Below are 57,671 nucleotides of genomic sequence, written 5' to 3' on the forward strand. Positions count from 1 at the left end.
GTACGCCTGGGTGAAGAAGGGCGCCCCCCGTCCCGGCGGCACCCCCACCACCCCGACCGCCCCGGCCCCGGTCTTCCCCGGCCGTGTCCTGAGGTATCCGCCGATCATGAAGGGTGAGGACGTCCGCACCTGGCAGGGGCAGATGAGGAAGCGCGGCTGGAAGCTCGACGTCGACGGCCTGTACGGCGAGGGCTCCCGTGAGGTCTGCCGCGCCTTCCAGCGGGAGAAGGGGCTGTCGGTCACCGGCACCGTGGACCGCGCCACCTGGGAAGCCGCCTGGAAGAAACCCGTCACCTGACCCTCGTCCGATCGCGAAGGCGCGGCCGGAGACTCCCGCGGTCCCGCGGCACCGCCACGCGGACGCGGGTCCCGCGCCCCCGACACCCGACCCCGGAATAACGTTCTGCGGCGGGGCCCCTTACTATCCGGTTCATGACGGTGCCATCTCAGGGACTTCGACCACCCGCTGACTTCCCGCCGACCACGCGGGAGCGGTGGCGTGAGCTGGCCCTCGGTGTCCTGCGGAAGTCCGGGATCGAGGCCGCCTCTCCTGAAGAGGCCCTGGCCTCCACGACCTATGACGGCGTGACCGTCGCGCCGCTCTACGACGCCTCCGATCTTCCCGGCGACCCCGGGCTGCCGGGGGCCGCTCCCTACGTCCGGGGCGCCCGTCCGGAGGGCGGGGGCTGGGACGTCAGGCAGCGGCACGAGGTGGCCGACCCCGAGGCGGTCCTCGCCGACCTGGAGAACGGTGTCACCTCGCTCTGGCTCGCCCTGGAACCCGAGGACCTGCCCCGCGTCCTCGACCGGGTCTACCTGGAGCTGATCTCGGTCACGCTGGACGCGGGTCCGCGCACCCGCGAGGCGGCCGAGGCGCTGTTCGCGGTGGCCGAGGCGAAGGAGGCGGCGGAGCGGGGGACCGGGCGGCTCGCCGGCAACCTGGGCGCCGACCCGCTGCGCGACGTGGAGACCGCGGTCGAGCTGGCCGGGCGATGTGTGGCGGGGTTCCCCGGCCTCAGGGCGATCGTGGTGGACGGCACGCCATATCACGACGCGGGCGGAAGCGACGCCGAAGAGCTCGGCTGCTCCGTCGCCGCCGGGGTCGCGGCCCTGCGGACGCTGACCGGGGCCGGGCTCACCGCCGAGGAGGCGTTCGGCCAGCTGGAGTTCCGTTACGCCGCCACCGCCGACCAGTTCCTCACCGTCGCCAAACTCCGCGCCGCGCGCCGGCTCTGGGCGCGCGTCGCCGAGGTGTGCGGGGCGGGGGCCGGGGCGGGGCAGCGGCAGCACGCGGTGACCGGCTCGGCCATGATGACCGCCCGCGACCCCTGGGTGAACATGCTCCGCACCACTCTGGCCTGCTTCGCCGCCGGGGTCGGCGGGGCCGACGCGGTGACCGTGCAGCCGTTCGACGCCTGCCTGGGACTGCCAGACGCCTTCGCCCGCCGGATCGCGCGCAACACCCACTCGCTGCTCGTCGAGGAGGCGGGGGTGGCCCGGGTGATCGACCCGGCCGGCGGATCCTGGTACGTCGAGCGGCTCACCGAGGACCTGGCGGGCGCGGCCTGGGAGTGGTTCCAGGAGATCGAGCGCGCGGGAGGAATGGCCGCGGCCCTGGAGAGCGGGCTCGTCGAGGCCCGGCTCGCCGCCACCTGGCGGCGGCGGGCGGACAACATCGCCCACCGTCGCGACCCGATCACCGGCGTGAGCGAGTTCCCCAACCTCACCGAGCGGCTCCCCGTCCGCGCCCCCCGGCCGGTCAGGGCCACGGGGGTGCGATACGCCCAGGACTTCGAGGAGCTGCGCGACCTGGCCGACGCCCAGGAGGTCCGGCCCGCTGTGTTCCTGGCGGTCATCGGCCCGCCGTCCGCCCACACGGCCAGGGCGTCGTTCGCGGCCAACCTGTTCCAGGCGGGGGGCATCGCCACCCTCACCTCCGGCGCCACCGTCGACCCCGCCCTGATCGCCGCGGCGTTCAACGCCGGCGGCGCGCGGGTCGCCTGCCTGTGCTCCAGCGACCGGCTGTACGGCGAGCACGCCGAGGCCGTGGCCGCCGCGCTGCGCGCCGCGGGTGCGAGAAGGATCTGGCTGGCGGGTAAGGGCAGGTACGCGGGCGTGGACGCCAACCTCTACGCCGGGTGCGACGCGCTCGGCGTGCTCCGCACGACCTTCGACGACCTGGAGGTGACCGGATGATCCCCGACTTCTCCGGAATCGGGCTGAGGACCGAGCCCTCGGCGCCGGATCCGGCGGGCTGGGCGCGGGCCGTGCGGGCGGCCACCGGCAGGACCCCGGACGAGCTGGTGTTCCAGACGCCCGAGGGCATCGACGTCAAACCGCTCTACACGGCCGAGGACCTGGCCGGACTCGACTTTCTGAACACCTATCCGGGGGCCGCGCCGTATCTGCGCGGGCCGTACCCGACCATGTACGTCAACCAGCCGTGGACCATCCGGCAGTACGCCGGGTTCTCCACCGCCGAGGAGTCCAACGCCTTCTACCGGCGTAACCTGGCCGCCGGGCAGAAGGGCCTGTCGGTCGCCTTCGACCTGGCCACCCACCGAGGCTACGACTCCGACCACCCGCGCGTGGCCGGGGACGTCGGCATGGCCGGGGTGGCCATCGACTCCATCTACGACATGCGGCAGCTCTTCGACGGGATCCCCCTCGACCGGATGAGCGTGTCGATGACCATGAACGGCGCGGTGCTCCCGGTGCTCGCGCTCTACATCGTGGCGGCCGAGGAGCAGGGGGTGGCGCCCGAGCAGCTCGCCGGCACCATCCAGAACGACATCCTCAAGGAGTTCATGGTCCGCAACACCTATATCTATCCGCCGGGCCCCTCAATGCGGATCATCTCCGACATCTTCTCCTACGCCAGTGAGAGGATGCCCAAGTTCAACTCGATCTCGATCTCCGGGTACCACATCCAGGAGGCCGGGGCCACCTGCGACCTGGAGCTGGCCTACACCCTCGCCGACGGGGTGGAGTATCTCCGGGCGGGCGTCGGGGCGGGCCTGGACATCGACGCCTTCGCGCCGAGGCTGTCGTTCTTCTGGTGCATCGGCATGAACTTCTTCATGGAGGTCGCCAAGCTGCGGGCCGCCCGGCTGCTCTGGGCGCGGCTGGTCTCCGGGTTCGAGGCGCGCGACCCCAAGTCGCTGTCGCTGCGGACCCACTCGCAGACCTCCGGCTGGTCGCTCACCGCCCAGGACGTCTTCAACAACGTCGTGCGCACCTGCGTCGAGGCGATGGCGGCGACCCAGGGCCACACCCAGTCACTGCACACCAACGCACTCGACGAGGCGCTGGCCCTGCCCACCGACTTCTCCGCGCGGATCGCCCGCAACACCCAGCTGCTGCTCCAGCAGGAATCCGGCACCTGCCGGGTGATCGACCCCTGGGGCGGCTCCTACTACGTGGAGCGGCTCACCCACGAGCTGGCGCGCCGGGCGTGGGAGCACATCGAGGAGGTCGAGGCCGCGGGGGGGATGGCCAGGGCGATCGACCAGGGGCTGCCGAAGCTCCGCATCGAGGAGGCCGCCGCCCGTGCCCAGGCGCGCATCGACTCGGGGCGTCAGCCGGTCATCGGTGTCAACAAGTACCGGTCCGACGCCGACGAGGCCATCGACGTGCTCAAGGTCGACAACACCTCGGTCCGCGCGCAGCAGCTCGACAAGCTCCGCCGCCTGCGCGAGGAGCGGGACGCCGGCCGGGTGAACCAGGCGCTGGAGGCGCTCACCAAGGGAGCGGCGGGCGACGGCAACCTGCTCGCGCTCTCCATCGAGGCCGCGCGGGCCAAGGCGACGGTGGGGGAGATCTCCGAGGCGCTGGAGCGGGTGTTCGGCCGGCACGCCGGCCAGATCCGCACCATATCCGGCGTCTACCGTGAGGAGGTGGGATCCGGCGTGGACGAGATCCGCGCGGCGTGCGCCGAGTTCGAGCGCCTGGAGGGCCGCCGTCCCCGCATCCTGGTGGCCAAGATGGGGCAGGACGGTCACGACCGGGGGCAGAAGGTGATCGCAACGGCCTTCGCCGACCTCGGGTTCGACGTGGACGTCGGCCCGCTCTTCCAGACGCCCGAGGAGGTCGCCCGTCAGGCGGTCGAGGCCGACGTGCACGTGGTAGGGGTCTCCTCGCTGGCGGCCGGGCATCTGACGCTGGTTCCCGCTCTCCGTGAGGCGCTCGCCGGGCTCGGCGCGGACGACGTCGTGGTCGTGGTCGGCGGCGTCATCCCGCCGGGCGACTTCGACGAGCTGCGCGCCGCCGGGGCCTCGGCCATCTTCCCGCCGGGCACCGTGATCGCCGACGCCGCCCGGGAACTGGTCGCCGATCTTCTTGTCCGGCTGGGCCATGCCGCGGACGCTTGAGGACTACGTCCAGGGGGTGAAGGGGGGTTCCCGGCTCTGGATCGCCCGGGCGATCACGCTGGTGGAGTCCTCCAGGGCCGACCATCGGGACCTGGCGCAACGGCTGCTGGTGGAGCTGACGCCGCTGGCCGGCAGGGCGCGCAGGGTGGGCGTCACGGGTGTGCCCGGGGTCGGCAAGTCCACGTTCATCGACGCGCTCGGCGTGCGTCTGACCGGGGACGGCCACCGGGTGGCCGTGCTCGCCGTCGATCCGTCGTCGACCAGGACGGGCGGCAGCGTTCTGGGGGACAAGACCAGGATGTCCCGTCTGGCCGCCGACCCGCACGCCTTCATCCGCCCCTCGCCCACCTCGGGCACCCTCGGCGGGGTGGCGAAGGCGACCCGCGAGGCGATGGTCGTGGTGGAGGCGGCGGGGTACGACGTCGTGCTCGTGGAGACCGTCGGCGTCGGCCAGTCCGAGACCGCCGTGGCCGACATGGTGGACACCTTCCTGCTGCTCGCCCTGGCGAGGACCGGCGACCAGCTTCAGGGCATCAAGAAGGGGGTGCTGGAGCTCGCCGACGTGATCGCGGTCAACAAGGCCGACGGCCCCCACGAGATGGACGCCAGGAGGGCGGCAAGGGAGCTGGCGGGGGCGCTGAGGTTGCTCCGCTCGGAGCGCGCGGTGCCGGTCCTGACGTGCAGCGGGTACGAGGGTACCGGACTGGAGGAGCTCTGGCGCCAGGTCGTCGCGCACCAGGACGCCATGGCGGCCTCCGGTGAGCTCGCCGCCCGCCGCCGTCGCCGTCAGGTCGGCTGGACCTGGTCCCTGGTGACCGACCGCCTGCTGACCATGCTCCGCGAGCATCCGGAGGTCGCCTCCATCACCGCCGAGGTCGAACATGAGGTCCAGACCGGGGCTCTGACCCCCTCCCTCGCCGCCGACCGGCTCCTGGAGGCGTTCGGGCACTGAGGCGCCGGTCTCGGGGAGGGTCCGGGACGGGTGCGCGTCGTCGCGGTTCGGGGCGGGTGGCCGGGGTGGGGGGCGCTCCGGAGGTGACCCGCGCGCCGGGGACCGGTCCGTCACCGCCCGCCGCCCCGGTGGGCCCGTCGGCGGCCGTGCGCCCGTCATCGCCGTGCGTGACCGAGATGGGGCTCGCTGACGGATTTGGTTCATGTTACGCGAATATTTGCCCCATAAAGCAAGTCATTCTAGTCATATGGAAAATATTATCGGGTTGTGACCTTGATCGCCTCCTGTGGATCATGTGATACTTCGCCCAAAGGGTTACGAAAGTCGTACAAAAGCACTCTTTGGATACGTGAGTGTGAGAAGGCGCATGGCGAGGCGCGGAAGGGTTGTCAAGGGGCTGCCGGTCGACCGGCCCTGACCGTTTTCGCGTGGGAACAGGCCACACCGGAGTGGCCGAATCCCGGAATGCGCCTCACCGCCCTGGCTCCGCCATGGGCGGTGTTCACGCTGCGTAGGTTCGCGTCGCGCGAGGTGGGAGAGCAAAGTAATGTCGATCGGTGCGGCTGCTGGAGCGTTCCGGCGCAGCAGAACAATCCCTGTCCATCGTGTCCTGCCGAGGTTCGTGAAAGATCCGGTGAACGCCCTCGCCGAGATCGGAAGGCAGGCGGGGGGCGAGGTCGTCCGCCTGGATCTGGGGCTCTTCCGCCCCTACCTGGTGACCCACCCCGACCACGTACAGCAGGTGCTCAAGTCCGACTGGACGAACTACCGGCGCGAAGGCATGTTCTGGCGGCCCCTGCGGCGCATCCTGGGCGCCAGCATCCTCGGCGAGGGAAAGCCCTGGGAGTCCAGCAGAGAGGTGCTGCAACCCCTGTTCACCAGGCGCTACATCTCCTCGATCGCCGAGGAGATGGCCAAGACCATCACCCTGCGCATCCAGGAGCTGGACCGCTACGCCCTGTCGGGGCGGCTCATCGACGCGGCCGAGGAGATGGCCGGGATCGTGAACCAGGCCGTCATCCGCGTGCTGTTCGGCGACCGGATCACCCGGGCGGACGGCGAGCGCCTCGCGCCCGCTTACGACACCGCCGCCACCTCGATCAACTTCCGGTTGCTCATGCCGTTCATGCCCTACTCCGTCCGGGTGCCCGGAGACCGGGCGTTCATGAAGGCCGTCGAGACCGTCGACGACGTGCTGTTCCCCGTCATCAGGAAGGCGCGGGCCGACCGCAGTGACAGCCTCGACGTCATCTCCGCCCTCTGCCGAGCCCGGGGAGAGGACGGCGCGGAGATCGGCGACCGGCAGATCCGCGACGACCTGGTCAGCGTCTACGGCGCGGCCTCGGAGTCCACGGCCATGACCCTGACCTGGCTGTGGCCGCTGCTGGACGCCCATCCACAGGTGGCGGAGCGGCTCTACGAGGAGATCGACCGCGTGGTCGGCACGGGGCCGGCCGTACCGGCGCACGTCCCCGAACTGCGCTACACCCGGATGGTCCTGCAGGAGTTGCTGCGGCTCTACCCGGCCGGCTGGATCTTCCCCCGGATGGCCACCAGGACCGCCGAGATCGGCGGAACGCGGGTCAAGGCGGGCGCGCAGGTGCTGATCAGCCCATACGCCACCCACCGGCTGGACGGGTTCTGGGAGCGCCCGCTGGAGTTCGACCCGGAGCGTTTCGCGCCCGAGGGGCAGGAGCGCAGGCACAAGTACTCCTACTTCCCCTTCGGCGGCGGACCGCACCAGTGTCTCGGCCAGCACCTGTTCTACGTGGAGGCGCCGCTCCTGGTCGCCGCCATCCTGAGCCGGTTCCGCCCGACGCTCGCCACCGCGGGGCCGTTCACGCCGTCTCCCGCCGCCTCGCTGAGGCCCAGGGAGAAGATCGCGCTCAAGCTCGTCCCGGTCCGCCGCGCCATGGGAGAGGCACTGTGACGGCCCCCTGCGACCTCGCCTCCTCCGACCTCGCCCCCTGCGACCTCGCCTCTGCGGCCACCGCCGCGGAGTGCGGGGCGGTCTGCGCCGTGGCCGGACAGTCCCAGCGCGGCATGCGCGAATGGGCGGCGGCCTACCCCGAGCTGTTCGCGGCCAAGCCGTTCGACCCGGCCCTCTACAGCACGCTCTCGCTGGCCATGGCGTTCAGCGGGCCCTGGTTCACCGCCGAGCAGTTGCGGATGGCCAACAAGGCCACCCTGTGGGCGTTCGGGCTGGACTGGCTGGTCGACTACGTCGTGACCTGCCCACAGGAGGTGGACGACCTCGCGCGGCGGTGCCTGGAGGTGGCCGGTGGCGCCCCGCCGCTCCCAGGCGACGATCTCACCCGCATGCTGGCCGACATTCGCGACGAGCTCGCCGCCTCCCCCGCCTTCCCGGTGCTCGGGCCGGTCTGGCGCGAGGAGCTCCGGCGGATGCTGGCCGCGATGCTGGAGGAGTGGCGCTGGAAGACCGCCAAGGTCCGCCCGACGTTCGAGGAGTACCTCGGCAACGCCGACAACCTCGGCTTCTCCTTCGTCTTCGCCGCCCACCGGCTGCACACCGCCGGTCCGGACGTCACCGCCGGTCCTGATCCGATCACCGAGGCCGGCCGGGCGGTGCAGCGGGTGATCCGGCTCCTCAACGACCTGGGCACCTACGAACGGGACGTGACCTGGGGAGACCTCAACGCCCTGCTGCTCGGCCCCACCCGCCCCGAGGTCGAGCGGCACGTCGCCGAGCTCGCCGTCCGGAGCCGGGAGCTGATCGCCCCACTCCGGGCGGACCACCCGGAGGTGGCCGGCTACCTCGAACGGCAGATGGACTTCTGCGCCGGTTTCTATCGGTTCGGTGACTACTGGGGCACCCTGTGAGCATCGACGACCTCCTCCGGTCCGATACGGTGCCGCGGGTCACGGGTACGGCACGGCGGGCGGTTCTCCCGGAGATCGACGTGATCGCCGAGGCCCGTGAGCTGGTCGAGGGTCTGCTGGCCGAGCCGTGGGGTCAGGTCTCGGCCTCGCCGTACGAGACCGGGCGGCTGGTGAGCCTGACCCCGTGGCTGGCCGGTCACGCCCGGCGCGTCGGGTTCCTGCTGGCCGCCCAGCGGCCGGACGGCGGCTGGGGAGCCCCCGGCGGATACGCCCTGGTTCCCACCCTCAGCGCGACCGAGGCGCTCCTCGCGGAGACGCGGCGCGAGCCCCCCGGCCACGGGGGCGGTCTCGCGGCCGTGGGGGCGCGGCGGGGGCTGGGGGCGCTGCGCCGCTGGCGGGGCGGGCCGGTCTCGCGTGACCTGCCCGACATGCCGGCGATCGAGCTCATCGTGCCGGCCCTGACGGCCATGATCAACAACCATCTGGAGGCGCTGGGGGAGAGAAGGCCGCTGGAACCTCCGGCGGGCATGGACGGCGCGAAGCTGTCGATGATCCGGGCACGGCTGGCCTCGGGCGCGACGGTCCCGCGCAAACTGCTGCACGCGCTGGAGGTGGCGGGTGAGACGGCGGCCGGGGCCGCCGGGGTCACGCCGTGCCCGATCGAGGACTTCGGGGCGCTCCCCGAGGTCCCGCCCGCGAGGTCGGACGGAGATCCGCCGGGCGGCACGGAGCCGGGCGGGGCGCAGGCGGCAGGGGAGCCGGGCGGGGCCCGTGCGCCGACGGCCGCCGCGGTCGGAGCGTCACCCGCGGCCGGGGCCGCGTGGCTCGGTGAGGCGGGGGCGTTCGACGGGAGCTCCCCGGTGCGGCGTTACCTGGAGGCGGTGGTGAACCGGTCCGGTGGCCCGGTGCCCTGCGCCATCCCCGTCACCGTGTTCGAACGCGGCTGGACGCTGAGCTGGCTGCGGCGCGCGGGCATCCCGGTGACCGTACCCGGCGAGTTGGTGGAGAGCCTGGAACGCGCGATCGGCCCGGGCGGCACCGCGGCGGGGGCGGGCCTGCCACCGGACTCCGACACCACCTCCGTCGGGCTGTACGCCCTTGCGCTGCTGGGCGTGCCCCGCGAGCCCGGCTGCCTCTGGGCGTACGAGGTGGACACCCATTTCTGCACCTGGCAGGGGGAGGAGGGAGCCTCGCCGACGGTCAACGCGCACGTGCTCGACGCCTTCGGCGAGCACCTGCGCCGCACCGCCGGCCCATCCGGTGACACCGGGCGTTACGCCATCGCCGTGGGCAAGCTGTCGGCGTGGCTGCGCGGCTGCCAGCGGGCCGACGGGAGCTGGATGGACCGGTGGCACGCCTCGCCCTACTACGCTACGGCCTGCTGCGCGCTCGCTCTGGAGGACTACGGCGGCGAGGGGGCGGCGGGCGCCGTGCGCGGAGCCGTTCGGTGGCTGCTGGACACCCAGCGCGAGGACGGATCCTGGGGGCGGTGGGCGGGGACGGCGGAGGAGACCGCCTACGCCCTGCAGACCCTGCTGCTGACGGATCCGTCCGCCCGGCCGGGGCCGGCGGACGGCCCCGCCCCGCCGGGACCGGTCCCGGCGGATTCGGTGGGCGGGGAGCGCCGCGCGCGGGCGGTGGAGCGAGGGTATCGCAGCCTGCTGGACTCGGTCACCGAGCGTGGCGCGCCGATCGACGCTCCGGCACTCTGGCACGACAAGGACCTGTATGTGCCCGGAGCGATCGTCAGGGCGGCGATCCTGGGAGCGCTCCATCTGGCGCGGCGCGCACTGTCCCTCCCGGCACCCGTCGCGCCGTCCTCCACACTGTCCGTCATGCCCCCCGGCGTGCCGTACCCGCTGGCAGGGGCTCCTGCGGAGGGGTGGGGCCGCGACTCGCGATAACGGAGAGTGACTGAAATATGTCACAGAATTTTGGTCGGAGAAAAGGACAGACCGCCCCATCTGGTCAATCTTGCCTTGAGTGTATTTGGGGAGATTGCTAGGGTTCTGCGGGTGCGTTGCTGGATGCCGCCAACGGTGCGATGTGGCGTTGATTTGTTCACACACATTGATTGCCGTGAAAAGTAATGTGACTTTCTTTCACTTTCACCAGGATGGGTGCTATGCGCTTGCGCAACGCGCGTTTGCGGACCAAGGTCACGGCACTGCTGGTGTCACTTATCGCGCTCTGGGCCTTCACCGCGTGGGTGACGGTCCGTGAGGGCGTCAACATGCTCGGCGTGGCCAAGCTCGACTCGGGCGTGGCGGAACCGAGCGAGCGGCTGCTGGTCGAGCTGCAGTCCGAGCGGCGGCTCAGCCTGATCTACCTGGCCGAGCCCCGCTCCACCCGTCAGCAGCGCGAGTCGCTGAGCGCGCAGCGTAAGCGGACCGAGGCGGCCGGAGCCAACTTCCGGAAGCTCGCGAGCGGTGGTGACGTGCGGTGGCTGGGAGGCGCGGCCCTCAACCGCCGGATCGGCGAAACGTTCCAGAAACTGAACGGCCTCGGCGGCGGCCGTAAGGCCATCGACGCCGGGACGTTGGACCGGATCCGGGCCGCCGATTTGTTCACCGACGTCATCGAGTCCCTGTACCGCATCTACGACTCCATGGCGACGCTGGATGACGTGGCGATCGCCAAGGACACCCGTACGGTCATCGAGCTGAGCCGGGCCAGAGAGGTCCTCGCCCAGGAGGACGCCCTGGCGGCCGGCGCCCTGACGGCCGGCCGCTTCACCGACGCCGAGCGCGCCCTGTTCGCACAGATCGTCGGAACCCGGCGGTTCATCCTCCAGGAGGCCGTGGCCGAGCTGCCCGCGGCCGACCGGGAGCTCTGCCAGCGGCTGATCGAGAGCGAGGCGTTCGCCCGCATGCGCGGCATGGAGGAACAGCTCATGCGGGGCGCCCCGGCCGCTCCCGCGGGGACCGCCAACCCCACCAGCCCGGTCAACCCCACCAGCTCGACCACCCCCGCCAACCCGATCACCTCCGCCAGCCCGGCGACCCCGGTCGGCCCGGCCGAGTCCGTCGACGCCCGGCAGTGGACCTCCGCCTCCCAGCCCGTGCTGACGAAGCTGATGGAGGTGGTGCTCTCCGCGGGAGACGGGATCGTCGAGCGGGCCACCCCGGTCGCGGTCGGCGTCATCGTACGGCTCTCGCTGGCCGGTGGTCTAGGGCTGCTGGCCGTCATCGCCTCGATCGTCCTGTCCATCACCACCGCGCGGGCCCTGGTCCAGCAGCTCGACAAGCTGCGCGTCGCGGCATGGGACCTCGCCAACGAGCGACTGCCCTCGGTGGTGGACCGGATCGGTCACGGGCAGGAGGTGGACGTCGCGGCCGAGGCGCCGCCGCTGGAGTTCGGCAACGACCAGATCGGTCACGTCGGCCAGGCGTTCAACGCCGTGCAGCAGACCGCCATCAAGGTCGCGGTCGAGCAGGCTCAACTGCGGCGTGACATCGCCGACATCCTGCGCAATCTCGCCCGCCGTACCCAGTCGCTCGTCCACCGTCAGCTGAGTGTGCTGGACGTCATGGAGCGGCGTGAGAACGACCCGCAGGAACTCCGCGACCTGTTCCGGCTCGACCACCTGGCCACTCGGATGCGACGTTACGCGGAGAACCTCCTGGTGCTCTCCGGCGCGGCACCCGGTCGCGCGTGGCGCGACTCGGTGCCGATGATCGACGTCGTCCGCGGCGCGCTGGCCGAGATCGAGGACTACACCCGGGTGGACGTGCTCCCCCTGGGAGACGTCGCGCTGGACGGCCGGGCGGTGAGCGACGTCATCCACCTGGTCGCCGAACTGGTCGAGAACGCCGCCTCCTTCTCCCCGCCCTACACCACGGTGCAGGTAAGCGGGTACGCCGTGGCCCACGGATATGCCCTGGAGGTCGAGGACCGGGGCCTGGGCATGAGCCCGGAGGACATCGCCGGGGCCAACGAGCGGATCGCCAACCCGCCCGAGCTCAAACTGGGGGGCAACGCCCGGCTGGGGCTGTACGTGGTCAGCCGGCTGGCGGAACGCCACGACATCCGGGTGACGTTCAAGGCCTCGCCGTACGGCGGCACGACGGTCGTCGTCCTGCTCCCGCAGGATCTGGTCGGCGAGCAGCGGGATTCCGAGGCCGAGGGGGGCGCGGCCGTGCCGCAGCCCCGAGCGGTGAACGCCGGCGTGATGGCCGGTGGGGCGCCCACGACCGGGACCCGCGATCGGGGGGCCGATCCGCTGGGTGTCACCGGTGTCAGATCGACCGGCAGGAAGGAGAAGGCCATCGACCAGTCCGTCCAGGCGATGTCGTCCGATGGGTGGGAGGCCGCGCTGGCCGCGGGCCGTCACGCGCCCGGCGGCGCTCCCGAGGCGCTCGGCGACCCCGGTCTCCCCAGGGTGTCCGGTGCTCCCGCCGCGCCGGGTGTCTCCGGCGGCGGGGACGGTCCCGGTGATCCCGTGGTCCCGCTCCCTCTCGTGCTGCCCCCGCCCGACACCAGTCACACGCCGGGGGGCCTCCCCCGCCGTATCCCGCAGACCCATCTCGCGACCCCGCTCCAGGAGGGGGACGCGCCCGCTCCCGAGCCCATCCCCGACGACGGCGACGACGACCGCTCACCCGAGGAGATCCGCGCGGCCATGGCCTCCTTCCAGGAGGGCACCCGCCGAGGTCGCTCCGACGCCGCCGACCTGCTCGACCAGGAGGGGAAACGTACCAACGGCCGCAGACCCCATATGTGACGCCAGTGATGATCTCGAATCGCGCGTGCCGGCCCGGCGCCGACGAGCCGCTAGAGGCCGCCGGCCGAACGCCCGCCGGCAGAAAGAGGACAACGAGTGGTGCAGGGAACAGGATCTTTCACCGATCTGGCCTGGTTGCTGGACGATCTGGTCGCCCGGGTGGAAGAGGCCGAGCACGGAATCGTCTTCTCCACCGACGGCCTGCTGTTGGCGGCGTCGGCGAGGTTCGACCGGGCCGACGCAGAACACCTGGCCGCCGTCGGCTCGGCGATCCAGAGCCTGGGCAGGGGGGTCAGCGATCGGGTCAGCGGCGGCGCGGTGCGCCAGACCATCATCGAGATGCGCTCCGCCTACCTGATCGTGAGCGCGGCGGGGCAGGGCGCCTGCCTGGCCGTGCTCTGCACGCAGGAGGCCGACGTCGGCCTGGTCGCCTACGAGATGGCCATGCTCGTCACCCGGGTCGGCCAGTACCTCATCTCGCCCCCCCGGGCCACGGACTCCGTCGTGAAGGACGACGTTCCGCGATGAACCCCTTCGAAGAGCGATCCGACACGCAGTGGGTGGGCGACGAGGCCGGGCCGATCGTCCGGCCGTACGTCCTCACCCGCGGCAGGACCGAACCGGCGCGCGGCAGGTTCGATCTCATCACCCTCGCGGTGACCGTCCGCTCCATCCCGTCCAAGGAGGCGGGCCTCGATCCCGAGTGTCTCGCCATCGTGAAGCTCTGCCGCCAGCCGCAGTCGGTGGCCGAGATCGCCGCGCACACGAACCTTCCGGCAGGCACCGTCCGTGTCCTGCTCAGCGACCTGCTCGAACAGGGGTTCATCGCTCTGCAGGAGCCCCATACGGAGACGGACATGCACGACGAGAGGCTGTACAGGGCGGTGCTCGATGGACTCCGTGCGCTCTAGCCGCGACGCCGGGCGGATCAAGCTGCCCAAGGCGATCAAGATCCTGGTCGCGGGCGGCTTCGGGGCCGGCAAGACCACCATGGTCGGCGCGGTCTCCGAGATCCAGCCGCTGCGCACCGAGGAGACGCTGACCGACAGGGGTGTCGGGGTCGACGACCTGTCCGGGGTGGAGGCCAAGCAGACCACCACGGTGGCGATGGACTTCGGACGCATCACCATCGGCGAGGCGTACCGGCTCTACCTTTTCGGAACCCCGGGGCAGGAGCGGTTCTGGTTCCTCTGGGACGAGCTGGCCCTGGGCGCGCTGGGTGCCGTCGTCCTCGCCGACACGCGCAGGCTGGCCGACTGTTTCCCCTCGCTGGACTACTTCGAGCGGCGCCAGACGCCCTTCATCGTCGCGGTCAACTGCTTCGACGGAGCCCGCCGCTACGACCTCGACGAGGTACGGCTCGGCCTGACCCTCCACCCGGACATTCCGATCGTGCTGTGCGACGCCCGGGAGCGGGAGTCGGGCAAGAGAGTGCTGATCGCCCTGGTCGAGCACGCGATGAAGGTGCGCCTCGGCACGTCGGCGACCACCGGAGAGACGGCGGCCCGCTGACGGAACGCCCGTCCGCCCGCCCGCGCGGTCGTCCCGCCCCGTCCCGTCTCGGTGACCGCCGCCTTTCGGCGGAGTGACGGCGGGGGCGGGAAGGGGACGCCCACCGGGTATCGGAGTATGCGACAGGACTAGGTTTCCGTGCGGGTACCCGGCGTTGCGAGGAGCGTGGGAAATGCGGTTGATGTCGCGGCTGGGCAGGATGGACCGGCGGCTCTTCGCCGCGGTGGCGGATGCGAGGCTCGCCGGTGTCGAGCGTCTCCTGCCCGCCCTGTCGCGGGCGGCGGACAACTCGCTGCTCTGGGCCGGGCTCGCCGCCGCGTGCGCGGTCAGCGGGCGGCGGCCCCTGCGCCGCGCCGCCACCAGGGGGCTGCTCGCGGTCAGCCTGGCCAGCCCGCTGGTGAACCTGGTCGGAAAACAGATCTTCCGCCGCTCCAGACCCTCGTCGGAGGGTCTCCCGCTGACGCGGCTGATCAAGGTGCCCTCGTCGGCGTCGTTCCCGTCCGGCCACTCGGCCTCGGCGGCGGCGTTCGCCACCGCCGTGGCCATGGAGGCGCCGCTCGCGGTGACCGCCCCCGTGACGCTGCTCGCCGCCGCGGTCTGCTTCTCCCGCGTCTACACCGGCGTGCACTACCCGGGCGACGTCCTCGCCGGAGCCACGGTCGGTGTCGCGACCGGCCTGCTCACCCGGCGGATCTGGCCTCGCGCCGCCGAGGCCGGGCAGGCCCGGGCCGCCGTCACCGCGCCCTCGGCCCGCTTCGACCCAGGTGGAGCCGGGGTGGTCGCGGTGGTGAACGACGCGGCCGGGAACGGCGCGGGAACCGCGGGGCTGTTGCGTGAGGCGCTGCCCGGGGCCGAGGTCGTCGAGCCGGACCCGCAGGCCGATCTGCGGCCCGTGATGCGCGAGGCCGCCACACGCGCCGTGGTGCTCGCGGTGGCCGGTGGCGACGGCACCGTGGCCTGCGCCGTACGGGAGGCGCTGGCGGCCGGGGTCCCGCTGCTGGTCGTGCCCGCGGGGACCCTCGACCACTTCGCCCGTACACTCGGCCTGCAGACCGCGGGCGACGCCGTGGGGGCCTACCGGACCGGGGAACTCGCCGCCGTCGATGTGGGCGAGGTGGCGGGAGGCGTCTTCGTCAACACCGCCAGCCTGGGCCTCTACCCCGAGCTGGTGGACCGCAGGGAACGGCTTCAGGGCCGGATCGGCAAGTGGCCCGCCCTGCTGTGGGCCATGGCCGAGGTGCTCGGCCCCGGAGGCGCGAGCCCCGTCGACCTCGTCGTCGACGGCGTGCCCAGGCGGGTCTGGCTGGTGTTCGTCGGTAACTGCGGCTACGACTCACGTGGCGCGGTGCCTACCAGGCGGCAACGTCTGGAGGACGGTCTGCTGGACATTCGCGTGCTCGCCGCCGCCGGCCGGCTGCCCAGGACCCGCGCGTTCCTCACCGTGATGACCGCCGGCCTCGGCCTGTCGCGTCACTACCGGCGGTGGCGGGCCGACACACTGCGGATCTCCTCACCGTCCGGTCCGGTACGGCTGGCGCGCGACGGTGAGACGTGTACCGTGCCCGGGGATCTGGACTTCACCAAACGCCCCCGGTCGCTCCTGGTGATCCGCCCGGCCGGCTAGGCGTTCCGCCGCCGCGGCCCGGTAAACGCTTTCTCTGATATCGCGGTAAATGACGATATTTTAGTGGAAAATGCTTTATTTTGCCGGTGGTGGGCGATCGGCCGTCGTGCGGGCGGTGGCCGCGACAGTGCGCCTCGACGGACGCGCTGTCGTGTTCCCGACGCGCCGGGCCCTTGACATGTCCCTGACCTGCCTCTCGCGAGGAGGGGCGGTCCCCCGGAAACACGGCCCGGTTCCGGGCGTTTGACGGGTCGTTGTCGATCAGGCGATAGTGAGGCGTGACTGCCCCCCGACTGCTCTCCTGCGCTGTGGTCACCATGCTGACCCTGAGCGCCTGCACCTTCAACGGCCCCGCCGAGCCCGTGGTCGGCCCGGCCACCGCGGGCGGTGTGGTGGGGTCGGCGCAGGGGACCGGTGGCGAGCCGCCCACCTCCCCCTCCACCGGTTCGCCCACCACGGTGGACCTGACCCCCGAGGCGTACCGGGCCGAGCTCGACAGGGCGCGCGGCCCCATCAGGGACGCGCTCGGAAAGCTGAACGCGACCGGCGGCAAGGGGCTCGACCGGCGGCTGGAACAGACGGTCACCACCCTGGAGGGCGCGGTCGCCGGCCTGGAGGCCCTGGCCCCGCCGGCCGAGATCAAGATCCCGCACGGCAACTACGTTGGCACGCTCCGGCGGTTCACCGGCATGCTGGCCGGCGCCCAGGGGGACGTGCGGGCCCAGGAGGTCTGCACCGGGGCCGGCGTGCTGACGGGGCTGGAGGAGACGGGCCAGGTGTCGCCTCTTCTGCAGAGCGCGGCCGCCCTGGCCGACCTGGGGGAGTACCGCACCGATGTCGTGCCGGTGAAGGTCTCGGAGAAGAGGTCCCGCCGCCTGCGCAACGGCGCCTTCATCAAGTCCGAGGGCCGCCCCGGGCGCGCCTACCTCGAACTGAGGAACGGCAACAGGCAGGACGCGGTCGTCGTGCTGGTACGCGGCAAGAAGAAGGTGATCACCGTCTACGTCCGCAGGAAGTCGAAGTTCAGGGTCCAGGGCGTACGGGACGGAAAGTACAACATCTACTACACCGTCGGCACCGACTGGGACTCCAAGGTGCGCGGCTTCACCCGGTCGTGCACCTTCGAGCAGTTCGGCAAGTCCGTGCTGTTCAGAACGGTGCACACCGCGACCCAGGTCCGCTGGACCGACTGGACCATCACCCTCAACGCCGTCGCGGGCGGCAACGTACGGCCCAAGCGCATCAAGCCGGGCGACTTTCCCGGCTGACCCGCAGCCCCGCCCGCCGCCGGGAGGGACCGGCGGGGCGGGCCCGGGGCCGCCGGAGACCCGCGGGGAGGAGCCGGAGACGAGAAGACCGCGATCCCGGTGGTGAGATCGCGGCCTCGGTGTCCCCCCGGTCGGATCAGGACGAGAACAGCATGCCCACCCAGCTGCGCTGGCGGTGGTGACCGTAGTGGCCGTGCTGCGCGCCCCAGCCGGGGGCGCCGTGGTGCATCGGCGGGGGCGGCGGAGGCGGCGGGGGAGCCGCGTGGCGCTGCTGGGACCACTGGCTCTCCATCCGGGTCAGCGTCTCAAGCTCGCCATAGTCCAGGAAGATGCCGCGACAGCTGTCGCACTGGTCGATGTGGACGCCGTTGCGCTCGTAAGTACGCATCGCGCCCCGACACTTCGGGCACTGCATCTGGCTGATCTCCTTGTTCCCGGGGTTGTCGTTGACGTAACCACAACCTACTGCGTGGGCACACTATGGCAGGCGCTTCGGAACCGGACAATCCTTTGGCAGGTATCGACGAGGATCTGCTCGACCTCGTCCAGTGGCCGCCCCTCCCGCTCGGCCTTGGCCACCGCCGCCGCCGTGAGCTGCACGGTCACCGCCTGCGCCGGCAGGTCCAGCCGCTCCCACGGGTCGCCGTCCGCTCCGGCGGCGTGCCCGCCCGCCATGCGGTACGCCGTGAGGAAGCGGTACCAGACCTCCGGCTCCAGCAGCCCGGCGGCGAACCAGGCGGCGGGTCTGGCCAGGTCCCAGGCGGGGTCGCCGATCCCCAGGTCGTCGACGTCGATGAGGATCCACTCGCCCCGGATCCGGACCATCTGGCCCAGGTGCCAGTCGCCGTGCGCCGGCGTGGCCGGACCGGGCGGGGCCGGGGGCAGGCAGGCCAGGGCCCGGCGCACGACGAGCCCCGCGGCCGAGCCGTGCTCCAGCCGGGAGACCATCGCGGCCACCCGGGCCGGGCCGCCCGCCGGGGGCAGCGGGGGCAGCGTCCGCGCCGGCACGGCGTGCAGCCGCGCCAGCAGCCGCGCCGCCGCCTCCCAGGGGGCCGCGTCCGGATCGTGATGGTCCACCGGGGTCCCGGCCGGCCACACGGTGACCAGCCGGTCACCGACGACCGTGACCTCCTCGGTCAGCGGTTCAAGCATGATCTCGCGCAGCGCCGGCTCCGCGACCGCGTGCATCCGCCGCACCAGCGGCGCCCGCTCCGCCCCGGGGGAGTGGGCCTTCACCACGACGGATCCGGCCCGCACGATGATCACGTCCGGCCTGGTCGGCAGCACCTCCGCGGGGGCCGAGCCGTACCGGACGGCGAGGCGCCGGAGCTCGCCGATCAGATCGTCGCTGTCGCTCATCCGGCAAGTGAACCACCGATCGCGGCGCCGCCGTACGGGGGCCTGAGCACAGGCCTGCCTCGCCGGGGTGAACGGGCCGGAGGCCCTCGCGCCTTTACCGCGCGTTTAGTTGGATATGGGGATGAGAGAACGGGAGATCGCGGACCGGCTGGAGATCGGCGACCTGCTCGCCAAGTACGCCTACGCCGTGGACAACGGGGACTGGGCGCGGCTCGACCTCGTGTTCACCGCGGACGCGGTGATCGACTACACCGCGTCCGGCGGTGTCCGCGGTAACCGGGACGAGGCGCGGAGGTGGCTGGCCGAGACGCTGTCACGCTGGCCGGGGCGTCATCACCTGATCGGGGTGCCGGTCATCAGGTTCGAGGGAGACGAGGCCGTGGTCACGGTCTCGTTCACCGGCACGCTCACGCGGTCCAGAAGCGCGGTCCCCGGCGGCGAGGCCGGGCTTGTCCGCGGCGGCGGGTGGTATCACCACCGCCTGATCCGCACCCCCTACGGCTGGCGCAGCAGGGAACTGGTCGAGGAACAGTCCTGGCGCGTCGAGCGGTAGAGCGGTGCGGTGGACCTGATGACACGCGGCCCCGTCTCACCTGTCACCCTTGTCCTGGGTCCGTCATGCGGGACCGCGGAGAGAACACGGGGGAGTGATGGAGGAACGCAAGCCGATCGAGTGCTGGCTGTCGGACATGGACGGGGTTCTCGTCCACGAGGGCCACCCCGTCCCCGGTGCGGACGAGTTCATCCGACGCCTGCGCGAGTCCGGCAGACGGTTCCTGGTGCTCACCAACAACTCCATCTACACCCCGCGCGACCTGGCCGTACGGCTGCGCGCCGCCGGTCTTGACATCCCCGCCCGGTCCATCTGGACCTCGGCGCTGGCCACGGCCAGGTTTCTGGACGGCCAGCGTCCCGGCGGCTCCGCCTACGTGATCGGTGAGGCGGGCCTGACCACCGCCCTGCACGAGGCGGGTTACATCCTGACCGATATCCAGCCCGACTACGTGGTGCTCGGCGAGACCCGTACCTACAGCTTCACCCAGATCACCCGGGCCATCCGGCTGATCGAGGGCGGGGCCCGCTTCATCGCGACCAACCCCGACCCGGTCGGCCCGTCGAACGAGGGCTCGCTGCCCGCCTGCGGTGCGGTCGCGGCGTTGATCACCAAGGCGACCGGTGTGCAGCCCTACTTCGTCGGCAAGCCCAACCCGATGATGATGCGCAGCGCGCTGCGTGCCATCGACGGCCACAGCGAGAGCACCGCCATGATCGGGGACCGGATGGACACCGACATCGTCTCCGGGATGGAGGCGGGACTCCACACGATCCTGGTGCTCAGCGGCGTCACGACCAGGGACCAGGTGGACCGTTACCCGTTCCGCCCCTCCCAGGTGGCCGACTCGGTCGCCGACCTGATCGAGATGATCGACAACGGCACCTGACACGATCGCCCGGGAGGGGCCGCCCTGGCCGCCCGGGGAGCGCGACCACCCGCAGAGGTGGCGCCTCGGCAGTCTGGGAAGGTCTGCGGCAACCGTCCGGGGCAGCGGGGCGGCCGGGAAGGTCGTGCCGGGTCGGCGGGGATCCGGGGGCGGGTCAGGAGATCAGCTCGGGCAGCCTGGTGATGTGGTCGGCCAGGTAGGCGCCGAGTTCCGGGGGGACCAGGTTGATGGCGGTGATCTCGGCGGGATCGAGAGGTAGCCGGACCACCTCGTAGAGACCCCTGGCGGGGTCGGAGAACTCCGGACCGCAGCGCAGGGCGAGATCCATGGAGACCAGGCGGCAGCCGTAGACGTGCTGGGTCTTGACGCCCTCCTCGCGGACGCACTCCAGGGTGGTCAGCGGGGTGACGCCGGAGACGGTGGCGCCCAGCTCCTCCAGAACCTCGCGGTGCAGGGTGTGTTCCAGGGAGGTGTCCCCGGGCTCGACGTGGCCGCCGGGGATGGACCAGTAGAGCTCCTCGCCGGGAACCGTACGCCGGAACAGCACGAGCCGGTCGTCGTCGAGGAGAACCGCGCGGACGCTGGGGACGAGAGGCATCTGTTCATTCTGTCACCCCGGCCCTGGAGACCCCGGTCCGCGGCAGAGGATTTCGCCGGGTCAGGACGCGTCGATGAAGCTCCACCGCTGGTAGTCGTCGTCGGGGTCGGTCGGGCTGAGCACGGCGCCGGCGTCGTCGTCTCCGGCGGCCAGGGCCAGCCCCTCATACCTGGCGCTTTCGAACAGGCCGGTGTTGGGGCCCTCGGGCGAGAAGCGCCACTTCTGGGCGGCTCGGGTGTCGCACATGCGCAGTTTGATCTGACCGGCGGTGCTCCGGGGCGACTCGGCGGTGACGCAGAGGCCGGGGTCGACGACGGTGATGATGTGGAAGGTGCCGTCGTTCTGCCTGTCCAGGATCCACTTCTGGTTGTCCTGCCGGTTGGGGGTGTAGGTCAGCACGACCGCGCCCGGCCCGACGTCTCCCTCGGACACGTCCAGATTCCGGTTGCCGCCCTCGTTCCGGATGAAGATCCTGCCGTCGGGGGCGGCCGAGGCCGGACCCGCCCCGGCGACCACGACGGCGGCGAGGAGGCTCGCGGAGAGGGCGGCGAACGCGGAGATCCTGCGGATGGCGAACATGGGGACACGCTCCTTGTCTGGACTGCGGAGAGTCGTCTGGACTGAGGGGAGGGGCCGCGGGCCGGACGGGCCGACTCGTCCGGCTCGGGGCTCAGCCCGTCGGTGACCGAGTGTTCCAGATCGACTACTCAAAGTCACCGTGCCTTGAAGGTGAGGTTCCTCTGCCCGTAAGGGCCGGCGAGTCCTTACCCGATCCCGGCCGGTCCGGGGCGACCACCCGCGGCACCGGACCTCTCGGCGTTCCGGGCGGTGCCGAGGCGCCACCTGCGGAGAACGGAGGCTTAGTGGTCGTCCCGGCGCAGCCGCTTGAGGTCGGAACGGCGCTTCTTGGCGGAGATCCGCCGCTCGACGGCGCCCCTGCTGGGCTTGGTGGGGCGGCGCCTCCTGGGCGGCGGGGCGACGGCCTCCCTCAGGAGCCGGGCCAAGCGCGTCTCGGCGGCCTCGCGGTTGCGCAGCTGGGAGCGGAACTCGGAGGCGGCGATGGTGACGACTCCGTTCACCAGGCGGGGGCCGAGGCGCTGCAGGGCGCGGACCTTGAGTGCCGGGTCGAGCGCCTCGCTGGCGGCCAGGTCGAAGCTGAGCTCGACCCGGCTGTCGGTGGTGTTGACCCCCTGCCCGCCGGGGCCCGAGGAACGGGAGAACCGCCAGTGGAGCTCGGCCTCGGGAATGGAGACCGAGTCGCTGACCTGAAGTGGGCCCGACATGGCGACCGCCTCCTTTCCACGGGGTTCACCGGGACGTCCTGATCGGGGTGTGCGTCCAGGATATCGAGAGGACAAACCTATTGATCAAGTGATTTATGCCCATCCTGAATGGGGCGGCGGATACGGACTTGTGAGTTCCGGTCTTTTTCCGTCACAGTGACCTGGGGGGCCGCACGGATCCGCGAACGGAAGGGCGGGAACGCGTGGGCAAGATTGTCGGCGTGCACGGGATAGGCAAGTACCACTACTACCGCGACGCGGGAAACTCGGTGGCGGACGCGGCCGCGGCGGTACGCGACAAGTGGGACCGTTACCTGCACAGAGGGCTGACCGGTGGCTTGCCGCACGACCGGCAGCGGTATATCACCGAGATCGCCTACTACGCCCACCTGCTGGGGGAGCACAAGGACGAGTCTCCTCGCGCCGTGCAGACCATGGACGTCCCGTCCCAGGAGGTCTTCGTCGCGTGGGCCGGGCAGCTCGGCCCGCCGAGGGAGGGGCTGACCGGCGCGCTGGGAGAGGGGCTGACCGGCGCGCTGCACCGGATGACCGGCTGGCTGCTGGACCGTCTGCAGGCCGAGGCCGCCGACTTCGCCAGGTTCTTCTGCCCCGAGGTCGCCGCGTACATGACCGCCGACGGCGAGACACGGGCGAAGGCGCGTCTCGCCGTGGCGGAGGTGATCGAGCGCAGCCGGCCGGAGGTGGTGATCGCGCACTCGCTCGGCAGCGTGGTGACCTACGAGGCGCTCTGGGCCGATCCCGGCCCGGAGGTGGATCTGCTGATCACTCTTGGCAGCCCGCTCGGCATGCGCAACGTGATCTTCGACCGCCTGTTGCCCACCCCGGTCAACGGCCGGGGTGAAAAACCGCCACATGTCCGGCGGTGGGTGAACATCGCCGATAAGGATGACATCGTGGCCATCCCGGCGGCGCTGCGAGGGTGCTTCACCGGGGTCGACCAGGAGACGCTGGTGAACCTCGACTGGCTCGACTTCCACACGGTGGAGAAGTATCTGGGCTGCGGCGCGCTCAACGAGCACCTGAAGCCGTACCTGGGCTGACGGCGCGGACGCGGGTGAGCGCCCCCGGCCGGTGGACTCCGGTACGGCGGGTCGCTCTCCCGCTTGATCTGATCGCCGGGAATTCTGAATGATTTGTTAGATGATGCGGCATATGAGTTACCTCCCCAAGAGGCTCGCCGCCGCGGTTCTCGCCGCCGCGCTGGGCGGTACCCTCCTCGTCCAGCCTCCCGCCGCGGCCACCGCCATGACCACCGCCGCGGCGGCCACCACCGCCGCGGACTTCCACTACGACGTCTACTTCCCCAAGTACACCCGCCGGGGCGGATACCTCACCTACACCGTGAAGGTGCGCAACCGGAAGGCCAGGGGCCAGCACTACGTGGCGCTCGTCGGGGAGTTCTCCCGCCACTTCCGCAGGCTCAAGGTGATCGACAGGCCGCGCAGCGTCAGGTGTTCCGTCAAGCGGCGGACCCTGGCCTGCCTGATCTCCTCGCTCGACAAGGGGGACTCCACCACCGTCAAACTGCGCGGATGGGTCGGCTCGCGCCGGGGCACCGCCGTGGCCAGGTTCGGCGCGGTCGTCACCGACGAGCCGGGTGTCTCCGTGGGAAGGCTCGCCAAGCGGATCCGCCACCACGTGAGGGCGACGTCGAAGGTCCTTTGACCGCGGAGCGCGGTGGCGGCCGCCGCGGCGGTGGTCATGGCGGTGACGGTCTCCGGAAATTCGGATATTCGGCTCACCGGGTGGTGAAGTCCGGATACCGGCACGGGTGAAGCGGGTAAAGAACGTGCCAGGATTGGGGCATGGGAATCGACCTGGCTGATCTGGGGTTCTGGCGCCGCCCGCAGAAGGAGCGGCACGAGGCGTTCGCGCGGCTGCGAGAGCTCGACCGGCCGGTCTTCTTCCCGGAGAGGCGGGTGCCGCTGCTCCGTTCGGGCAAGGGGTTCTACGCCCTCGTCCGGCACGCCGACGTGGTGGAGGCCAGCCGCAATGCCAAGGTGTTCTCCAGCGAGCCCGCGGTGACCAACCCCGAGCCGCCCGGCTGGGTCAAGCACGTGTTCGGCGAGTCCATGGTGAACATGGACGATCCCCGGCACGCCCGGCTGCGGCGCATCGTCTCCCGCGCGTTCAGCCCCAGGATGCTGAGCAACCTGCAGGGCGACATCGACGGGGCGTGCGCGAGAATCGTCGACGACGTGGTGGCCGCCGGCCCCGGTGACTTCGTCGCCCAGGTCGCCGCCCGGCTGCCCATCCACGTGATCTGCGACATGATGGGCATCCCCGACGACGTGCGGACCCGGGTGCACCGGCACGTGGACGTCTCCACCGCCTACACCGGGGTCCGGCCCAGCCTCGCGCAGACGGTCCGGATGGGCGCCCGGAACATGACGGCGCTGCTCGCCCTGCAACGTCTGGTGATCAAACTCGGCAGGGAGCGCGCGGAGGCGCCCGGGGGAGACCTGGTCTCGGCGCTGGTCACCGCCAACGTGGACGGCGAGCGGCTGACCGATCGCGAGCTGGGGTCGTTCTTCGCGCTCCTGCTGGTGGCGGGGAACGAGACGGCCCGCAACACCATGGCCCACGGCATCAAGCTGCTCACCGACAACCCCGAACAGCGCCGTCTGCTGGTGGAGGACTTCGACGCCCGCGTCGGCGGGGCGATCGAGGAGATGGTCCGCCACGTCTCGCCCATCATGCAGTTCCGCCGCACCGTCACCCAGGACTACGACCTGCGCGGACTTCGCCTGAAGGCCGGGGACAAGGTCGTGCTCTTCTACGGCTCGGCCAACCGCGACGAGGAGGTCTTCCCGGACGCCGACCGGTTCGACATCACCCGCGACACCAAGCCGCATGTGGGTTTCGGCGGCCCCGGCCCGCACTTCTGCCTGGGCGCCAACCTCGCCCGCCAGGAGATGAGGACGATGTTCCGCGAACTGCTGACCCGGCTGCCGGAGATCCGCTCGGTCGGCGAGCCCGAACTGCTGGTCTCCAACTTCGACAACAGCGTCCGCACCCAGGCCTTCACCTTCTAGGCGTTTCCAGGGTCCGGCGCCGGAAAAGCAGTAGGCGTCCTCGGGTGAGAGGCTTCGCGGCGGTCACCGGCCTCATGTCTCCAACGTCGATCGGGGCCGGTGTCGACGCGGCGTCGGCACCGGCTCGAAGACCCCCTACACGGCCTCGGTGTCCGCCTCGCAGTCGCAGGCCTTACCCCTGATGCCGACGACCTCGACGGTGACGCCCCAGGACCTGAGCGTGGTCGCGGTGTGCACGAGGGACACCTGGGCGAACGGGAAGAGCGTGTCGGCGGTGAGTTCGCTGCCGTTCTTCAGCAGGATCGCGAGGATCACCTTCGTCGGCTGGAAGTCGGCGGGGAGAAGTCGGCCGCCCGGCGCCTTGGCGACCTTCTCCCTGAATTCGGTCATCGTCTCGGGGTCGTGCTGGAGCGCCTGTACGGCCACCAGGGCCTGCTTGAACAGGTGGCTCAGCGGACCCGCGCTTTTGTGCGCGTGCTTGACCATCAGCAACGTGTCGTCCGGGAGGAGGAGGTCGCAGACCTCCACCCCATTGCCTCGGTGCAGCCGGGTCCTCGCCAGCTTCCCGTCCACACACACGTAGCCGGGGCAGTGGTCCGCGACGTCCTGGCAGAAGCGACGCTCGTTGTGCGCGAGGTCCCACGCGGGCAGGTCCGTGGACAGCGGAGCCACGATCAGCCGCTCGACCGCGGCGCGTACCGACGCGAGGTAAGCCGGTCCGATCTCATACCACTCGCCGTTGAGCAGGAAGAATCTCCGTTCCCCCAAGGCGATGTCGACCTCTACCCACTGGATCGCCTTGAACCGCCGGAGCACGTCGTCCTCCCGAGCGCGCGAGTCCTTGAACAGGGTGACGTCGCCGTCGCGCAGCGCGTCGACCCGACGACCGTCGCGCTGGACCCGGAGCCGGTCGAGCAGGTAGGAGAGGTCGAACTCGTCGTTCCGGCGTCCCTGGCGGCTGTTGATCCGTATCTGACAGGCGCGGGTCTCCATGTGGTCGTCCCAGTGATCGTCCGGGACGACCACCGCCATCCGGCCCTCGTCCGGCCGCCCCAGGAGGTCGTCGAGGATCCCGTCGAGCCGGTCGGCCAGGCCGGCGTCCTTGACCGGAATGACGCGCTCGACGAACTCCAGCTCCTCGCGTGGGGACTCCTCACGGCACACCCTGGCGATCTCCCGGACGTCGGCGATCAGGTTCGCCCCCTCCACACCCAGGTGCAGACGGAGCCCGACCCCGCCCTGCGCGCTGGAGACCCGCGCCCGGCTCCGTGAGGAGACCGTCAACCGCACGTCGCTGAGGCGTCCGCCGATGTGGCGGACGACCTGCGCGTGCTCCTCGATCCCGAAGGCGTGCACCGAGGCGCCGCCGGGAACCAGGGTGATGTCCGTCTTCCCGGCACCCGGGGTCTGCCGGACCAGGTCCTTGATCTCGTTCGGGTCGACGCGGCGGATGGCGAAACACAGCCCGAAGCGCCGGTCCTTTAGCCTGTCCGGGATGAGGCGGTATCCCTGGTCGTAGCCGATGGCGTACACCTCGTGGTCGACGGCGAACACGAGCAGCCCGGCGGCGCGGCAGCTCGGCCGGGAGACCGGGCATCCGGTGGTGCGCCGCAGGTCTTCGCACCAGCTCGCCTCGGCTTTCATGTAGACGGCGTCGATCACGATCGCGGGTACGCCGAGCCCGTTCGGGATGTCGACCCTGGCGTCAAGGGCGTCGAGCTGCTCGTGGTCGAGCGCTTCGAATATCGCTTCGATGGTGGGGGCCACGCCTTTGAGACGGTACAGGGTGCGCACAGTGGTGTCGGCGGCCATGGGCACGCTCTTTCTCGCGGGGGGCGCCAGTGGGGAAGGCATGGCGCGACGGGTGGACGTGAGCAAAGATGCGCTCCGAGAACGACCGAGGATCGCGAAATAGGTCAAGAGGAGTCGGTAAGGGGGGTTATCAGGGCGATTGCCACACACATTGAGATGATCTGCGCTAGATTCTCGATCACAAGAACTCCCGTGGGACAGGAGAAGGTCTGGTGAAGGACGCCGTCCCGCTGATGTCCATGCCGGAGATCGCGGAGATGGCCGGGGTGAAGCGCCCCGTGGTCACCACATGGCGGCGCAGGCACCCGGATTTCCCCTGCCCGGTCGACGGTGACGCGGGCAGGCCGTTCTTCGACGCCCGTGAGGTCGCCGAGTGGCTGGCCCTGACCGGACGTGTCGAGCGGCACCGAGTGGAGGAGGACCTCAGCCTGTACACCCTCACCCGCCTCGGGCAGATGCTGCCCGGCAAGGATCTGATCGCCGCCGTGACGGCCCTCATCTGCCTGCGCTCCCTTGAGGACGACGCCCCCCTCGCGGACGGTGCCGACGGCGTGCCGGCCAGGCTGCGTGACCGAGCCGCCCGGACGGATCGCGAGGACGAGCTGCTGCGCTCCGAGATCGACGCGATCCCGGCGCATTGCTCCTGGCTGGCCGGAGCCGTCGACGATTTCGTGGAGGCGGCCTACGGCTGTGGGAACGCCTTCGAGCGGGTGCTCGACAGGCGGCACCGGTTCGACGCCTCCGGCCTCTACGCGGTGGCGGTCGCTCCCGAGCTCGCCCGGCTGATCGCAGGGGTGAGCGGGGTGAGGGAGAAGGCGCGCGAGGCCGACGGATCTGTCCTGGTGACCGATCTCGCCGCCGGTCCCGGCGACTTCCTCGCCGCCGCCGCGCGACTTCTGCGGGACGACTCGCCGATGTTCACCGCCGCCGACCCCGACCCCTATCTGGTACGGCTGACGCGCCGGCGTCTGGCGGTCCAGGAGATCCCGCCACTCGACGTGGACATCCGCGTGGGCGACAGGCTCCCCGACGAGGCGGGCGACCCCGACGTCATTCTCACCCAGGTTCCCTACAGGCCGGCCGAGGAGCGCTCCGCGGCCGAGGTGCTCGCCTGGATGGACGACGTCTCCGTACGGCTCGCACCGGGACGGACCGCCGTGATCCTCGGCCCAGCCAATGTGCTGACCGGCGAGTTGAAGCCCTTCTCCAAGGAGGAACGGGCACGTGCCGACCTGCTGAAGTCCGGCATGGTCGAAGCCGTGATCCGGCTCCCGGGCGGGCTGGTGCCGTACCGGCCCGGATACGAGACGGCGATCTGGGTGCTCACCTCCGCGCACGACTCACGGTGGCGGCACCGGGTGCTCCTCGCCGACGTCTCCGAGCGGACGCTGTCCGCGGACGTCGTCGACGCGCTGATCGAGGACGTGGTGACCTGGCGGCGTCCGGGGTTCGCCCCGCAGGCGCACGCGCGGCGCTTCGCGACCCAGGTGAGCGTCGACGACCTCGTCACCACCCCGAAACCGTTGATCGCCAGACCCTCGACCGGCGTCGCGAACCCCTCGGCGAAACCCGCCGTCACCATGGCCCACGCGAACGAACTGGAGCGTGAGCTCTACTGGTCCGGCGTGCGTGCCTACGTCGGTGTCTCCCCAATCCGCACCGGTCTGGCGGAGAGCGCCGGCAACCGCCCCCCGGCCGTGACGCTCGGTAAGCTGCTCCGGGACGAACACGTACGGTTGCGGCAGGGCAGTCGATTGAAACCGGAGCACCTCGGCGCTGGCGGCAACTACGCTGTGCTCGGTGCGCTTGAAATTCTTGGACGTCGCAGGACCGGCGAACGGATGATCGACATCCTCACGCTGACCGAGCACTACCCGCGGGCGCAGCTCACCCGGCCCGGTGATGTCATTGTGACGACCGCCCCCGAATTCGGGGTGATGGTCGACCACGGAGGCCGCTCGCTCGTCGAGTTTCCCGCGAGGATCCTGCGCGTCTCCGCCACCGGACGCGACCATTTCACCCCGCGCGTCCTCGCCGCGCTTCTCGCCGACAACGCGAGCGCCCGAGTCGCCGGCAGTGTACGGCCCGTTCGACGGCTTGAGGAGCATCGGGTGGCCCTGCTCCAGCCTGACCTCGTCGCCGGGCTCGACGCGCTCCTGGCGGCTCTGGAGGAGCGTCGCCGCGCGGCGCGCGAGGAGCTCGACATGCTCGACGAGCTGGCCCGGCTCGCCGTCACCGGTCTCGGAACCGGAACGCTCACCCTCGACCCCCACGTTTCTTCGCCGACATCCGAAAAGGAGACCGATGCCCCCGCGTAAGCGCAACAACGGTCAGCAGGGACTGCCTGGTATACCCGGTAGTCAGACCGTGGCCGAGCTGCACGAGATCCTCTGGAAATCCGCCGACAAGCTCCGCGGCTCCATGGACGCCGCGCAGTACAAGGACTTCGTCCTCGGCCTGGTCTTCCTGAAGTACGTCTCGGACGCCTTCAAGGAGCGCCGCGAGCAGATCCGCGCCGAGGCCCTCGCGGACGGCGTCCCCGAGGCGCGCCTGGAATCGTTCCTTGAGGACGTGGACGAATACAGGAGAGAGGAGATCTTCTGGGTTCCCGAGGACGCCCGCTGGGACAGCCTCGCGGCCCAGGCCAAGTCCGAGAGCGTCGGCGAGCTCATCGACACGGCGATGGACGTCATCATGAAGGCGAACTCCTCGCTCACCGGTGTCCTTCCCAAGATCTTCAATCGGGAGAGCGTCGACCAGCGCCGTCTCGGCGAGCTGGTCGACCTGATCAGCGACGCCCGCTTCACCGGCCACGAGGGCAAGTCCGCCCGCGACGTGCTCGGCGAGGTCTACGAGTACTTCCTGGAGAAGTTCGCCCGCGCCGAGGGCAAGCGCGGCGGCGAGTTCTACACCCCCGCCAGCGTCGTCAGGGTCCTGGTCGAGGTCCTGGAACCGTACAAGGGCCGGGTCTACGACCCCTGCTGCGGGTCCGGCGGCATGTTCGTCCAGGCCGAGAAGTTCGTCCTCGCCCACCGGGGGCGTCGTGACGACATCGCCGCCTACGGCCAGGAGGCCAACGAGCGCACCTGGCGGCTGGCCAAGATGAACCTCGCCATCCACGGCATCGGCGGCGACCTGTCCAGGAGCTGGGCCGACACCTTCTACGAGGACCGGCACCCGGACCTGAAGGCCGACTTCATCCTCGCCAACCCGCCGTTCAACATGTCGGACTGGCACCGCAAGACCGACGACCCTCGCTGGCGCTTCGGCGTCCCCCCGGCGGGCAACGCCAACTTCGCCTGGATGCAGCACATCATCTCCAAGCTCGGTGTGCGCGGCAGCGCGGGCGTGGTCATGGCGAATGGATCGATGTCGTCGAAGCAGTCCGGCGAGGGCGAGATCCGCGCGGCCCTGGTCGAGGCCGACCTGGTGGCCTGCATGATCGCACTTCCACCGCAGCTCTTCCGTACGACGCAGATTCCCGCCTGCCTGTGGTTCTTCACCAAGGACAAGTCCGCTCGCGGCGGCATGACCGACCGGTCCGGTCAGGTCTTGTTCATTGACGCTCGGAACATGGGCACGATGGCGGACCGCACCGAGCGTGTCTTCACTGACAAGGACATCGCCAAGATCTCCGGTGCGTTCCACGCCTGGCGAGGTACGGCTTCCGCCCGTGAAGCGGGGCTCACCTACGTGGACGAGCCGGGTTTCTGCTATTCGGCCGACCTGGATGAGATCCGCAAGCACGAGCACGCTCTCACTCCCGGTCGCTATGTCGGTGCCGCCGAGGTCGACGACTCCGACGACGAGCCAACCGCAGAGAAGATCGAGCGCCTGACTAAGGAAATCTTCGCGCACTTCGACGAGTCAGCGCGTCTGGAAAAAGTCGTCCGCGAGCAGTTGGAGCGTATCGATGGCTGAGTGGCCGACAGTTCGTTTTCATGAACTTTCCGCCGAGGAAAAGAGCGCTTTTTCAAAGCCTTATGGTTCTGCGATAACCAAGGAAGACTACCTGCCTCAAGGGATCCCGGTGGTTCGAGGTGTAAATCTAGGGCAAGGTATTTTTCTCGACGATGAATTCGTGTTCATAAGTGAGGAGAAGGCTGACCGAATGCCTGGAGCAAATCTAGCTCCTGGAGACCTAGTTTTCACCCATCGCGGCACAATCGGCCAGGTTTCGATGATCCCGCGGTCTCCCCGATATGACCGCTATGTCCTTTCGACGAGTCAGGTCAAGGCTCGCCTTGACTTTGAACGTGCACTCCCAGAATTCTACTACTATTGGTTCATCGCCCCCGGCGGGCGGCATGAACTTCTTGGTAACGCATCAACTGTCGGTGTGCCAGGAATTGGGCAACCGGTGGCGACGATTAAGTCTCTGAAGGTTCCCCATCCACCGTTGCCCGTTCAGAGGGCCATTGCAGCTTTGCTGAGGGCTCTCGACGACAAGATTGCCGTCGACAACCGTATCAGCGTCACCGCCGACGAGCTCCGTAAGCTTAGGCTTTCGGCATTTCTGGGATCCGATAAAGGGAATGAAGAGCGTCCGCTCTCATCTGTGGCGAAGTTTATCAACGGTCGCGCGTTCACCAAGGATGCGACTGGAAGTGGGCGTATGGTTGTCCGGATCGCAGAATTGAACTCTGGGCCGGGAAGAGCGACCGTCTATAATGACATCGAAGTTTCCGAGCGACATTTGGCTAGGCCGGGTGACATTCTATTTGCTTGGTCTGGCTCACTTACGGTAGTGCGTTGGTTTCGCCCTGAAGCGATCATCAACCAGCATATTTTCAAGGTGGTACCCATTGACGGCGTTCCGGCATGGTTGGCGTTCGATTTGGTGCAGACGAAGCTTGCGGTATTCAAGGGAATCGCTGCTGACAAAGCGACAACCATGGGGCACATTCAGCGCCATCATCTTGACGAACCGGTCATGGTTCCCTTGGGGGATCAGATCGCAAAGCTCGATGCAGAATTAGGGCCTCTTTGGGATCGGGCGCTTTTGGCTGAGCAAGAGGCTCAGTTGCTTGCCCAACTCCGCGACACATTGCTACCGAAGCTCATGGCGGGAGAGATCAGGGTCCGGGATGCGGAGAAGGTGGTGGAGGACGCCTTATGAGCGGGCTCAGCGAGAATGAGTGGGAGGCCTTCGCGCTGGAGGTCCTGGGCGAGCTGGCCTGGGAGACCACCGACGGAACGAAGATCGCGCCGGGGTCACAGGCGTTCGAGACCGGCGGGCGGGACTCCTGGGCGGAGCCGATCATCCCGGGGCGGCTGCGGGAGGCGGTCAAGCGCATCAACCCGCAGCTTCCTCCGGCCGCCGTGGACGAGGTCGTGGACCTGGTCATGACCCCGAGGTCACTCGACCCCAGAGGTGAGAACCACCGGGTCCACGAGTATCTGACCAAGGGCGTGCGAAGTGTTGTCTACACGGATGAGTTCGGGTCCGCGCAGAACCCGACCATCCGCCTGATCGATCGGCGCCGGCCGTACGGCAACGATTTCCTCGCGGTGCGGCAGGTGCGGGTGGTCGATGGGGACGTCGGCCGTCGGTTCGACGTGGTGCTCTATCTCAACGGGTTGCCAGTGGTGGTCATCGAGCTGAAGAAGGCCGGTAACCCGCACGCCACTCCGGAGAGTGCTCACGCCCAGCTCATGACTTATGTGGACGAGCTGCCACGGGCGTTCCGCTGCAACGTGCTCTGTGTGATCACTGACGGGATCGAGGCCAAGTACGGCACCGCGTTTACCCTGTTCAACCATTTCGCCCCGTGGAACGTGGACGAAGCCGGGGAGCCGGTGCCGCAGCCCGCCGCTGAGTGGGTCGACTCGGAGTTCAACCTGACCCTGTATGGGCTGTTCGAGCAGCGGAGGTTCATCGCTCTGCTTGATGGCTACGTGGCCTTCGCGCAGACCGACGAAGGATTGCTCAAGCGGGTCGCCAAGCCCCACCAGTATTTCGCGGTGTCGAAGGCCGTCGACAAGACGGTCGAAGCGGTCCGCAGCCATGGGCTGGCCGGGGTGGTCTGGCACACGCAGGGCTCAGGCAAGTCCCTGGAGATGGAGTTCTACTCCGCGCAGGTCCTGCGGCACGCGAGCCTCGGCAACCCGACGATCGTGGTGCTCACCGACCGGACCGAGCTGGACGACCAGCTCTTCGATGGATTCGCGGTCAGCGAGCTGCTGCCGGAGAGGCCACGGCAGGTCACCAGCCGTGAGGAACTGCGCACCGAGCTGTCCAATCGGATGACCGGCGGCATCTACTTCACGACGCTGCAGAAGTTCGGCAGGACCAAGGAGGAGAAGGATCGCGGGGACAAGCACCCCACCCTGTCGCAGCGGCGCAACATCATCGTGATCGTGGACGAGGCGCACCGCAGCCACTACGACAACCTCAACGGGTACGCCAGGCACCTGCGGGATGCCCTGCCGTACGCGACGATGATCGCCTTCACCGGGACGCCGATCTCCGAGACCGACCGGGACACGCGCAAGGTCTTCGGCGACTACATCGACATCTATGACCTGACTCGGGCCGTGGACGACGGCGCGACCGTCCCGGTCTACTACCAGAGCCGCCATATCCCGCTCAACCTCGCCGGCGGCGTCGACACCGAGACCCTCGACGAAGAGGCGGACAAGGTCACCACCGGTCTGGACGAGGCCGAGCGTGAGCGGATCCAGCAGGCGGTCGCGGTGATGAACGCGATGTACGGAGCACCCGACCGGCTGGAGAAACTCGCTCGTGACATCGTCGACCACTGGGCGGCGCGGTCGAGGGAGATGCGCCCGTTCATCGACGCTCCCGGCAAGGGGATGATCGTGTGCGCCACCCGGGAGATCTGCGCGAAGCTGTACGAGCAAATTATCGCCATAAAGCCGGACTGGCATGCCGATGCGGCCGACAAGGGCAAGATCAAGGTCGTCTACAGTGGCGACCCCGGCGACACCGGCATCATCAAGAAGCACATTCGCAGGCCCGCGCAGCAGAAGGCCGTCAAGAACCGGATGAAGGACGAGGACGACGAGCTTGAGCTGATCATCGTCAAGGACATGCTGCTCACCGGGTTCGACGCTCCGCCCCTGCACACGCTCTATCTGGACCGGTCGATGCGGGGCGCGCTGCTCATGCAGACGCTAGCTCGCGTCAACCGCACCTTCCGTGGCAAGCAGGACGGCCTGCTCGTGGGATATGCCCCGATCACCGACAGTCTGTACGCCGCGTTGCAGGAGTACACGACACGGGACAACGAGACCAAGCCGCTCGGCCGGGACCTGGACGATGCGATCGCCAAGGTGCGCGACCTGGTCGAGATCCTCGGCGGCACCATCCTCGGCGGGTTCCCCTGGCGGGCGGGGCTGGCCGTGAAGACCTCCCACGCGTACCGGGACACGGTGCTCGGCGCGGTCAACCATCTCCGTAATCCGTTGACTTCCGGCAACCAGGTGGGCGATTCCAAGGAACCGACGCTCAAGGAGCGCTTCCGGAGGGAAGCCTCACGGCTGGCTCGCTTCTGGGCGCTGTGCTCCAGCAGCGGGGAGCTCAACGAGTTCCGCGACGACATCGCGTTCTTCGCCGAGGTCCGCGTCTGGATGGCCAAGTACGACGCGGCCGAGCGCAAGGCCAACGGACAGCCCGTCCCCGCCGATGTGGAGCTGTACCTGCGGCAGCTCACCGCCGGGGCCGTTGAGGCGGGGGGTGTGACCGACCTGTTCGAGGCGGCCGGCATGCCCCGACCCAACCTCGCGCACCTGGACGAGGCCTTCATCGCCAAGATGCAGCAGGCCAAGCACCCGCAGCTCGCGATCGAGGCCCTGCGCCGGCTGATCGAGCAGGAGATGCGCAAGGTCACCAGACACAACGTCGTCCGGCAGCAGAGCTTCTCCGACCGGCTCATCGCGTTGATGACGAAGTACACCAACCAGCATCTGACCGCCGCTCAGGTCATCGCCGAGCTGGTCGCGATGGCCAAAGCGGTCTCCGTCGACGCCGATCGCGGAAAGCGCTTCACCCCGGTGCTCAGCTCCGACGAGCTGGCGTTCTACGACGCGGTCGCGCAGAACGAGTCGGCGGTCGACGTCATGGGAGAGGGCGTGCTGGCCGACATCGCCCGCGATCTGGTAAGGGCGATGAAGCGCGACGTCACCACCGACTGGGTCTCCCGCGACGACGTCCGCGCCAAACTCCGCTCGACGATCAAGCGACTCCTCGCCAGGCACGGCTACCCGCCGGACATGGAGCCGACGGCCATCGAGCTGGTCCTCAACCAGATGGAGACCTTCGCCGACGAGTGGTCCCCCAACGCCGACAACTGATCACCGTGGCTTTGAGGAGGACGGTCGCCGCGTGCCCAGACGCCGTCCGCTTTACGTCGCGAGAGACAGGCGGCGTTCGTGGAACTCCAGCACGCCGTTCACGCCGGAGTAACGTTTGGTGAGAACCCGGTCGAGCTGTGCGGCGCGGGCGCGGACGGGCGCGGTCATCCGGGGCGAATCGAGGCTTCGCGTGCCCAGGGCGAGTGCTTCATCCGGAGAGCCCAGGTAGGCCAGGGCGATGCCGAGATAGAGACGTGCGCTGGCCTCCCCACTGGGGAGTCGGTTGTGGACTGGTTTCGCCTCGTATGCGGTGACTGCGGCCTCGGCGCTTCGTCGGGCTCGCTCGAAATCTCCGAGCGCGAGCCACGCCGTTGCCGAGTAGCTGGGGATCACCGGGGCCGCACCGGAGGCTCCGGCGTCGATTCCGAAGCGCCCAAGTGCGGTGCCGGGCAACCGCTCGTAGATCTCTTGGGCTGTCCTGAACAGCGACTCGCACTCCGCGCGCCGTCCGAGATTGGCGCAAGCCCTGGCCGCTTGGGCGTTGAGTCGTACAGCAAGGGCGTGGGCCGTTGGCACCCGGGCCAGCCCTCTCTGCGCCGCCGACAGGGCTTTGTCCGGTTGGTTGGTCTGAAGCGTGATGGAGACCAAGACGTTGGCCGCGTGGCCGTACAGCTCGTCGTTCCCGGCCTGGTGGGCGTGCTCGAAGGCGTCGATGGCGTAGGCGTGGGCGGTCGCCGGGTCGCCCAGGTCATGGGCCAAGCTCGCGAGCTGCTGGGAGAGCAGTCCGGCGTACACGTACAGCTCGCGGCCCTCCCTGAGGGTGTGCGGGCTGCGGATGAGCTGGTCCACACGCTGACGGTAGGCGCGGGCCACCGTGAACACGTCGGTGGGCGAGCTGCGCCGGGAGTTGGTAACGATATCGGTGATCACGACTTCGAGGTGGTCGAGGGCGCTCCGTCCGATGGCGGACTGACCGGCCCTGCGGGTGAACTCCATGGCCTCGTCGGCGGCGTCACCCAGCACCCGCCCCAGGGCGGCGGCCAGCCCCACTCTGAACACGTCGCGGCGGTTCGTAGGATCACCTGCTTCCTCGGCGGATCGACCCTCATTGTCCGCCGCGCCGTCGAACGGGCTCAATGTCCCCGCCGGTGCGAACAGGATGGCCTCGGGGATGCCCATGGCCCGGCTGAACAGCAGCCGATAGCGCTCGCTGACCATCATGGTCGCGCCCGACTCCCAGCGGCGGATCGTCCGCACGAGATCTTCATGGCCGGGCAGGTCGCGCCCGTGGTCACCGGCCGTCTCGCGCAGTAGCCGCGCCGTGGTGTGGACGTCCCAGCCCCGCGCCTTGCGCTCACCGCGCACCCGCACCGCCCATGCGGGAGGCGCCCCCTTCTCGGCCCCGGCCATCGCCTCCGCCTCTCCGATCTCCGGCGACACCCGTCGTGTCCGCCGTCATCGACCATTGTCACGCTGCGCGACCGATCGTGCACGACTTCTACTGACATCGATGTGATCGGCAACCGGAAGGTGGACATGCGCGGTGGACGAGCGGCTGGCGTACAACATGGCGGCGGGGCGGGAACTGGCTCGGCGGCTGCCGTGCTGGGTGGTCTGGTACGGCGAGCACACCGGCCGTTTCTGGGCGGTACCCAAGGCGGCGGGCCTGTCGGCCGTGCCGCATCTTGAGGCCGTGACCCCCGGAGAACTCGAACGTGCGGCACGGCACGTTGAGCGAGCCCTCGCCGAGGAGGGGCAGATCCCTCTCCACGAGTCAGATGCCCGGCAGGCGCCCCCTTTCGGGACCGGCGGGCCGGGCAGGTCTCCGCGAACCGGGGGCGCGCCACCGAACCGGAAGGCGGGCCCTTTCCGGTGACCGTGGACAGGGTGCTCGACGCCCTCTGCCGCGAGCTGCGGGTGCTCAGAATCCCGGCCGACGACCGGGACGTGTCGCCGACGGCGGGCGGAGACCTCATCCTCAGCCTCGCGCCGGGACTGATCGTCTGGGTGGGCACCGAGTGGTACCGGTGGATCGGCGACGGGGTCAGATGGCGGTGGCACACGGTCAGGGACCCGGCGGGGGCCGCCCGCCTGATCAACCGGGTCTACGGGCGCCGAGGGAACGAGCCTGCCGGAGGAAACGACGCCGTGCCGCGATGAGCCCTTCCCGATGCTCCACGCGGGCGCCGCGCCGGGCCGCTCCCTCGCTAGCCGTCCAGCGGGGGAGCCTCGACGGGGCAGCACGGATGGGTGCGGGAGGCGCCCAGGACGTTCTCCCTGATGGTGAGGGAGGTGATCAGCGCGGCGGCGCCCATCATCGCCGCGGCGATCAGCATCGTGGTGTGGAACCCGGCGGTGAAGACGGGCGGGGAGTCGAAGGCGTCGCCGGTCAGGCCGGCCAGCGGCGGGATCGCGGCGACCGCGAGCAGCCCGCCGGTCCGGGCCACGGCGTTGTTGACCCCGCTGGCCACCCCCGCGTAGCGCTCGGCGGCGGTGGCCAGCACGGTCGCGGTGAGCGGGGCGACCGCGGCCGACAGTCCCAGCCCGAACAGGGTCGTCGCCGGCAGCACGTCCACGACGTAGGACGAGCCCTCGCCGATCCGTGACATCAGCAGCATCCCGGCCGCGCAGGTCAGGATGCCGGCCGTCATCGGGATCCGGGGGCCGATCCGCTTGGCCAGCTCACCCGCCGGGGCCGACAGCAGCAGCATCAGGACCGTCGCCGGGATCAGCGCGGCCCCGGCCGCCGCCGGGGAGAAGCCCGCCGAGACCTGCAACTGGACGACCAGCAGGAAGAACACCACTCCCATCGCGGCGTACATGACGAACGTCACCACGTTGACCGCGGTGAACACCTTCGAGGTGAAGACCTCGACGGGTACGAGCGCGCCGGGTGAGCGCCTGATCTCCAACCGGACGAACGCGGTGCCCAGGAGCAGGCCCGCCACGAGCGGGATCGTCTCCAGGCCGATCAGGCCGTAGGTGATCCCGGTCAGCGCCAGCGCGGCCAGCGTCGCGCCCAGCACGTCGAACCGGCCTCCAGCCCGCACGTCCCTGCTCTCCGGCACGTGCCGTACGGCCACCGCCACCACCAGCACCGCCGGCGGCAGGTTGATCAGGAACACCCATCGCCAGCCGGCCGTCTGGACCAGCCATCCGCCGAGCAGCGGGCCGATGGCGGCGGCCACCCCGCCCAGCCCCGACCAGGCCCCGATCGCCCTGGGCCGGTCCTCCCGGACGAAGGACGCCTGGATGATGGCGAGGGAGCCGGGGGTGAGCAGCGCCCCGCCGACGCCCTGCAGCGCCCGGGCCGCGATCAGCGTCTCGATGGTGGGGGCCAGCCCGCACAGGGCCGAGGCGATCGCGAACCAGACGACGCCGATCAGGAAGACCTTGCGCCTGCCGTAGCGGTCGCCGAGCGAGCCGCCCAGCAGGATCAGCCCGGCCAGGGTGAGGGTGTAGGCGTTGACGGTCCACTGCAGGCCGGCCATGTCGGCCTTGAGATCGGCGCCGAGCGCGGGCAGCGCCACGTTGACGACCGTGCCGTCCAGCATGGCCATCCCCGAGCCGAGCACCGTGGTGAGCAGGACCCAGCGGCCGGAGGCCGAGCTGAGCCGTATGCGGCCGTTGTCCATAACCTTCATCTTGACTGACCGTTTTTGCCCGTCCAGTCCGGAGGAAGGATTCTCGAAGTGTCGGTGATCTCTGGTAGGACGTGGTCTGTCACGTTTCGCCTGACAGGAGCCCTGGATGGACCACACCGAGTTCAACGACGAGGTCGACGACCTCTACCGCGGAAACTACGCCGGCCTGCCGATCGCGGACCTGAGCTCCGCCGACGTGCGGACACTCGCCGCCGGTGAGGTGGTATGGCAGATCTCGGAGGACGCGTACGACTCGAAGGAGACCTTCGAGGAGCTGTTCGGCCGTTTCCTGGAGACGGTGGCCACCGCCGAGGTCAGGGCGATCAGCATCGGTGGATGGGGCGAGGCCTACGAGAGGAGCTCGGCGGACGTCGTCCGGCTGCTCGTGGAGAACGCCGCCCGGTTCCCGGCGCTCCGGCTGCTCTTCTTCGGGGAGATGTCGTCGGAGGAGTGCGAGATCTCCTGGATCCAGCAGAGTGACGTCACCCCGTTGCTGGAGGCGTTCCCGCTGCTGGAGCGGCTGGACGTCAGGGGAGGGACCGGGCTGGAGCTGCGCCCGGTCAGGCACGCCAACCTGCGGATGCTCCGGGTCGAGACGGGTGGGCTGCCCGCCTCGGTGGTCCGGGGTGTCGCCGAGAGCGAGTTCCCCGCGCTGAGGTACCTGGAGCTGTGGCTGGGCGTCTCGGGGTACGGCGGGGACGCCACGGTGGCGGACCTGGCGCCGATCCTGTCGGGGGAGAGGCTGCCCGCGCTGCGGCACCTGGGGTTGCAGGACAGCGAGATCCAGGACGAGATCGCGGCGGCGGTGGCGTCGGCTCCGGTGGTGGCGCGGCTGGAGTCGCTGGCCCTGTCGATGGGCGTCCTCACCGACGAGGGTGCCGAGGCGCTGCTGTCCGGCCAGCCGCTGACCCACCTCAGGCGCCTCGACCTGCACCACCACTTCATGAGCGACGCGATGACGAGCCGCGTCGAGACGGCCCTCGCGGGCGTCGAGGTCGACGTCTCGGAGCAGGAGGAATCGGACGGCGAGTGGCGTTACGTCGCGGTGGCCGAGTAGCCTCGCCGATCCGCCCCGGCCGACCCGCGCACGAGTCTCCCCAACGCGCCACGTCGCGATCAGTGAACAGGTTCTTTCATGATCCATGAGCGTATGACGTCCCTCGCCGGGCGTGCTGCCGCAATCCCACCACAGGACCCGGCGTTACGCGGAGGTGCCGGAGCGACCGCGCTGACGGTCGTCGGCACGCCCGGGGAACGGCGGGTGACCATGTTCGCCGAGGCCTGCCTCCGCCACGGCCTGCGCGAACCCGAGGTCGTGCCGTGGACCTCCGTGCTCGAAGGTGCGGAGATCCGGCTGGAGCCGGGGACGCTCGTGCGGATCGAGTCGCCCGGAGGTGACGCCGCGGCCGACGCGCTGCTGCGAGGTCCGGGCGAGCCCTCCCGGGTCGGCGGCGGGGCCGCCTGGTACGCCGCCTTCACGACCGCCGTGGCGCGCGTCCGCGAGGCCGTCGAGCGGACGCCGGGAGCGGTGCTGCTCGCCGACGTCGGCGAGATCGCGGTGATGTTCGACAAGAGGCTGTGCCACGCGAGGCTGTCGGAGGCGGGAGTGCCGGTGCCGCCCGCCCTGCCCGGGCCGATCGGCGGCTACGCCGAGCTCCGCGAGCGGATGGGCGAGGCGGGATGGGGCCGGGTGTTCGTCAAACCCGCCCACGGTTCCTCGGCCTCGGGGGTCGTCGCCCTGCAGGCGTCCGGAGAGCGGGTGAAGGCGGTGACGTCGGCGGAGCCGGCCGCCGGTGGGCTGTACAACTCGCTGCGGGTGCGTTCCTACGAGGACGAGGCCGACGTGGCGGCGATCGTCGACCTGCTGGCCGATGACGGGCTCCACGTGGAGCGGTGGTTCCCCAAGGCGGGGCTCGGCGGGCGGACGATCGACCTGCGGGTGGTCGTCGTCGACGGCGCGCCGACGCACGCGGTGGTCCGCGCGAGCCGCACGCCCATGACCAACCTGCACCTCGGCGGGGAACGCGGTGATCTCGACGCGGTCAGGCGGCGGCTCGGCCCGCGCGGCTGGGAGCGGGTTCTGAAGACATGCTCGGGGGTGGCGGCGTGTTTTCCCGGGAGCCTGTCGGCCGGGGTCGATCTGATGATCGGTGTCGGCTGGCGGAACGTCGCGGTGGCCGAGGTCAACGCCTTCGGCGACCTGCTGCCCGGCCTGAACGGGATGCCGGGCGGTGGCGCGGAGGGGCTGGACGCCTACGACGCCCAGGTCAGGGCCGTCCTCGCCCGCCGTACGGCGAAGGCCGGGGCGGGGGCGGGGGCGGGGTGAGACTCGTGCGGGACATGAACGACATCGTGGGCGGCCACGACCTGCTGCTGGTGACGCTGGACACGCTCCGCTACGACGTGGCCGATGAGCTGATCGGCGCGGGGAGGCTGCCCACCCTGGCCAGGGCGCTCCCCGGCGGGCGGTGGGAACGGCGGCACAGCCCCGGGAGCTTCACCTACGCCGCGCACGCCGCGATCCTGGCGGGCTTCCTGCCCACTCCGGCCACGCCGGGGCCGCATCCCCGGCTGTTCGCGGCGGCGTTCCCCGGCAGCGAGACGACGGCTGGGACCACATGGGCGTTCGACGCCCCCGACCTGCCCGGCGGGCTGGCGGGGGCGGGCTACCATACCGTCTGCGTCGGGGGAGTGGGGTTCTTCAACAAGCTCACCCCGCTCGGTTCCGCGCTGCCGGGACTGTTCGCCGAGAGCCACTGGGATCCGGCGTTCGGGGTGACCTCGCCGACCTCGTTCGAGGCGCAGATCGCGTGCGCCGAGCGGGCGGTGGCGGGGGCGGACGGCCCGGTGTTCCTGTTCGTCAACGTGTCGGCGCTGCACCAGCCGAACTGGTTCCACCTGCCGGGCGCCACCGCCGGGCACGGTGACGACAGGCGGAGCCACGCCGCCGCGCTGGAGTACGTGGACCGGCACATCGGCCGGCTCTTCGCGCTGATGAGCGCCCGGCGGCCGGGGTTCGCGATCGTCTGTTCCGATCACGGAACCGCCTACGGTGAAGACGGATACACCGGTCATCGGATCGGCCACGAGGTCGTCTGGACCGTGCCCTACGGAGAGTTCACGATGGAGCGGGGAGAATGGCGTTGACGCCGGGTTCCGACCGGATTTCGAGTGGTTCGATCGACGCGGGACCGTACCAGGGATACGTCTACGCCTATCCGCACAAGACGGCCTACCGGCCACTGGATCCGCGCCCGTCGCTGCGGGAGGTGTGGGAAAAGGAGCCGTCCGGCAGTCTCTTCCTCTACCTGCACATCCCGTTCTGCGAGATGCGCTGCGGGTTCTGCAACCTGTTCACCCGGACCGGCGCCCCCGAGGAACTCGTCGCCGCCTACCTGGACGCCCTGGAGCGTCAGGCGAACGCCGTACGGGACGCGCTGGACGACCCCCGGTTCGTCACCGCGGCGATCGGCGGCGGCACGCCGACCTACCTGAGCGCGGCCGAGCTCACCCGGATGTTCGACCTCACCGAGCGGATCATGGGCGCCGACCTGCGGGCCGTGCCGCTGTCGGTGGAGACCTCGCCCGCGACCGCGACGGCCGACCGGCTCGCCGTCCTGGCGGAGCGGGGCACGACCCGGATCTCGATCGGTGTGCAGAGCTTCGTCGACGCCGAGGCGCGCGCGGCGGTCCGGCCGCAGAGGCGGCAGGAGGTCGAGGCGGCGCTCGGCCGGATCAGGGAGACCGGCTTCGAGGCGCTCAACATCGACCTGATCTACGGGATCGACGGGCAGACCGAGCGGTCCTGGCGTCACTCGCTGGACGCGGCGCTCGGCTGGGAGCCGGAGGAGATCTACCTCTACCCGCTGTACGTCCGCCCGCTCACCGGTCTGGGCCGTCGCGCGCGCAACTGGGACGACCACCGGCTCGGCCTCTACCGGCAGGGGCGCGACCGGCTGCTCGCCGCCGGATACGAGCAGGTCTCGATGCGGATGTTCCGGCTGCCGGGATCCTCCGGCGCGACCGAGTACCGCTGCCAGAGCGACGGCATGGTCGGCCTCGGCTGCGGAGCCCGGTCCTACACCTCCGATCTTCACTACTCCTACGAGTACGCCGTGGGCGCGGGCCGGGTACGCGCGATCATCGACGACTACGTACGGCTCGCGCCGGAGGAGTTCGCGGTCGCCAACGTGGGGTTCCGCCTGGAGGACGGGGAGCGCCGCCGCCGCCATCTGATCCAGTCGCTGCTGCAGGCCGAGGGGCTGGACACGGCCGCCTACCGCGAGCGCTTCGGCGCCGAGGCGGCGGCCGACTTCGGCGGGGAACTGGAGCGCCTGGCGGCCCGGGGCTGGCTGGAGACCGTGCGGGCCGGTGAGACCCGCCTCCGGCTCACCCCCGAGGGGCTCGCCCACTCCGACGCGATCGGCCCGGCGCTGTTCTCCGGCGGGGTCCGCGAGCTGATGGCGGGATACGAGGACAGATGAGCGAGCGCGCGAGGGTTCACCTCCCCGTCCTCCAGGGACTCGGGGGAGAGGACCGTGCCGGAGGCCACCTGACGATCCTGTATCGGGGGCCGCTGTCGAGCTGCGACTACGACTGTCCCTACTGCCCGTTCGCCAAGCGCCGCGACAGCCGCGAGGGGCTGCGGCGGGACCGGGCGGCGCTGGAGCGCTTCACCGGGTGGGTGGCGGAGCGGAAGCACCCGATCTCGATACTGTTCACGCCCTGGGGCGAGGGGCTGGTCCGGTCCTGGTACCGGCGGGCGATGGTCGAACTCAGCCGTCTCCCGCACGTCCGCCGGGTCGCCATCCAGACCAACTTCAGCTGCCGCCCCGGCTGGCTGGCCGAGGCCGACCTGGACACGCTCGCCCTCTGGGTGACCTACCACCCCGGCCAGGTCGACTACGAGCGCTTCCTGGACAGGTGCCGTGACCTGGTCACCCGCGGGGTCCGATTCAGCGTCGGCGTCGTCGGGCTGCCCGAGCACCTGGACCGGGCCCGGCGCCTGCGGGCCGACCTGCCCGCCGAGGTGTATCTGTGGGTGAACGCCGCCGAGGGGCACCTGTACACCGACGACGAGGCCGCCCACTGGACCGAGATCGACCGGCTCTTCCCCTACAGCCGCACCCCGCACCGCAGCTCCGGGCAGCCCTGCCGTACGGGGGACACCGTCATCTCGGTGGACGGCGAGGGCACCGTACGGCGCTGCCACTTCGTCCCGGCCGTCCTCGGCAACCTCTACGACGGGACGTTCCGCCCGGAGGCCAGGGCCTGCCCGGCGGCCCTGTGCGACTGTCACATCGGCTATGTCCACCTGGAGCGGACCGGCCTCTACGACGTCTTCGCCGACGGGATCCTGGAGCGTATCCCCCGTGTGAACCCGGTCCCGGGCGACGGATCCGGCGGACCTCAGGTCTCCCGGGCTGGGCGGTAGTCGGTCTCGGACAGGTTGAAGGTCCAGGCCACGCCCTCCCGGGCGGTGCTGATGGACGGCGGGACGCGCAGCCAGTACTTACGGAAGGTGCCGTCGGGCTCGGCGGTGGAGTTGACCACCTCGACCATGACGACCGGCTCGTCCTCGGGCAGCTCGATCCGCCAGAGGACGCCCGTCTCGTCCTGGTGCAGCGGGGTCGCGCCGGACTCGGCGAGATAGCGGTCGTAGCCGAAGTGCTCCAGCATGACCCGGCGCAGCTCCGCGTTCTCCTCGGCGCGGATGCGCTGCGGGGTCAGCGTCGCCATGGAGGCGGCGAAATCGGCAGGGACGGGCATGCCGCCCCAGGCGTGCACCGCGAAGCCGTCGGGGAACAGCAGCGCCGGGCCGTCGGCGCGGTGCAGGCGCGACAGGTCGTCGAGATGCAGTTCGGAGGGACGCTCGCAGACGACGGCCACCCGTTCGAAGGGCCACCACCAGCCCGCCGACCGGGCGACCTGGACCAGCCCCTCCACCTCCGGCCTGTCCAGCGCGTCGAACAGCGACAGCCACGGCGCGTCCTGCTGGCCCAGCACGGCGTCCAGGGTGGAGGCGCGCAGCGCGGCCGCGAGCGTCTCCGACTCCTCCGTCGCGGCGATGCCCCGGCGGATCTGGGTGATCAGCCTGTTCGCCGGATCCCAGAGCCGCCCACCGGTCAGTGACCAGGCCAGTGACCAGGTCGTGATGCCGAGCGAGGCGTGCGCGTCGGCCCTCGCCCGCTCCCACGGCCCGGTCCGCACCGCGTCGCGCACCGGTCTTTCGGCGCCGAGCGCGGCGACGGCCCTCGCGCCCTCGGCGGGGGAGCCGACCCAGATGATCTTCTCGGGCTCGGCCAGCCCGGCGATCCGGTAGGCCAGCCGTACTCCCGCCTCCGCGCCGGGACGGTCGGCGGGGCCGGTCTGGAAGGCCACCCGCTCCCAGCGGAGGGCGGCGGCGGTCAGGACGTCGGCCAGCTCTGTGGTGACGGTCAACTTCGCGGGTCTCCTCGAAAGTCAGTCGGCGACGACGCGGAAGGCGCCGGGGATGTATTCGCGCTGGCGCTGCACGCGGTACCAGCCCTTGGGCAGGGAGATCGCGGCGTGTTCCTCGTGGACGACGCGCCCGCCGGCGGGGACGTGGAGGAAGTCGGGGTCCATCGGGCGCAGGCCGCGGACCAGAGTGCCCGAGCCGACCACCGCGTGGGCGTGGCCGGTGGCCTCGCCCAGGGCCAGCACCAGGCGGCCGTGGGCGTCACGCGGTACGGACGGCGAGGTCAGCGCCGAGGCGGGCACGGCCTCCTCGCGGACGGGCACGATCAGGATGTCTCCCTGGCGGTACATCTCGTATGCTCCTCGAATCGGGGGTGATCGAAAGCTATCGGCCGCCGCCGACATTTTTTCCTCCCGGCGGACCGTTCCTCCCGGCGGACCGGGACCGGGCGATCACCGCGCCGCGCGTCCGGTTCGCCCTCTTCCGTTGAGGTTCATCGTTGACGGCCTTGCGCCCCGGCGGGTGAGATCCCGCCCGCCGGACATGGGGCGAGCCCGGCACCCCACGGTGACGCCGGTCCCTCGTGGTGACGCCGGTGATCCGGGAGGCCCGTGTGGGGCGGTTCAGGCGCCCAGCCCGCGCAGGACGAACCCGCAGACGATCGTCTCGGCCTCCTCGGGCGTCACCGTGCCGCTGAGCAGCGGCACCCGTTCGGCGCCGATGACGGCGAGGATGATCCGGGCGGTGGCGGTCACATCGGGAGCCTGGAAGTCGCCCGAGGCCACGCCGCTGTCGATGATGCCGGTCAGGATGCGCTGCATCGGCGCGACGTGGTCGGCCAGCCGCTGGTAGGCGTCGGGGCCCAGGGCCGCCGACAGGTCGGCGGGGCCGGGATGGGGGTGGGCGAGCAGCCCGGCCAGCTGGAGCCTGACGAACACCCGCAGTCGCTCGACGGGGGAGGCCTGCCCGTGCAGCTCACGCTCGTAGCTCTCGATGAAGTAGTGGGTCACCCGCTCGGTGAAGGCCAGCAGCAGCGCGGCCTTGTCGGGGAAGTAGTTGTAGAGAACGGTCCGGGTGATCCCGGCCTCAAGCGCCACGTCCGTCATCGAGATGGTGTCGATGCCCTGGTCGCGCGAGAGGCGCGAGACGGCCTGCAGGATCCGGTCCTGGGTCTGGGCGCGGTGCTCGCCGATGGTCGCGGCCGAAATCCGGGGCATGCTCCCATGGTCGCACAGTGCCGGTGGTGCGGCCGGGCCGTTCCCGCCGGGGTTTCGGGGACGGCACTCCGGGGTTTCCGGGGCCGTCCTCCTGCCCCGCCGCCCGGCCTCGCGCCGCGTCCGCGCTCTCCGGTGCCGTGCCCCGCGGCGCCGCGTCCCGGGTGTGAAACGCTCCGGTGCGGCATGCCGTACCGGAGCGTTCGCCGTGCGTGCGGCAGGTCGGGCAGTGGGTCAGGCGACGAGCTCGGCCCGCGCCACCCGGCCGAGGTCGGCGAGGACCTCGGTGTTGAGCTGGTAGGCGAGTCTGGTCTCGCCGATGATCCGCTGCTTCTCCGCCTCGTCCACCGGGAGCGCGTCGAGGCGGGCGCGGTAGTCGTTCTTGAAGCGGGGCAGGCTGCCGACCTCGTCGAAGAGGTAGAAGTCGACGCCGCCGCCCGGCTGGTAGCCGTAGATCTTCTGCAGCTCCATCCGGATGAACTGCCCGCCGGACAGGTCGCCCATGTAGCGGGTGTAGTGGTGGGCGATGTGGCCGCCCGGCCAGTCGGCGACCTGCTCGATCCTGGCGACCAGCGTCCTGGTCGGCCTGGACGGCTCGATCCTGGACCTCCAGTCGGCGCCGTAGATCGTCTCCAGGTCACGGATCAGCGCCTCCTCGCGGTAGAGCACGGGGAAGACGAACGGCCCGGCGACGGGGTCGTCGGCGAGCGCGCGGGAGGCGTTGTCGAGGGCGACGTAGGCGAAGTAGTGCTGGGCCACCAGCTCGCCGTAGGCCTCGCGGCTGAGCCGGCCCGCCATCAGGGCTTTGAGGTAGCCCTCGTCCTCGGCGGACTCGTGGTCGCTCCAGGTGGCGTTTCTGAGTACTTCGGAGAAGGGCGACTCGCTCATGATCACTCCGCGTCAGAAGGGCTTTTCATGACACAGTGTCACAAAGAGCGGGAACCCTCGTCAAGTCGATGACGACACCTTGTCATTAAAACATCCCGGCAGGGGCGACCGGCCGGCGGTGTCGTCGACGGCCCGGCGCGACCCGGGAGGCGCCCGCGTGATCGGAGGCCGGAGGGGGCCGTGCCGGTGGCCCGGAGGTCGGGCCGAGGTGACCCGATACGCCCTCCCATGGAGAAAAATTACACCATTACCATCGCTCACAGCGAACACGCTCAATGTCGGGAACAATCCTGCGCTCCCATTAATTGAGCCTGTATAACTCAACCCCTGGAGTGCAGATGAGTGAGAGTTCGGTCCTCCCGGTCCTGCCGCTCGACGACGAGGTCGTGCTCCCGGGCATGGTCGTCCCGCTGGACCTGTCCGAGAACGAGGTCCGGGCCGCGATCGACGCGGCTCGGGCACTCGCCGAGAACAAGCCGGAGGTGCTGCTCGTCCCCCGCATCGACGGCAGGTACGGTTCCGTGGGGGTCAAGGCCGTGGTCGAGCAGGTCGGCAGGCTGCCGGGTGGCGAGCCCGCGGCCGTGGTGCGCGGCGTCGGCCGGGTCCGGGTGGGTGCGGGCACGACGGGTCCCGGCGCGGCCCTGTGGGTCCAGGCCACCCTGATCGACACCGTCAAGGTGGGCCCCCGCGCCGAGGAACTGGCCAAGGAGTACAAGGCGCTGGCCACCACCATCCTGCAGAAGCGGGGCGCCTGGCAGGTCGTCGACGCGGTCAACCAGATGAACGACCCGTCGGTCCTCGCCGACAACTCCGGCTACGCCCCCTGGCTGACCACCCGGCGCAAGGTCGAGATTCTGCAGACCGCCGACCCCGCCGACCGGCTTTCGATGCTGGTCGAGTGGTCGCGCGAGCACCTGGCCGAGCTCGACGTGGCCGAGACGATCCGCAAGGACGTCCAGGAGGGCATGGAGAGGCAGCAGCGCGAGTTCCTGCTCCGCCGGCAGCTCGCCGCGGTCCGCAAGGAGCTGGCCGAGCTCAACGGTTCCTCCCCGGAGACCGAGGAGGAGGACTACCGGGCCCGCGTCGAGGCGGCCGACCTGCCGGGCAAGGTGCGCGAGGCCGCGCTCAAGGAGGTCGACAAGCTGGAGCGGACCTCCGAGCAGTCTCCCGAGACCGGCTGGATCCGCACCTGGCTCGACACCGTCCTCGACATTCCGTGGAACGAGCGGACCGAGGACTCCTACGACATCACCGCGGCCCGCGCCGTCCTGGACGCCGACCACACCGGACTCGACGACGTCAAGGACCGCGTCATCGAATATCTCGCCGTCCGCGGGCGCAGGGCCGAGAGGGGGCTCGGCGTGGTCGGCGGCCGGCGCAGCGGCGCCGTGCTGGCGCTGGCGGGCCCTCCCGGAGTCGGCAAGACCTCCCTCGGTGAGTCCGTCGCCCGCGCGATGGGCCGCAGGTTCGTCCGCGTCGCCCTCGGCGGCGTCCGCGACGAGGCCGAGATCCGCGGTCACCGCCGCACCTACGTCGGCGCCCAGTCGGGGCGGATCGTCCGCGCGATCCGCGAGGCCGGCTCGATGAACCCGGTCGTGCTGCTGGACGAGGTGGACAAGGTGGGCTCCGACTACCGGGGCGACCCGACCGCCGCGCTGCTGGAGGTGCTCGACCCGGCGCAGAACCACACCTTCCGGGACCACTACCTGGAGGTCGAGCTCGACCTCAGCGACGTGCTGTTCCTGGCGACCGCCAACGTGCTGGAGGCCATCCCCGGCCCGCTGCTGGACCGCATGGAGGTCGTGACACTCGACGGCTACACCGAGGACGAGAAGGTGGCGATCGCCCGCGACCACCTGCTCCCGCGCCAGCTCGACAAGGCCGGCCTCACCGCCGAGGACGTCACCGTCACCGAGGACGCCCTGCGCAGGCTGGCCGGCGAGTACACCCGGGAGGCCGGTGTCCGGTCCCTGGAGCGCTCGATCGCCAGGATCCTGCGCAAGGTGACCGCCAACGTCGCGCTCGGCGAGGCCGGACTGCCCGTGACGGTGGGGGACCTGGTTCCCTACCTGGGCCGTCCGCGCCACGTGCCGGAGTCCTCGCTCCCGGAGTCCCGCCAGCGTACGGCGGTGCCGGGTGTGGCGACCGGTCTCGCGGTCACCGGGGCGGGCGGCGACGTCCTCTACGTCGAGGCGTCCCTGGCCGATCCGGAGACCGGTGACACCGGTTTGACCCTGACCGGCCAGCTCGGCGACGTCATGAAGGAGTCGGCCAGGATCGCCCTGTCCTACCTGCGCTCGCGGGGCGCGGAGCTGGAGCTGCCGGTGGCCTCCCTGAAGGACCGCTCGGTGCACGTCCACTTCCCCGCGGGGGCGGTGCCCAAGGACGGCCCGTCGGCCGGGGTCACCCTGACCGCGGCCCTGGCCTCGCTGCTGTCGGGCCGTCCGGTCAGGGGCGACGTGGCCATGACCGGCGAGGTCTCCCTCACCGGCCGGGTGCTTCCGATCGGCGGGGTCAAGCAGAAGCTGCTGGCCGCCCACCGGGCGGGCATCACCACCGTGCTGATCCCGGCCCGCAACGAGCCCGACCTGGACGACGTCCCCGAGGCCGTCCGTGACGAGCTCACCGTTCACGTGGTGAGCGACGTGCGCGAGGTCCTGGAGATCGCGCTCACTCCGGCCACGGCCGCCGAGCCCGCCGCGGCCTGACCCGTCCCCGGAGGCTCCGGCCTCCGGGGACGACTCAGATTTCTCCGAGCTTTCCCTCTTTTCCCCCGTATGTGACTGGTATCACATGAAATATCGGGAATTAAGGTAAGCGAGCCGCACGTTGAGGCAGACGTGAACGTGGCACATCCTCTCGGCACGACCCCGCAGGGCCGGGTCGTGTGTCGTGGCGGGTGTATGCGCATGTGTGAGATGCCGGGCGTACGAGCCACGGGCTGTACGCACTCCACGCGCTGAACTCCGCCGCCACCCGTTCTCCTCTCCGAAGGCCCCGAAACCATGACCTGCCCCGCGGACGACCTCGTCCTGCGCCGCCTGAGCCACCTCCCCTTCGACCCCGGCACGCGCTAGCCGTTCCCCGGCCACGAGTCCTTTTTGGTGATCCGTCCACGGTGGGGAACAGCTGTGATTGATGTGTCAGGCCTGCGGAAGGTCTATCGAGACCGGAACCGCGAGGTGGTCGCCGTCGAACGCGTCGACCTCCACGTCCGGCGGGGGGAGGTCTTCGGCGTGCTCGGGCAGAGCGGTGCCGGCAAGAGCACGCTGCTGCGCTGCGTGAACCTCCTCGAACGCCCCACGGAGGGCACCGTCACGGTGGCCGGCCGTGAGCTGACCGCGCTGGGAGAGGCCGAGCTGCGCGGAGCCCGGCAGCGGATCGGGATGATCCACCAGCACTTCGCCCTGCTCTCCTCCCGGACGGTCGCCGGCAACGTGGCGTTCCCGCTGGAGGTCATGGGGATCGGCAGGGCCGAACGCGCCAGGCGAGTCGCCGAGCTACTGGAGCTGGTCGGATTGGCCGACAAGGCCCGCGTGCACCCGGCGCGACTGTCCGGCGGGCAGAAGCAGCGGGTCGGCATCGCCCGCGCGCTGGCCGGCGACCCCTCGGTGCTGCTGTCCGACGAGGCCACCTCGGCTCTGGACCCCGGCACCACGCAGTCGATCCTCTCCCTGCTCAAACGCCTCAACCGTGAGCTGGGCCTGACCATCCTGCTGATCACCCACGAGATGAACGTGGTCAAGACGATCTGCGACTCGGTCGCCATCATGCGCGACGGCCTGATCGAGGAGTCCGGCACCATCCCCGAGCTGATCGCCAGACCGGGGTCCCGGCTCGCCTCGGAGCTGTTCCCCCTCCCCGCGCCCGACCCGGGAAACGTCACGATCACCTTCACCGGCCAGGCCGACGAGCCCGTCGTGTCGCAGGTGGTCCGCGAGTTCGACGTGGACGTCAACATCCTCGGCGGGGCACTGGAGGAGGTGGCGGGCGTCTCCGCCGGGCGGCTGCGGCTGCGCCTCACCGGCGAAGGCCGCGCCGCCGCCCTGGCCTACCTGGCCGGGCGCGGGCTGCTGGTGGAGGAGGCCCGGTGAACGGGCCGGCGAAAACACCCCGGACCCGGCCCGTACGACGCCCGGAGGAGATCTCATGACCTGGGACGAGATGGTTCCGCTGCTGTGGGAGGCGACCGGGCGGACCGTCCTGATGGTCGCCTGGTCCACCCTGTTCACCGTGCTGCTCGGGCTGCCGCTCGGCATCGCGCTGGTCGTCACCGACCGAGGCGGCCTGCTCCCCTCCTGGACGCTGAACCGGGTGCTCGGGCTGATCGTCAACATCGGCCGGTCGCTCCCGTTCATCATCTTGATGATCGCGGTGATGCCGCTGACCCGGATGATCGTGGGTACCACCATCGGCACCGCGGCCACCGTGGTCCCGCTGACCCTCGGCGCCGCGCCGTTCTTCGCCCGGCTGGTGGAGACCGCGCTGCGCGAGGTCGGCCAGGACAGGGTCCAGGCGGCCCGGGCCATGGGCGCGGGCCGTACGACGGTCGTCGGCAAGGTCCTGCTGCCCGAGGCGATGCCAGGCCTGGTCGCCGGGCTCACCGTGACGGTGGTCGCGCTGATCGCCTACTCGGCGATGGCCGGGGCGATCGGCGGCGGCGGCCTCGGTGACCTGGCCATCCGCTACGGCTACCAGCGTTACGAGACCGAGCTCATGGTGTTCACCATCGTCGTGCTGTTCGCCGTCGTCCAGCTCGTGCAGGTGCTCGGCGACACCGTCGCCCGGCGTCTCGCCCGCCACTGACCCCTTTTCCGTCTCCCTCCCCAGGGGCCGCCACGAGCGCGGCCCCGGTTTCCCAATCCCAAAAAGGAGCGCGTCATGCGCACGTCACTCGGAATCGCGTCCGCCGCCGCCGCACTGGTCGTGGCGCTGACCGCCTGCGGTTCGGCCGAGACCACCGCCACCACCGGCGCGGACACCGGCGCCGCGGGCAAGGGCTCCGCCACGGAGGTGCTCAAGGTCGGCGCCAGCCCCGTCCCGCACGCGCAGATCCTGACGTTCGTCAAGGACAGGCTCGCCGCCAAGGAGGGTCTCAACCTGGAGATCGTCGAGTTCACCGACTACGTCCAGCCGAACGTACAGCTCGACGAGGGCCGGCTCGGCGCCAACTTCTTCCAGCACAAGCCCTACCTGGACGACTTCAACGCCTCCAAGGGCACCAGGCTGAGCTTCCTGCGGCCGGTCCACCTGGAGCCGCTCGGGCTCTACTCCAAGAAGATCACCGACCTCGGAGGGCTGGCGCGGAACGCCACCGTGGCCCTGCCGAACGACGCCACCAACCTGGGCCGGGCCCTGAGGCTGCTGGCCGACAACGGTCTGGTCACCCTCAAGGAGGGCGTGGGCACCGCGGCCACCGAGCGCGACGTGACCGCCAACCCCAAGGGGCTCAGGTTCCAGCCGCTGGAGGCCGCGCAGCTGCCCCGCTCGCTGGAGGACGTGGACGCCGCCGTCATCAACGGCAACTACGCGCTGGAGGCCGGCCTCAAGCCCGCGGAGAACGCGCTGGTGCTGGAGAAGGCCGAGGGCAACCCCTACGCCAACGGCCTGGTGGCGGCGACCGGACACGAGCAGGACCCGCGGGTGGCCAAGCTCGCCAAGCTGCTCGCCGGCCCCGAGGTGAGGCAGTTCATCGAGCGGACCTACCAGGGCGCGGTCATCCCCGCGGCCGTCCCCGCCGCCTGAGGCCGATTCCGGAGGGACCCCGGGAAGCCGTGGCGGCGCACCATCGGAGCCACGGCTCCCACCCTTCCTTCTCACCGAACATCAAGCCGAGTAATGTTCGGCCTCATGCATCCGGGAGCCATCGCAGCAGTCTCACCTGACAGGCCCGCTGTGGTCATGGCGGGTTCCGGGCGGGTCGTCACCTACCGGGAGCTGGACGAGGAGTCCAACCGGCTCGCCCACCTGTTCCGCGCCGCCGGGCTCCGGCCGGGCGACCACATCGCCCTCATGCTGGAGAACCACCCGCTGTTCCTGGTGATCACCTGGGCCGCGCACCGGTCCGGCCTGTACTACACCGCGATCGGCTCGCAGCTGACGACCGGTGAGCTCGCCTACATCCTGGACGACTGCGACGCGCGGATCTTCATCTCCTCGGCCGGGCTGGCGGACGTGGCGACCTCGGTCACCGCGGTGACGCCGAAGGTCGAGCTCAGGCTCATGCTGGACGGCGTCGCCCCGGGGTTCGGCTCCTACGAGGAGGCGGTGGCGGGCCGGCCGGTCACCCCCGTGGCGGACGAGTGCCAGGGCGCGGACATGCTCTACTCCTCCGGCACGACCGGACGGCCCAAAGGCGTCAAGCCGCCCCTGTCCGGGGAGGCGCTGGAGCGGCAGGGAGGGCTGCTGCGGCTCATCCGGTTCCTGTTCAGGCCGTCGGCCGACAGCGTCTACCTCTCCCCGGCACCGCTCTACCACGCGGCCCCGCTGCGCTACTGCATGAACTTCCAGCGGCTGGGCGCGACGGTCGTGGTGATGGAGGGATTCGACCCCGAAGAGGCGCTCGCTCTGATCGAGAGACACGGCGTCACGCACTCACAGTGGGTGCCGACCATGTTCATCAGACTGCTCAGGCTGCCCGAGCGGACCAGGGCACGCCACGACCTGTCGTCACTGGTGTGCGCCATCCACGCCGCGGCACCCTGCCCGATCCCGGTCAAGGAGCGGATGATCGAGTGGTGGGGCCCGATCGTCCACGAGTACTACGCGGGGACCGAGGGGAACGGGCTCCTCCACGTCGACTCGGCGGAGTGGCTCGAACACCGGGGCACCGTCGGCCGATCGCTGCTCGGCACGGTCCACGTCTGCGACGAGCAGGGCGAGGAGTTGCCGCCCCGCGAGCACGGCACCGTCTACTTCTCCGGCGGCCCCTCCTTCGTCTACCACGGCGACGAGGAGAGGACGCGGGCCGCCCAGGACCCGCGGGGCCGGGGCTGGACCACCCTCGGCGACGTCGGCTACCTCGACGAGGAGGGCTTCCTCTACCTCACCGACCGCCGCTCGTACACGATCATCTCCGGAGGGGTGAACGTCTACCCGCAGGAGGCCGAGAACGTCCTGGCGGTCCACCCGAAGGTGACGGACGCGGCGGTCTTCGGCGTCCCCGACGAGGAGATGGGAGAGCAGGTCAAAGCGGTCGTCCAGCCGGTCTCCATGGAGCTGGCGGGCCCGGCGCTGGAGGCCGAGTTGATCGAGTACTGCCGTTCCCGGCTCGCCGCCTACAAGTGCCCGAAGTCGGTTGACTTCCGCCCCGACCTCCCCCGTCACGCCACTGGAAAGCTCTACAAGCGGCTCCTGCGCGAGGAGTACCGTCCGGCCACCCCCTGACCCCGGCGCTTCCCGCCGGGGTGGGGCCGTCCGCGCGACTGGGTATGGCCTCCGGGGGAACGACCGCAGTGGGGCGGAGCCACGCCCCGGGGGGAAACGACTACAGCGCGGGGGCCGCCATGACCACCTACACCCTGTCGATCGTCGAGAAGGACGCCGGGGAGACGACCGGCACGGACCTCTTCTCGCCGGACTGCCCGATCACCCTCAGCCAGCTGGGACCGTACATCCTGCTCTGGCTGACGGAACACGGCTACGAGGAGCCGGGCAGACGGGTCGTGGTGACCCCGGCCGGGCAGTCGCCGGGCGGCCCCGTCATCGCCTCCCAGGACGTGGACCTCTGACCCGCGGCCCGGCCGCGGGGGAGGAGGACGGGCGTGCCGGTTTCCGAGCCGGCGGACCGGGGCTGACCACGGTTGATAAAGCCCCCGTCAGGGGATCGGGCGCACATCGATCATCCTCTTAAGCTGCTCTTATACGCCTTCGGGCATCGTCTTGGTGTACCGGAAGCACCGGTCGCCGCTCCGGCAGTCCACGGGCGGATGTAGGACGTTGGGGGAAGACATGGACCCGAACAAGAATGAGCAGGACGGCACCCCGGCTGAGGCGACCCGTGGAAGCGAAGGCTGGAGCCAGTTCGGCAGGGTGCCGCCGCGTGCCGGCGGCTACGCCACAGGCGACCCCGTCGGGTCGCAGCCGACGCTGACACATCCGGTGCCGGAACCGTCCGCGGTGCCGGTCCGGCACGGCCTGAGCGCCCGGCAGAAGCTGGGCGTGGGCCTGGCGATGGCCGCGATGGCCGTCGGCGGTGGAGTGGCGGGGGCCTTCACGGCGACCGCGTTCGGCGGTGGCGGCGCGGTGGTCTCCTCGGAGGGCCCGATCGCCAGCCCCGTCGGTAACCTGACCACGGTGGCCGACGTCGCCAGGGCCGTCCAGCCCTCGGTGGTGTCCATCCAGATCAAGACCCCCAACGGAGGCGGCGAGGGGTCGGGTGTGCTGCTGTCGGCGGACGGCCTGATCCTGACCAACAACCACGTGGTGGAGGCCGGTGGGCAGGGCGGTCAGGTGACCGTCAAGTTCAGCGACGGCAAGACGGCCGTCGCGAAGGTGGTCGGCACCGACCCGGCCACCGACCTGGCGGTCATCCGGGCGAGCGACGTCTCCGGGCTCACCAAGGCCACGATCGGCGACAGCGACAGGCTCAAGGTGGGAGACTCCGTGCTCGCCATCGGCAGCCCGCTCGGCCTGTCGGGCTCGGTCACCGCCGGGATCGTCAGCGCGCTGAACCGCACTCTGACCGTCGGCGGCCAGCAGCGGCAGCAGTTGCCCCCCGGCTGGGGCGGGGGCATGCCGCAGGGCGGCAGCGCGCCCACCACCATCGGCGGGGCCATCCAGACCGACGCGGCGATCAACCCGGGCAACTCGGGCGGCGCCCTGGTCAACGCCTCGGGAGAGGTGATCGGCATCAACAGCGCCATCGCCACCAACGGCGGTGAGGGCAACATCGGGGTCGGCTTCGCCATCCCCATCAACACCGCCAAGCAGGTCGCCAAGCAGCTCATCGAGACGGGCAAGGTCACCCACGCCTTCCTGGGGGTGAACCTCGCCGACGCCACCGGCGACGCGGGCGGCGCCCTGGTCAGCCAGGTCACCGAGGGCAGCCCCGCGGCCCAGGCGGGCATCAGGCAGGGCGACCTGATCACCAGGATCAACGACACCCGGGTGGACGACGGCGCCACCGTGGTCGGCGCGATCCGCGGCTTCAAGCCGGGAGAGAAGGTCACCCTCGTCTACGTCCGCGACGGTCAGTCCCAGACGGTCACCGTGACCCTCGCCGAGAAGGTCGGCCAGTAGTCCCGCGAGCCCGGACACGCCGCCGGCGGTCGCCACGGCCGGCGACGTGTCCGTCTCCCCGGCCCGAAGGACATCTCGAAGAGGAGAGACCCTTCCGGGCCGTGGGCGGGGAACGCCCCCGCGACGGCGGGAGCCGGTCACCCCGGACGCGGGGGCGGCGTGACCGGCCCCCGCCCGTCGGCTCTCAGCGGCCGGCGGTCAGGGCCTCCGAGCGCCACAGGTCGCGGTAGTAGCCCGGGACGCGCACCAGCTCCCGGTGGGCGCCCCGCTGCACCACCGCGCCGTTCTCCAGGACGACGATCTCGTCCACCTTCTCCAGGCCACGCAGACGGTGTGTGACCAGCAGCGTCGTGTGCCCGTGGGTCGCGTCCAGCAGGTCCGCCATGAGAGCGTCCGCGGTCTCCTCGTCCAGGGACTCGGCGGGCTCGTCCAGCAGCAGCACCGGAGGGTCGTTCAGCAGCGCCCGCGCCAGGGCCAGCCGCTGCAACTGCCCTCCGGACACCGTCCGCCCGTCCTCACCGAGGACCGTGTCCCAGCCGATCCGCGCCACCCACCGTTCCAGCCTGGCCCGCCGTACGGCCTCCGCCAGCTCCTCCTCGTCCGCCTCCGGCCCGGCGAGCCGCAGATTGTCCCGGAGCGACGCCTGGAACACGTACGGGTCCTGGGTGAGCCCCGTCATCATCCGCCGGGTGTCGTCCGAGGACAGCTCCCCGATCTCCACCCCGTTCAGCCGGATCGTTCCAGACTCCGGTTCCACCAGGCGCATCAGCGCCGACAGCAGAGTGCTCTTGCCCGCGCCGCTGGGACCGACCAGGGCGACGCGCCGGCCGGGGGTGAGGGTCAGGCTGACGCCGTCGAGCGCCGCGGGACGGCCCGGGCCGTGCCGGACCACCAGGTTGTCGATCTCGACGGTCGGCGGCCCCCCGGGCAGGGGGGAGGGGGCGGTGGGCTCGGTCACGGCGGGCGGGGTGGCGCGGACCTCCCGCAGGCGGCGGAGGGCGGTGAGCACCCCGGTCAGCCGCTCTCCGGCCGCGGCCATCGGCAGCACCGGCTCGAACGACACCAGCGCGGTCAGCGCGAGCACCGTCGT

At 70.5% G+C, this 57,671-nt stretch carries 49 protein-coding genes (2 of these 49 cut by a window edge); 36 read left to right on the forward strand and 13 right to left on the reverse strand.

The window, feature by feature from the left end:
• The 13 genes from ABZ194_RS16970 to ABZ194_RS17030 all read left to right on the forward strand — a co-directional run.
• Positions 1-298, forward strand: the end of a protein-coding gene (locus ABZ194_RS16970) for an N-acetylmuramoyl-L-alanine amidase (RefSeq protein WP_355597111.1). 473 nt of this gene lie to the left of the window's left edge; only the last 298 of its 771 coding nucleotides appear in the window; its start codon lies off the left edge, out of view; its stop codon occupies positions 296-298.
• Between the two features lie 134 nt (positions 299-432).
• Positions 433-2,196 (forward strand): methylmalonyl-CoA mutase family protein, encoded by a 1,764-nt coding sequence (locus ABZ194_RS16975; protein ID WP_355597113.1) that lies wholly within the window; start codon positions 433-435, stop codon positions 2,194-2,196.
• Entirely contained in the window at positions 2,193-4,370 is a 2,178-nt protein-coding gene (scpA, locus tag ABZ194_RS16980; RefSeq protein ID WP_355597115.1) for a methylmalonyl-CoA mutase, read from the forward strand. Before ABZ194_RS16975 ends, scpA begins: the two co-directional genes overlap by 4 nt.
• Complete coding sequence (meaB, locus tag ABZ194_RS16985; protein ID WP_355597117.1) at positions 4,354-5,322, forward strand: methylmalonyl Co-A mutase-associated GTPase MeaB; 969 nt, start codon at positions 4,354-4,356, stop codon at positions 5,320-5,322. Before scpA ends, meaB begins: the two co-directional genes overlap by 17 nt.
• 622 nt (positions 5,323-5,944) lie before the next feature.
• Complete coding sequence (locus ABZ194_RS16990) at positions 5,945-7,252, forward strand: cytochrome P450 (protein WP_355597119.1); 1,308 nt, start codon at positions 5,945-5,947, stop codon at positions 7,250-7,252.
• Entirely contained in the window at positions 7,249-8,163 is a 915-nt protein-coding gene (locus ABZ194_RS16995; RefSeq protein WP_355597121.1) for a terpene synthase family protein, read from the forward strand. The genes ABZ194_RS16990 and ABZ194_RS16995 overlap by 4 nt, the downstream gene beginning before the upstream one ends.
• On the forward strand, positions 8,160-10,067 hold the full coding sequence (locus ABZ194_RS17000; RefSeq protein WP_355597123.1) for a prenyltransferase/squalene oxidase repeat-containing protein: 1,908 nt from the start codon (positions 8,160-8,162) through the stop codon (positions 10,065-10,067). Before ABZ194_RS16995 ends, ABZ194_RS17000 begins: the two co-directional genes overlap by 4 nt.
• Positions 10,068-10,288: 221 nt before the next feature.
• Positions 10,289-12,886, forward strand: coding sequence for a nitrate- and nitrite sensing domain-containing protein (locus ABZ194_RS17005; RefSeq protein WP_355597125.1), 2,598 nt, complete (start codon positions 10,289-10,291; stop codon positions 12,884-12,886).
• A gap of 96 nt (positions 12,887-12,982) precedes the next feature.
• Positions 12,983-13,414: a roadblock/LC7 domain-containing protein gene (locus tag ABZ194_RS17010; RefSeq protein ID WP_355597127.1), complete on the forward strand. Its 432-nt coding sequence runs from the start codon at positions 12,983-12,985 to the stop codon at positions 13,412-13,414.
• Positions 13,411-13,797, forward strand: coding sequence for a DUF742 domain-containing protein (locus ABZ194_RS17015; protein WP_355597129.1), 387 nt, complete (start codon positions 13,411-13,413; stop codon positions 13,795-13,797). Before ABZ194_RS17010 ends, ABZ194_RS17015 begins: the two co-directional genes overlap by 4 nt.
• Complete coding sequence (locus ABZ194_RS17020) at positions 13,778-14,398, forward strand: ATP/GTP-binding protein (RefSeq protein WP_355597131.1); 621 nt, start codon at positions 13,778-13,780, stop codon at positions 14,396-14,398. The genes ABZ194_RS17015 and ABZ194_RS17020 overlap by 20 nt, the downstream gene beginning before the upstream one ends.
• Before the next feature lie 172 nt (positions 14,399-14,570).
• A complete protein-coding gene (locus ABZ194_RS17025) occupies positions 14,571-16,022 on the forward strand; it encodes a phosphatase PAP2 family protein (RefSeq protein WP_355597133.1) in 1,452 nt (483 codons plus the stop codon).
• 278 nt (positions 16,023-16,300) lie between these two features.
• Positions 16,301-17,290, forward strand: a complete 990-nt coding sequence (locus tag ABZ194_RS17030) for a hypothetical protein (RefSeq protein WP_355597135.1) — start codon at positions 16,301-16,303, stop codon at positions 17,288-17,290.
• 136 nt (positions 17,291-17,426) lie between these two features.
• Here the strand turns inward: ABZ194_RS17030 and ABZ194_RS17035 are convergent, their stop codons facing one another.
• Complete coding sequence (locus ABZ194_RS17035) at positions 17,427-17,705, reverse strand: zf-TFIIB domain-containing protein (RefSeq protein WP_355597137.1); 279 nt, start codon at positions 17,703-17,705, stop codon at positions 17,427-17,429.
• Between the two features lie 47 nt (positions 17,706-17,752).
• Entirely contained in the window at positions 17,753-18,649 is an 897-nt protein-coding gene (locus ABZ194_RS17040) for a phosphotransferase (protein WP_355597139.1), read from the reverse strand.
• A gap of 121 nt (positions 18,650-18,770) precedes the next feature.
• Here ABZ194_RS17040 and ABZ194_RS17045 point away from each other — a divergent pair, with 121 nt between their 5' ends.
• On the forward strand, positions 18,771-19,202 hold the full coding sequence (locus ABZ194_RS17045) for a nuclear transport factor 2 family protein (RefSeq protein WP_355597140.1): 432 nt from the start codon (positions 18,771-18,773) through the stop codon (positions 19,200-19,202).
• A 97-nt stretch (positions 19,203-19,299) separates the two neighbouring features.
• Positions 19,300-20,091, forward strand: a complete 792-nt coding sequence (locus tag ABZ194_RS17050; protein ID WP_355597141.1) for an HAD-IIA family hydrolase — start codon at positions 19,300-19,302, stop codon at positions 20,089-20,091.
• A 154-nt stretch (positions 20,092-20,245) separates the two neighbouring features.
• Here the strand turns inward: ABZ194_RS17050 and ABZ194_RS17055 are convergent, their stop codons facing one another.
• The 3 genes from ABZ194_RS17055 to arfB form a co-directional block, all read right to left on the reverse strand.
• The gene (locus ABZ194_RS17055; RefSeq protein WP_355597143.1) at positions 20,246-20,689 is read right to left on the reverse strand and encodes an NUDIX domain-containing protein; all 444 of its coding nucleotides are present in this window, start codon (positions 20,687-20,689) and stop codon (positions 20,246-20,248) included.
• A 60-nt stretch (positions 20,690-20,749) separates the two neighbouring features.
• On the reverse strand, positions 20,750-21,268 hold the full coding sequence (locus ABZ194_RS17060) for an RICIN domain-containing protein (protein ID WP_355597145.1): 519 nt from the start codon (positions 21,266-21,268) through the stop codon (positions 20,750-20,752).
• 281 nt (positions 21,269-21,549) lie between these two features.
• Positions 21,550-21,972, reverse strand: a complete 423-nt coding sequence (arfB, locus tag ABZ194_RS17065; RefSeq protein ID WP_355597147.1) for an alternative ribosome rescue aminoacyl-tRNA hydrolase ArfB — start codon at positions 21,970-21,972, stop codon at positions 21,550-21,552.
• A 203-nt stretch (positions 21,973-22,175) separates the two neighbouring features.
• Between arfB and ABZ194_RS17070 the strand changes: the two genes are divergently transcribed.
• The 3 genes from ABZ194_RS17070 (at position 22,176) to ABZ194_RS17080 (ending at position 25,028) form a co-directional block, all read left to right on the forward strand.
• A complete protein-coding gene (locus tag ABZ194_RS17070) occupies positions 22,176-23,033 on the forward strand; it encodes a hypothetical protein (protein ID WP_355597149.1) in 858 nt (285 codons plus the stop codon).
• Between the two features lie 112 nt (positions 23,034-23,145).
• A complete protein-coding gene (locus tag ABZ194_RS17075; protein ID WP_355597151.1) occupies positions 23,146-23,658 on the forward strand; it encodes a hypothetical protein in 513 nt (170 codons plus the stop codon).
• Positions 23,659-23,798: 140 nt separating this feature from the next.
• Positions 23,799-25,028, forward strand: a complete 1,230-nt coding sequence (locus tag ABZ194_RS17080) for a cytochrome P450 (RefSeq protein WP_355597153.1) — start codon at positions 23,799-23,801, stop codon at positions 25,026-25,028.
• Positions 25,029-25,163: 135 nt separating this feature from the next.
• Here the strand turns inward: ABZ194_RS17080 and ABZ194_RS17085 are convergent, their stop codons facing one another.
• Complete coding sequence (locus ABZ194_RS17085) at positions 25,164-26,882, reverse strand: DUF6119 family protein (RefSeq protein WP_355597155.1); 1,719 nt, start codon at positions 26,880-26,882, stop codon at positions 25,164-25,166.
• A gap of 170 nt (positions 26,883-27,052) precedes the next feature.
• Between ABZ194_RS17085 and ABZ194_RS17090 the strand changes: the two genes are divergently transcribed.
• Genes ABZ194_RS17090 through ABZ194_RS17105 form a run of 4 tightly spaced genes read left to right on the forward strand, consistent with a single transcriptional unit; the run spans position 27,053 to position 35,156 of the window.
• On the forward strand, positions 27,053-29,158 hold the full coding sequence (locus tag ABZ194_RS17090; RefSeq protein ID WP_355597157.1) for an N-6 DNA methylase: 2,106 nt from the start codon (positions 27,053-27,055) through the stop codon (positions 29,156-29,158).
• Positions 29,145-30,761 carry a class I SAM-dependent DNA methyltransferase gene (locus ABZ194_RS17095; protein WP_355597159.1) on the forward strand — a complete coding sequence of 539 codons (1,617 nt, stop codon included), beginning with the start codon at positions 29,145-29,147 and terminating at the stop codon, positions 30,759-30,761. Before ABZ194_RS17090 ends, ABZ194_RS17095 begins: the two co-directional genes overlap by 14 nt.
• Positions 30,754-31,959 (forward strand): restriction endonuclease subunit S, encoded by a 1,206-nt coding sequence (locus ABZ194_RS17100; RefSeq protein ID WP_355597161.1) that lies wholly within the window; start codon positions 30,754-30,756, stop codon positions 31,957-31,959. Before ABZ194_RS17095 ends, ABZ194_RS17100 begins: the two co-directional genes overlap by 8 nt.
• Positions 31,956-35,156, forward strand: a complete 3,201-nt coding sequence (locus tag ABZ194_RS17105; RefSeq protein WP_355597163.1) for a type I restriction endonuclease subunit R — start codon at positions 31,956-31,958, stop codon at positions 35,154-35,156. Before ABZ194_RS17100 ends, ABZ194_RS17105 begins: the two co-directional genes overlap by 4 nt.
• Positions 35,157-35,207: 51 nt before the next feature.
• Here the strand turns inward: ABZ194_RS17105 and ABZ194_RS17110 are convergent, their stop codons facing one another.
• Positions 35,208-36,596, reverse strand: coding sequence for a hypothetical protein (locus ABZ194_RS17110; protein WP_355597165.1), 1,389 nt, complete (start codon positions 36,594-36,596; stop codon positions 35,208-35,210).
• Between the two features lie 103 nt (positions 36,597-36,699).
• Between ABZ194_RS17110 and ABZ194_RS17115 the strand changes: the two genes are divergently transcribed.
• Entirely contained in the window at positions 36,700-37,032 is a 333-nt protein-coding gene (locus ABZ194_RS17115; protein ID WP_355597167.1) for a hypothetical protein, read from the forward strand.
• Positions 37,029-37,316, forward strand: a complete 288-nt coding sequence (locus ABZ194_RS17120; RefSeq protein WP_355597169.1) for a hypothetical protein — start codon at positions 37,029-37,031, stop codon at positions 37,314-37,316. Before ABZ194_RS17115 ends, ABZ194_RS17120 begins: the two co-directional genes overlap by 4 nt.
• Before the next feature lie 47 nt (positions 37,317-37,363).
• Here ABZ194_RS17120 and ABZ194_RS17125 read toward each other — a convergent pair whose 3' ends face one another.
• A complete protein-coding gene (locus ABZ194_RS17125; protein WP_355597171.1) occupies positions 37,364-38,791 on the reverse strand; it encodes an MFS transporter in 1,428 nt (475 codons plus the stop codon).
• A 115-nt stretch (positions 38,792-38,906) separates the two neighbouring features.
• On the opposite strand from ABZ194_RS17125, the gene ABZ194_RS17130 reads away from it, so the two are divergent.
• The 5 genes from ABZ194_RS17130 to ABZ194_RS17150 all read left to right on the forward strand — a co-directional run bounded on the left by ABZ194_RS17130 (position 38,907) and on the right by ABZ194_RS17150 (position 44,234).
• Positions 38,907-39,857, forward strand: a complete 951-nt coding sequence (locus ABZ194_RS17130; RefSeq protein ID WP_355597173.1) for an STM4015 family protein — start codon at positions 38,907-38,909, stop codon at positions 39,855-39,857.
• A gap of 78 nt (positions 39,858-39,935) precedes the next feature.
• The gene (locus tag ABZ194_RS17135; RefSeq protein WP_355597175.1) at positions 39,936-41,126 is read left to right on the forward strand and encodes an STM4014 family protein; all 1,191 of its coding nucleotides are present in this window, start codon (positions 39,936-39,938) and stop codon (positions 41,124-41,126) included.
• A gap of 14 nt (positions 41,127-41,140) precedes the next feature.
• Positions 41,141-41,947: an STM4013/SEN3800 family hydrolase gene (locus ABZ194_RS17140; RefSeq protein WP_355597177.1), complete on the forward strand. Its 807-nt coding sequence runs from the start codon at positions 41,141-41,143 to the stop codon at positions 41,945-41,947.
• Positions 41,938-43,284: an STM4012 family radical SAM protein gene (locus tag ABZ194_RS17145; RefSeq protein ID WP_355597179.1), complete on the forward strand. Its 1,347-nt coding sequence runs from the start codon at positions 41,938-41,940 to the stop codon at positions 43,282-43,284. Before ABZ194_RS17140 ends, ABZ194_RS17145 begins: the two co-directional genes overlap by 10 nt.
• The gene (locus ABZ194_RS17150) at positions 43,281-44,234 is read left to right on the forward strand and encodes an STM4011 family radical SAM protein (protein WP_355597181.1); all 954 of its coding nucleotides are present in this window, start codon (positions 43,281-43,283) and stop codon (positions 44,232-44,234) included. Before ABZ194_RS17145 ends, ABZ194_RS17150 begins: the two co-directional genes overlap by 4 nt.
• Here the strand turns inward: ABZ194_RS17150 and ABZ194_RS17155 are convergent.
• From ABZ194_RS17155 to ABZ194_RS17170, 4 genes are all read right to left on the reverse strand, one after another.
• Positions 44,210-45,241, reverse strand: a complete 1,032-nt coding sequence (locus ABZ194_RS17155) for a DUF6745 domain-containing protein (protein ID WP_355597183.1) — start codon at positions 45,239-45,241, stop codon at positions 44,210-44,212. The two genes, ABZ194_RS17150 and ABZ194_RS17155, sit on opposite strands and share 25 nt — an antisense overlap.
• A 21-nt stretch (positions 45,242-45,262) precedes the next feature.
• The gene (locus tag ABZ194_RS17160; protein ID WP_355597185.1) at positions 45,263-45,589 is read right to left on the reverse strand and encodes a hypothetical protein; all 327 of its coding nucleotides are present in this window, start codon (positions 45,587-45,589) and stop codon (positions 45,263-45,265) included.
• 273 nt (positions 45,590-45,862) lie between these two features.
• Entirely contained in the window at positions 45,863-46,456 is a 594-nt protein-coding gene (locus ABZ194_RS17165) for a TetR/AcrR family transcriptional regulator (protein WP_355597187.1), read from the reverse strand.
• Between the two features lie 231 nt (positions 46,457-46,687).
• Positions 46,688-47,341, reverse strand: coding sequence for a biliverdin-producing heme oxygenase (locus ABZ194_RS17170; RefSeq protein ID WP_355597189.1), 654 nt, complete (start codon positions 47,339-47,341; stop codon positions 46,688-46,690).
• 338 nt (positions 47,342-47,679) lie between these two features.
• Between ABZ194_RS17170 and lon the strand changes: the two genes are divergently transcribed.
• From lon to ABZ194_RS17205, 7 genes are all read left to right on the forward strand, one after another.
• Complete coding sequence (gene lon / locus ABZ194_RS17175; protein WP_355597191.1) at positions 47,680-50,049, forward strand: endopeptidase La; 2,370 nt, start codon at positions 47,680-47,682, stop codon at positions 50,047-50,049.
• 423 nt (positions 50,050-50,472) lie between these two features.
• A complete protein-coding gene (locus ABZ194_RS17180) occupies positions 50,473-51,435 on the forward strand; it encodes an ATP-binding cassette domain-containing protein (RefSeq protein WP_355597193.1) in 963 nt (320 codons plus the stop codon).
• A 55-nt stretch (positions 51,436-51,490) separates the two neighbouring features.
• Positions 51,491-52,147: a methionine ABC transporter permease gene (locus ABZ194_RS17185; RefSeq protein WP_355597195.1), complete on the forward strand. Its 657-nt coding sequence runs from the start codon at positions 51,491-51,493 to the stop codon at positions 52,145-52,147.
• Positions 52,148-52,222: 75 nt separating this feature from the next.
• Positions 52,223-53,086 (forward strand): MetQ/NlpA family ABC transporter substrate-binding protein, encoded by an 864-nt coding sequence (locus ABZ194_RS17190; protein WP_355597197.1) that lies wholly within the window; start codon positions 52,223-52,225, stop codon positions 53,084-53,086.
• A gap of 105 nt (positions 53,087-53,191) precedes the next feature.
• Positions 53,192-54,727, forward strand: coding sequence for an acyl-CoA synthetase (locus tag ABZ194_RS17195; RefSeq protein WP_355597199.1), 1,536 nt, complete (start codon positions 53,192-53,194; stop codon positions 54,725-54,727).
• Between the two features lie 119 nt (positions 54,728-54,846).
• Positions 54,847-55,071 (forward strand): hypothetical protein, encoded by a 225-nt coding sequence (locus ABZ194_RS17200; protein ID WP_355597201.1) that lies wholly within the window; start codon positions 54,847-54,849, stop codon positions 55,069-55,071.
• 220 nt (positions 55,072-55,291) lie between these two features.
• A complete protein-coding gene (locus ABZ194_RS17205) occupies positions 55,292-56,581 on the forward strand; it encodes a trypsin-like peptidase domain-containing protein (RefSeq protein WP_355597203.1) in 1,290 nt (429 codons plus the stop codon).
• A gap of 184 nt (positions 56,582-56,765) precedes the next feature.
• On the opposite strand, the gene cydC is transcribed toward ABZ194_RS17205, so the two are convergent.
• Positions 56,766-57,671, reverse strand: the 3' portion of a protein-coding gene (gene cydC / locus ABZ194_RS17210; RefSeq protein WP_355597205.1) for a thiol reductant ABC exporter subunit CydC. The gene runs 765 nt beyond the window's last position; the window shows 906 of its 1,671 coding nt (coding positions 766-1,671); its start codon lies beyond the right edge, outside the window; it ends in the stop codon at positions 56,766-56,768.

Origin of the sequence: Streptosporangium sp. NPDC006007 (assembly GCF_040614315.1) — a bacterium.
GTDB lineage: Bacteria > Actinomycetota > Actinomycetes > Streptosporangiales > Streptosporangiaceae > Streptosporangium.

What these genes read in the sequence shown, in the direction of transcription:
- ABZ194_RS17135 (WP_355597175.1), top strand. Translation starts at nt 39,936, where the DNA reads ATGATCCATGAGCGTATGACGTCCCTCGCCGGGCGTGCTGCCGCAATC.
- ABZ194_RS17145 (WP_355597179.1), top strand. Translation starts at nt 41,938, where the DNA reads ATGGCGTTGACGCCGGGTTCCGACCGGATTTCGAGTGGTTCGATCGAC.
- ABZ194_RS17080 (WP_355597153.1), top strand. Translation starts at nt 23,799, where the DNA reads ATGGGAATCGACCTGGCTGATCTGGGGTTCTGGCGCCGCCCGCAGAAG.
- scpA (WP_355597115.1), top strand. Translation starts at nt 2,193, where the DNA reads ATGATCCCCGACTTCTCCGGAATCGGGCTGAGGACCGAGCCCTCGGCG.
- ABZ194_RS17140 (WP_355597177.1), top strand. Translation starts at nt 41,141, where the DNA reads ATGAACGACATCGTGGGCGGCCACGACCTGCTGCTGGTGACGCTGGAC.
- ABZ194_RS17205 (WP_355597203.1), top strand. Translation starts at nt 55,292, where the DNA reads ATGGACCCGAACAAGAATGAGCAGGACGGCACCCCGGCTGAGGCGACC.
- ABZ194_RS17190 (WP_355597197.1), top strand. Translation starts at nt 52,223, where the DNA reads ATGCGCACGTCACTCGGAATCGCGTCCGCCGCCGCCGCACTGGTCGTG.
- ABZ194_RS17160 (WP_355597185.1), bottom strand. Translation starts at nt 45,589, where the DNA reads ATGTACCGCCAGGGAGACATCCTGATCGTGCCCGTCCGCGAGGAGGCC.
- ABZ194_RS17125 (WP_355597171.1), bottom strand. Translation starts at nt 38,791, where the DNA reads ATGGACAACGGCCGCATACGGCTCAGCTCGGCCTCCGGCCGCTGGGTC.
- ABZ194_RS17040 (WP_355597139.1), bottom strand. Translation starts at nt 18,649, where the DNA reads ATGAGCGACAGCGACGATCTGATCGGCGAGCTCCGGCGCCTCGCCGTC.
- ABZ194_RS16975 (WP_355597113.1), top strand. Translation starts at nt 433, where the DNA reads ATGACGGTGCCATCTCAGGGACTTCGACCACCCGCTGACTTCCCGCCG.
- ABZ194_RS17085 (WP_355597155.1), bottom strand. Translation starts at nt 26,882, where the DNA reads ATGCCTTCCCCACTGGCGCCCCCCGCGAGAAAGAGCGTGCCCATGGCC.
- ABZ194_RS17095 (WP_355597159.1), top strand. Translation starts at nt 29,145, where the DNA reads ATGCCCCCGCGTAAGCGCAACAACGGTCAGCAGGGACTGCCTGGTATA.
- ABZ194_RS17060 (WP_355597145.1), bottom strand. Translation starts at nt 21,268, where the DNA reads ATGTTCGCCATCCGCAGGATCTCCGCGTTCGCCGCCCTCTCCGCGAGC.
- ABZ194_RS17185 (WP_355597195.1), top strand. Translation starts at nt 51,491, where the DNA reads ATGACCTGGGACGAGATGGTTCCGCTGCTGTGGGAGGCGACCGGGCGG.
- ABZ194_RS17015 (WP_355597129.1), top strand. Translation starts at nt 13,411, where the DNA reads ATGAACCCCTTCGAAGAGCGATCCGACACGCAGTGGGTGGGCGACGAG.
- ABZ194_RS17200 (WP_355597201.1), top strand. Translation starts at nt 54,847, where the DNA reads ATGACCACCTACACCCTGTCGATCGTCGAGAAGGACGCCGGGGAGACG.
- ABZ194_RS17075 (WP_355597151.1), top strand. Translation starts at nt 23,146, where the DNA reads ATGAGTTACCTCCCCAAGAGGCTCGCCGCCGCGGTTCTCGCCGCCGCG.
- ABZ194_RS17055 (WP_355597143.1), bottom strand. Translation starts at nt 20,689, where the DNA reads ATGCCTCTCGTCCCCAGCGTCCGCGCGGTTCTCCTCGACGACGACCGG.
- ABZ194_RS17035 (WP_355597137.1), bottom strand. Translation starts at nt 17,705, where the DNA reads ATGCAGTGCCCGAAGTGTCGGGGCGCGATGCGTACTTACGAGCGCAAC.
- ABZ194_RS17195 (WP_355597199.1), top strand. Translation starts at nt 53,192, where the DNA reads ATGCATCCGGGAGCCATCGCAGCAGTCTCACCTGACAGGCCCGCTGTG.
- ABZ194_RS17005 (WP_355597125.1), top strand. Translation starts at nt 10,289, where the DNA reads ATGCGCTTGCGCAACGCGCGTTTGCGGACCAAGGTCACGGCACTGCTG.
- ABZ194_RS17150 (WP_355597181.1), top strand. Translation starts at nt 43,281, where the DNA reads ATGAGCGAGCGCGCGAGGGTTCACCTCCCCGTCCTCCAGGGACTCGGG.
- ABZ194_RS17105 (WP_355597163.1), top strand. Translation starts at nt 31,956, where the DNA reads ATGAGCGGGCTCAGCGAGAATGAGTGGGAGGCCTTCGCGCTGGAGGTC.
- ABZ194_RS17165 (WP_355597187.1), bottom strand. Translation starts at nt 46,456, where the DNA reads ATGCCCCGGATTTCGGCCGCGACCATCGGCGAGCACCGCGCCCAGACC.
- ABZ194_RS17050 (WP_355597141.1), top strand. Translation starts at nt 19,300, where the DNA reads ATGGAGGAACGCAAGCCGATCGAGTGCTGGCTGTCGGACATGGACGGG.
- ABZ194_RS17025 (WP_355597133.1), top strand. Translation starts at nt 14,571, where the DNA reads ATGCGGTTGATGTCGCGGCTGGGCAGGATGGACCGGCGGCTCTTCGCC.
- ABZ194_RS17100 (WP_355597161.1), top strand. Translation starts at nt 30,754, where the DNA reads ATGGCTGAGTGGCCGACAGTTCGTTTTCATGAACTTTCCGCCGAGGAA.
- ABZ194_RS17130 (WP_355597173.1), top strand. Translation starts at nt 38,907, where the DNA reads ATGGACCACACCGAGTTCAACGACGAGGTCGACGACCTCTACCGCGGA.
- meaB (WP_355597117.1), top strand. Translation starts at nt 4,354, where the DNA reads ATGCCGCGGACGCTTGAGGACTACGTCCAGGGGGTGAAGGGGGGTTCC.
- ABZ194_RS17170 (WP_355597189.1), bottom strand. Translation starts at nt 47,341, where the DNA reads ATGAGCGAGTCGCCCTTCTCCGAAGTACTCAGAAACGCCACCTGGAGC.
- arfB (WP_355597147.1), bottom strand. Translation starts at nt 21,972, where the DNA reads ATGTCGGGCCCACTTCAGGTCAGCGACTCGGTCTCCATTCCCGAGGCC.
- lon (WP_355597191.1), top strand. Translation starts at nt 47,680, where the DNA reads ATGAGTGAGAGTTCGGTCCTCCCGGTCCTGCCGCTCGACGACGAGGTC.
- ABZ194_RS17020 (WP_355597131.1), top strand. Translation starts at nt 13,778, where the DNA reads ATGGACTCCGTGCGCTCTAGCCGCGACGCCGGGCGGATCAAGCTGCCC.
- ABZ194_RS17045 (WP_355597140.1), top strand. Translation starts at nt 18,771, where the DNA reads ATGAGAGAACGGGAGATCGCGGACCGGCTGGAGATCGGCGACCTGCTC.